General features: G+C 35.7%; 54 protein-coding genes, 1 tRNA gene and 1 pseudogene (2 of these 56 cut by a window edge). 32 read left to right on the forward strand and 24 right to left on the reverse strand.

What is annotated here, in order from left to right; all coding sequences use genetic code 11:
- A protein-coding gene (locus ACG9ZL_RS05030; protein WP_004821088.1) for a YebC/PmpR family DNA-binding transcriptional regulator crosses the window boundary here: on the reverse strand, positions 1 to 511 show its 5' portion. Its footprint begins 239 nt before the window's first position; 511 of the gene's 750 nt are visible here — the first part of the coding sequence; the start codon lies at positions 509 to 511; its stop codon lies beyond the left edge, outside the window.
- Positions 512 to 617: 106 nt separating this feature from the next.
- Positions 618 to 1181 (reverse strand): 1-acyl-sn-glycerol-3-phosphate acyltransferase, encoded by a 564-nt coding sequence (locus tag ACG9ZL_RS05035; protein WP_336953062.1) that lies wholly within the window; start codon positions 1179 to 1181, stop codon positions 618 to 620.
- Between the two features lie 622 nt (positions 1182 to 1803).
- Between ACG9ZL_RS05035 and ACG9ZL_RS05040 the strand changes: the two genes are divergently transcribed.
- The 3 genes from ACG9ZL_RS05040 to ACG9ZL_RS05050 all read left to right on the forward strand — a co-directional run bounded on the left by ACG9ZL_RS05040 (position 1804) and on the right by ACG9ZL_RS05050 (position 4225).
- Entirely contained in the window at positions 1804 to 2232 is a 429-nt protein-coding gene (locus tag ACG9ZL_RS05040; RefSeq protein ID WP_419359284.1) for an MAPEG family protein, read from the forward strand.
- A 441-nt stretch (positions 2233 to 2673) separates the two neighbouring features.
- Positions 2674 to 3780, forward strand: coding sequence for an OmpW/AlkL family protein (locus ACG9ZL_RS05045; RefSeq protein ID WP_419327406.1), 1107 nt, complete (start codon positions 2674 to 2676; stop codon positions 3778 to 3780).
- Between the two features lie 211 nt (positions 3781 to 3991).
- Positions 3992 to 4225: a DUF2171 domain-containing protein gene (locus ACG9ZL_RS05050; protein ID WP_336953068.1), complete on the forward strand. Its 234-nt coding sequence runs from the start codon at positions 3992 to 3994 to the stop codon at positions 4223 to 4225.
- An 806-nt stretch (positions 4226 to 5031) separates the two neighbouring features.
- Here the strand turns inward: ACG9ZL_RS05050 and ACG9ZL_RS05055 are convergent.
- The gene (locus ACG9ZL_RS05055) at positions 5032 to 5199 is read right to left on the reverse strand and encodes a hypothetical protein (protein ID WP_336953070.1); all 168 of its coding nucleotides are present in this window, start codon (positions 5197 to 5199) and stop codon (positions 5032 to 5034) included.
- Between the two features lie 319 nt (positions 5200 to 5518).
- Between ACG9ZL_RS05055 and ACG9ZL_RS05060 the strand changes: the two genes are divergently transcribed.
- From ACG9ZL_RS05060 to ACG9ZL_RS05075, 3 genes are all read left to right on the forward strand, one after another.
- Positions 5519 to 5665: a hypothetical protein gene (locus ACG9ZL_RS05060; RefSeq protein WP_336953072.1), complete on the forward strand. Its 147-nt coding sequence runs from the start codon at positions 5519 to 5521 to the stop codon at positions 5663 to 5665.
- Between the two features lie 568 nt (positions 5666 to 6233).
- A tRNA-Ile gene (locus ACG9ZL_RS05070) sits at positions 6234 to 6310 on the forward strand.
- Positions 6311 to 6751: 441 nt separating this feature from the next.
- Positions 6752 to 8494, forward strand: coding sequence for a DUF262 domain-containing protein (locus ACG9ZL_RS05075; RefSeq protein WP_419334033.1), 1743 nt, complete (start codon positions 6752 to 6754; stop codon positions 8492 to 8494).
- Between the two features lie 161 nt (positions 8495 to 8655).
- Here the strand turns inward: ACG9ZL_RS05075 and ACG9ZL_RS05080 are convergent.
- From ACG9ZL_RS05080 to ACG9ZL_RS05095, 4 genes and pseudogenes are all read right to left on the reverse strand, one after another.
- Positions 8656 to 9515 (reverse strand): annotated as a pseudogene (locus ACG9ZL_RS05080) (IS5 family transposase).
- A 51-nt stretch (positions 9516 to 9566) separates the two neighbouring features.
- Positions 9567 to 10985, reverse strand: coding sequence for a response regulator (locus tag ACG9ZL_RS05085; protein WP_419334030.1), 1419 nt, complete (start codon positions 10983 to 10985; stop codon positions 9567 to 9569).
- Positions 10982 to 11887 carry a sensor histidine kinase gene (locus ACG9ZL_RS05090; RefSeq protein WP_419334028.1) on the reverse strand — a complete coding sequence of 302 codons (906 nt, stop codon included), beginning with the start codon at positions 11885 to 11887 and terminating at the stop codon, positions 10982 to 10984. The genes ACG9ZL_RS05085 and ACG9ZL_RS05090 overlap by 4 nt, the downstream gene beginning before the upstream one ends.
- Complete coding sequence (locus ACG9ZL_RS05095) at positions 11884 to 13710, reverse strand: hypothetical protein (RefSeq protein ID WP_419334026.1); 1827 nt, start codon at positions 13708 to 13710, stop codon at positions 11884 to 11886. Before ACG9ZL_RS05095 ends, ACG9ZL_RS05090 begins: the two co-directional genes overlap by 4 nt.
- Before the next feature lie 503 nt (positions 13711 to 14213).
- Between ACG9ZL_RS05095 and ACG9ZL_RS05100 the strand changes: the two genes are divergently transcribed.
- Both ACG9ZL_RS05100 and ACG9ZL_RS05105 read left to right on the forward strand, forming a co-directional pair.
- Positions 14214 to 14345: a hypothetical protein gene (locus ACG9ZL_RS05100; RefSeq protein WP_264757692.1), complete on the forward strand. Its 132-nt coding sequence runs from the start codon at positions 14214 to 14216 to the stop codon at positions 14343 to 14345.
- A gap of 237 nt (positions 14346 to 14582) precedes the next feature.
- Complete coding sequence (locus ACG9ZL_RS05105) at positions 14583 to 14804, forward strand: helix-turn-helix domain-containing protein (protein ID WP_419334023.1); 222 nt, start codon at positions 14583 to 14585, stop codon at positions 14802 to 14804.
- Between the two features lie 18 nt (positions 14805 to 14822).
- Here the strand turns inward: ACG9ZL_RS05105 and ACG9ZL_RS05110 are convergent, their stop codons facing one another.
- The gene (locus ACG9ZL_RS05110; protein ID WP_032011982.1) at positions 14823 to 15077 is read right to left on the reverse strand and encodes a helix-turn-helix domain-containing protein; all 255 of its coding nucleotides are present in this window, start codon (positions 15075 to 15077) and stop codon (positions 14823 to 14825) included.
- A gap of 114 nt (positions 15078 to 15191) precedes the next feature.
- Here ACG9ZL_RS05110 and ACG9ZL_RS05115 point away from each other — a divergent pair, with 114 nt between their 5' ends.
- The 9 genes from ACG9ZL_RS05115 to ACG9ZL_RS05155 all read left to right on the forward strand — a co-directional run bounded on the left by ACG9ZL_RS05115 (position 15192) and on the right by ACG9ZL_RS05155 (position 23269).
- Positions 15192 to 15707: a hypothetical protein gene (locus tag ACG9ZL_RS05115; RefSeq protein WP_419334022.1), complete on the forward strand. Its 516-nt coding sequence runs from the start codon at positions 15192 to 15194 to the stop codon at positions 15705 to 15707.
- 19 nt (positions 15708 to 15726) lie between these two features.
- Positions 15727 to 16029, forward strand: a complete 303-nt coding sequence (locus ACG9ZL_RS05120) for a hypothetical protein (protein WP_419334020.1) — start codon at positions 15727 to 15729, stop codon at positions 16027 to 16029.
- Between the two features lie 22 nt (positions 16030 to 16051).
- Complete coding sequence (locus ACG9ZL_RS05125; protein ID WP_419334019.1) at positions 16052 to 16501, forward strand: YfjT/YkfB family phage-associated protein; 450 nt, start codon at positions 16052 to 16054, stop codon at positions 16499 to 16501.
- A 74-nt stretch (positions 16502 to 16575) separates the two neighbouring features.
- Positions 16576 to 17145, forward strand: a complete 570-nt coding sequence (locus ACG9ZL_RS05130) for a hypothetical protein (protein WP_419334018.1) — start codon at positions 16576 to 16578, stop codon at positions 17143 to 17145.
- Positions 17120 to 17461 (forward strand): hypothetical protein, encoded by a 342-nt coding sequence (locus ACG9ZL_RS05135; RefSeq protein WP_419334015.1) that lies wholly within the window; start codon positions 17120 to 17122, stop codon positions 17459 to 17461. Before ACG9ZL_RS05130 ends, ACG9ZL_RS05135 begins: the two co-directional genes overlap by 26 nt.
- 59 nt (positions 17462 to 17520) lie before the next feature.
- On the forward strand, positions 17521 to 17799 hold the full coding sequence (locus ACG9ZL_RS05140; RefSeq protein WP_296283099.1) for a hypothetical protein: 279 nt from the start codon (positions 17521 to 17523) through the stop codon (positions 17797 to 17799).
- A gap of 1113 nt (positions 17800 to 18912) precedes the next feature.
- The gene (locus ACG9ZL_RS05145) at positions 18913 to 19656 is read left to right on the forward strand and encodes a hypothetical protein (protein ID WP_308956994.1); all 744 of its coding nucleotides are present in this window, start codon (positions 18913 to 18915) and stop codon (positions 19654 to 19656) included.
- Positions 19657 to 19769: 113 nt separating this feature from the next.
- Positions 19770 to 20966 carry a site-specific integrase gene (locus tag ACG9ZL_RS05150; protein ID WP_296283382.1) on the forward strand — a complete coding sequence of 399 codons (1197 nt, stop codon included), beginning with the start codon at positions 19770 to 19772 and terminating at the stop codon, positions 20964 to 20966.
- A gap of 59 nt (positions 20967 to 21025) precedes the next feature.
- Positions 21026 to 23269 carry a DEAD/DEAH box helicase gene (locus tag ACG9ZL_RS05155; protein WP_419334013.1) on the forward strand — a complete coding sequence of 748 codons (2244 nt, stop codon included), beginning with the start codon at positions 21026 to 21028 and terminating at the stop codon, positions 23267 to 23269.
- A gap of 287 nt (positions 23270 to 23556) precedes the next feature.
- Here ACG9ZL_RS05155 and ACG9ZL_RS05160 read toward each other — a convergent pair whose 3' ends face one another.
- Genes ACG9ZL_RS05160 through ACG9ZL_RS05170 form a run of 3 tightly spaced genes read right to left on the reverse strand, consistent with a single transcriptional unit; the run spans position 23557 to position 29680 of the window.
- Positions 23557 to 26997, reverse strand: coding sequence for a DEAD/DEAH box helicase family protein (locus ACG9ZL_RS05160; protein WP_419334012.1), 3441 nt, complete (start codon positions 26995 to 26997; stop codon positions 23557 to 23559).
- Between the two features lie 29 nt (positions 26998 to 27026).
- The gene (locus ACG9ZL_RS05165) at positions 27027 to 28202 is read right to left on the reverse strand and encodes a restriction endonuclease subunit S (protein WP_419334011.1); all 1176 of its coding nucleotides are present in this window, start codon (positions 28200 to 28202) and stop codon (positions 27027 to 27029) included.
- Positions 28199 to 29680 (reverse strand): type I restriction-modification system subunit M, encoded by a 1482-nt coding sequence (locus ACG9ZL_RS05170; protein WP_419334009.1) that lies wholly within the window; start codon positions 29678 to 29680, stop codon positions 28199 to 28201. Before ACG9ZL_RS05170 ends, ACG9ZL_RS05165 begins: the two co-directional genes overlap by 4 nt.
- A gap of 690 nt (positions 29681 to 30370) precedes the next feature.
- On the opposite strand from ACG9ZL_RS05170, the gene ACG9ZL_RS05175 reads away from it, so the two are divergent.
- Positions 30371 to 30643 (forward strand): putative quinol monooxygenase, encoded by a 273-nt coding sequence (locus ACG9ZL_RS05175; RefSeq protein WP_419327403.1) that lies wholly within the window; start codon positions 30371 to 30373, stop codon positions 30641 to 30643.
- 46 nt (positions 30644 to 30689) lie between these two features.
- Here the strand turns inward: ACG9ZL_RS05175 and ACG9ZL_RS05180 are convergent, their stop codons facing one another.
- The gene (locus tag ACG9ZL_RS05180) at positions 30690 to 31229 is read right to left on the reverse strand and encodes a type 1 glutamine amidotransferase domain-containing protein (protein WP_419359292.1); all 540 of its coding nucleotides are present in this window, start codon (positions 31227 to 31229) and stop codon (positions 30690 to 30692) included.
- A 290-nt stretch (positions 31230 to 31519) separates the two neighbouring features.
- Between ACG9ZL_RS05180 and dctA the strand changes: the two genes are divergently transcribed.
- The 3 genes from dctA to ACG9ZL_RS05195 all read left to right on the forward strand — a co-directional run bounded on the left by dctA (position 31520) and on the right by ACG9ZL_RS05195 (position 34837).
- Positions 31520 to 32803: a C4-dicarboxylate transporter DctA gene (gene dctA / locus ACG9ZL_RS05185; protein WP_336953076.1), complete on the forward strand. Its 1284-nt coding sequence runs from the start codon at positions 31520 to 31522 to the stop codon at positions 32801 to 32803.
- Positions 32804 to 33359: 556 nt separating this feature from the next.
- The gene (locus ACG9ZL_RS05190; protein ID WP_336953078.1) at positions 33360 to 33875 is read left to right on the forward strand and encodes a GNAT family N-acetyltransferase; all 516 of its coding nucleotides are present in this window, start codon (positions 33360 to 33362) and stop codon (positions 33873 to 33875) included.
- Positions 33876 to 34027: 152 nt separating this feature from the next.
- Complete coding sequence (locus tag ACG9ZL_RS05195) at positions 34028 to 34837, forward strand: siderophore-interacting protein (protein WP_419359294.1); 810 nt, start codon at positions 34028 to 34030, stop codon at positions 34835 to 34837.
- Positions 34838 to 35127: 290 nt separating this feature from the next.
- Here the strand turns inward: ACG9ZL_RS05195 and ACG9ZL_RS05200 are convergent, their stop codons facing one another.
- The 3 genes from ACG9ZL_RS05200 to ACG9ZL_RS05210 all read right to left on the reverse strand — a co-directional run bounded on the left by ACG9ZL_RS05200 (position 35128) and on the right by ACG9ZL_RS05210 (position 37791).
- Positions 35128 to 35907 carry a TIGR03915 family putative DNA repair protein gene (locus ACG9ZL_RS05200; RefSeq protein WP_336953080.1) on the reverse strand — a complete coding sequence of 260 codons (780 nt, stop codon included), beginning with the start codon at positions 35905 to 35907 and terminating at the stop codon, positions 35128 to 35130.
- Entirely contained in the window at positions 35908 to 37167 is a 1260-nt protein-coding gene (locus ACG9ZL_RS05205) for a putative DNA modification/repair radical SAM protein (RefSeq protein WP_419359295.1), read from the reverse strand.
- 201 nt (positions 37168 to 37368) lie between these two features.
- Entirely contained in the window at positions 37369 to 37791 is a 423-nt protein-coding gene (locus ACG9ZL_RS05210) for a PACE efflux transporter (protein ID WP_419359297.1), read from the reverse strand.
- A 93-nt stretch (positions 37792 to 37884) separates the two neighbouring features.
- Here ACG9ZL_RS05210 and ACG9ZL_RS05215 point away from each other — a divergent pair, with 93 nt between their 5' ends.
- From ACG9ZL_RS05215 to ACG9ZL_RS05225, 3 genes are all read left to right on the forward strand, one after another.
- The gene (locus tag ACG9ZL_RS05215) at positions 37885 to 38808 is read left to right on the forward strand and encodes a LysR family transcriptional regulator (RefSeq protein WP_419359299.1); all 924 of its coding nucleotides are present in this window, start codon (positions 37885 to 37887) and stop codon (positions 38806 to 38808) included.
- Positions 38809 to 38947: 139 nt separating this feature from the next.
- Complete coding sequence (gene trmB / locus ACG9ZL_RS05220) at positions 38948 to 39664, forward strand: tRNA (guanosine(46)-N7)-methyltransferase TrmB (protein ID WP_419359300.1); 717 nt, start codon at positions 38948 to 38950, stop codon at positions 39662 to 39664.
- A 608-nt stretch (positions 39665 to 40272) separates the two neighbouring features.
- Positions 40273 to 41472, forward strand: coding sequence for a multidrug effflux MFS transporter (locus ACG9ZL_RS05225; protein WP_224965358.1), 1200 nt, complete (start codon positions 40273 to 40275; stop codon positions 41470 to 41472).
- A 44-nt stretch (positions 41473 to 41516) separates the two neighbouring features.
- On the opposite strand, the gene ACG9ZL_RS05230 is transcribed toward ACG9ZL_RS05225, so the two are convergent.
- On the reverse strand, positions 41517 to 42074 hold the full coding sequence (locus tag ACG9ZL_RS05230; RefSeq protein ID WP_056510597.1) for a TetR/AcrR family transcriptional regulator: 558 nt from the start codon (positions 42072 to 42074) through the stop codon (positions 41517 to 41519).
- A 668-nt stretch (positions 42075 to 42742) separates the two neighbouring features.
- Here ACG9ZL_RS05230 and ACG9ZL_RS05235 point away from each other — a divergent pair.
- The 5 genes from ACG9ZL_RS05235 to cuyB are packed head-to-tail and all read left to right on the forward strand — an operon-like array spanning position 42743 to position 47145.
- Positions 42743 to 43813 (forward strand): taurine ABC transporter substrate-binding protein, encoded by a 1071-nt coding sequence (locus tag ACG9ZL_RS05235; RefSeq protein ID WP_056510594.1) that lies wholly within the window; start codon positions 42743 to 42745, stop codon positions 43811 to 43813.
- Positions 43814 to 43822: 9 nt separating this feature from the next.
- Complete coding sequence (locus ACG9ZL_RS05240) at positions 43823 to 44602, forward strand: ABC transporter permease (RefSeq protein ID WP_056510591.1); 780 nt, start codon at positions 43823 to 43825, stop codon at positions 44600 to 44602.
- Entirely contained in the window at positions 44602 to 45393 is a 792-nt protein-coding gene (locus ACG9ZL_RS05245; RefSeq protein WP_336953085.1) for an ABC transporter ATP-binding protein, read from the forward strand. Before ACG9ZL_RS05240 ends, ACG9ZL_RS05245 begins: the two co-directional genes overlap by 1 nt.
- 17 nt (positions 45394 to 45410) lie before the next feature.
- On the forward strand, positions 45411 to 46433 hold the full coding sequence (gene cuyA / locus ACG9ZL_RS05250; RefSeq protein ID WP_056510583.1) for a D-cysteate sulfo-lyase: 1023 nt from the start codon (positions 45411 to 45413) through the stop codon (positions 46431 to 46433).
- 1 nt (position 46434) lies between these two features.
- Positions 46435 to 47145: a cysteate racemase gene (gene cuyB / locus ACG9ZL_RS05255; RefSeq protein WP_004721068.1), complete on the forward strand. Its 711-nt coding sequence runs from the start codon at positions 46435 to 46437 to the stop codon at positions 47143 to 47145.
- 189 nt (positions 47146 to 47334) lie between these two features.
- Here the strand turns inward: cuyB and ACG9ZL_RS05260 are convergent, their stop codons facing one another.
- From ACG9ZL_RS05260 to ACG9ZL_RS05285, 6 genes are all read right to left on the reverse strand, one after another.
- Complete coding sequence (locus ACG9ZL_RS05260; RefSeq protein WP_335954521.1) at positions 47335 to 48597, reverse strand: carbohydrate porin; 1263 nt, start codon at positions 48595 to 48597, stop codon at positions 47335 to 47337.
- Between the two features lie 263 nt (positions 48598 to 48860).
- A complete protein-coding gene (locus ACG9ZL_RS05265; protein WP_333665027.1) occupies positions 48861 to 49571 on the reverse strand; it encodes a YoaK family protein in 711 nt (236 codons plus the stop codon).
- Between the two features lie 48 nt (positions 49572 to 49619).
- A complete protein-coding gene (locus ACG9ZL_RS05270; protein ID WP_004721072.1) occupies positions 49620 to 50300 on the reverse strand; it encodes a YoaK family protein in 681 nt (226 codons plus the stop codon).
- 35 nt (positions 50301 to 50335) lie between these two features.
- Positions 50336 to 50500: a DUF1427 family protein gene (locus ACG9ZL_RS05275; RefSeq protein WP_004721074.1), complete on the reverse strand. Its 165-nt coding sequence runs from the start codon at positions 50498 to 50500 to the stop codon at positions 50336 to 50338.
- Between the two features lie 57 nt (positions 50501 to 50557).
- Complete coding sequence (locus ACG9ZL_RS05280; protein WP_419359303.1) at positions 50558 to 52432, reverse strand: amidohydrolase; 1875 nt, start codon at positions 52430 to 52432, stop codon at positions 50558 to 50560.
- A gap of 39 nt (positions 52433 to 52471) precedes the next feature.
- Positions 52472 to 53158: a hydrolase gene (locus ACG9ZL_RS05285; protein WP_419359305.1), complete on the reverse strand. Its 687-nt coding sequence runs from the start codon at positions 53156 to 53158 to the stop codon at positions 52472 to 52474.
- Positions 53159 to 53325: 167 nt separating this feature from the next.
- Between ACG9ZL_RS05285 and ACG9ZL_RS05290 the strand changes: the two genes are divergently transcribed.
- Positions 53326 to 54210 carry a LysR family transcriptional regulator gene (locus tag ACG9ZL_RS05290; protein WP_336953092.1) on the forward strand — a complete coding sequence of 295 codons (885 nt, stop codon included), beginning with the start codon at positions 53326 to 53328 and terminating at the stop codon, positions 54208 to 54210.
- A gap of 118 nt (positions 54211 to 54328) precedes the next feature.
- On the opposite strand, the gene ACG9ZL_RS05295 is transcribed toward ACG9ZL_RS05290, so the two are convergent.
- Complete coding sequence (locus ACG9ZL_RS05295) at positions 54329 to 55183, reverse strand: hypothetical protein (RefSeq protein WP_336953094.1); 855 nt, start codon at positions 55181 to 55183, stop codon at positions 54329 to 54331.
- 155 nt (positions 55184 to 55338) lie between these two features.
- Between ACG9ZL_RS05295 and ACG9ZL_RS05300 the strand changes: the two genes are divergently transcribed.
- Together ACG9ZL_RS05300 and ACG9ZL_RS05305 are read left to right on the forward strand one after the other, a co-directional pair.
- Entirely contained in the window at positions 55339 to 56742 is a 1404-nt protein-coding gene (locus ACG9ZL_RS05300) for an aminotransferase-like domain-containing protein (protein ID WP_336953095.1), read from the forward strand.
- A gap of 129 nt (positions 56743 to 56871) precedes the next feature.
- Complete coding sequence (locus tag ACG9ZL_RS05305; protein ID WP_004721086.1) at positions 56872 to 57030, forward strand: hypothetical protein; 159 nt, start codon at positions 56872 to 56874, stop codon at positions 57028 to 57030.
- Between the two features lie 42 nt (positions 57031 to 57072).
- Here the strand turns inward: ACG9ZL_RS05305 and ACG9ZL_RS05310 are convergent, their stop codons facing one another.
- A protein-coding gene (locus tag ACG9ZL_RS05310) for a Rossmann-like and DUF2520 domain-containing protein (protein ID WP_419359307.1) crosses the window boundary here: on the reverse strand, positions 57073 to 57671 show its 3' portion. 181 nt of this gene lie beyond the right edge of the window; only the last 599 of its 780 coding nucleotides appear in the window; its start codon lies beyond the right edge, outside the window; the stop codon is at positions 57073 to 57075.

Genomic DNA, 57671 nt, shown 5'->3' on the forward strand with positions numbered 1-57671 from the left:
AGATTTCATCTTCGTTCACTTCGATATCTTCAGCTCCAGCTTCCAAAGCCACATCCATGATTTTGTCTTCTAAAGAAACATCTTCAAAAGTAATCTCACCACGTTTGGTAAACAAATATGCCACTGAGCCTGCTGTACCTAAGTTACCATTGGTTTTAGAAAAACAATGACGAACATCAGGCACAGTACGATTAAGGTTATCTGTCATGGTTTCTACAATCACCGCAACACCACCAACACCATAACCTTCATAAGTGACTTCTTTTAAGTCATCGTTGTCTTCACCACCAGCACCACGTTGAATAGCACGGTTGATCGTGTCGCGTGTCATATTCACTGAAAGTGCTTTTTCGACAACAGCACGTAGACGAGGGTTACTTCCCACATCAGGACCGCCAAGTCTTGCTGCTGTGGTTAATTCACGAATATATTTGGTAAAAACTTTACCACGACTTGCATCTTGTTTTGCTTTGCGATGCTTAATATTGGCCCACTTGGAATGACCCGCCATGCGAAATATGCTCCTGTAGATTGGCTTTATGCCATATCAAATTGCGACAATTCTACCATAAGCACTTTTTTATGAGAAAGTGCTTATTTTTTAGATTTAATGCAAATTAAGAATTTTTTGCCTCAGGAATCATAATATCGAGTCCTGTATGTTCTTTATATAGACGTTTAATTTCTGCTAAGTCTTGATCTAGATCTGTTGGGTAAATCTTTCCAAAGATTCCACCTTGTTTTGTTTTTGAGTTTGCATACATCAAAACAATAGGAACACCAGCTGCTTTTGCGATATGCCAAAAACCAGTCCGAATCGGTTTACGAGCTTGCCCACGTTCTGCACGAGTCGCTTCTGGCGCAATCACCAAATTAAATTCGTCATTACTCTGAAATAGATCAACCATTTGTGAAACGACGTCTTTGTTTGACTTACGATCTACAGGAATGCCACCAATTTTTTCTAAAAATGGTTTCAATGGACCTTTAAATAATTCTTTTTTAATTAAAGTATGGATTTTAAGGTCATGAATTTGAAAAATTGCCAATGACAATACTGCATCCATCATGGAGGTATGTTCAAAACCGATGATCACTTGTTTTTTTTCTAATACACTTTGATTAACTTCATAGGACCAACCTGAGAGCTTAAAAGTAAGTTCTCCCAACAACTTTTTCATAACTACCTAACATAATAAAATCAGAATTTGCGAATTGTCCAAGTAAAAGCTTAAAAAGACAATCTCTATTGTGCTTATTTTTTACATTTATATATTTATTTTTGTCATTTTAAACACTTGTTTTGCACACAAAAATAGTCAGTTAAAAATGTAAAATTGTTAAACGCCTTACAGTACATTTAACTCAATTCAAATTCTAAATTAACAATAAAAAATAAATAAATTTAATTTGTATAAAAATTTAATTGATTTTTTCTATCTTGATTAAATCATTTCAACTCCTCTAATCCTAATTACACCCCCAGACGGAAGAGTTTTCAGGTAAAATAATTGCAAAATTTTTATGCTCCTTTTTCGCATAATTGCCTTATTTTTTATTTTGATTTACAGGTGAAAAGCATTTAAATTTATTTAGAAAAGCGATAAAAATAACTCCTTATTAATCATGCTCGATATTCACAATTTTAAATGTATCATCTTATACCGCAATCATCTAAGCAATATTGATGAAGATGGGAATCTTAAACCACGTAAAAATATTTTACTCTAAAAGAATTACAAGTCACCTTAAATAGATATACTTATTTAAATACATCTTAAGCATACCAATAAATGAGTACCTATGAATAATTTACTGCATATCTATGCATTTTGTGTAATCTTACTTTTTCTTAAAATGCTTGCAATCTCTTGTTATCAAGGATTTCACCGTATTAAGAATAAAGCGTTTAAAAATACCGAAGACGCTAATTTTGTCAGTGTAAAAGTTAGGCCAGAAGACTTGCCGCTGGTAGTTAGAGCGAGTCAAGCTTGGGCAAATGATTTAGAAAATATTCCCGTGTTTTGGGTGCTTGGAGCGCTTTGTATTGCATTAAACCTAAACAGTGATTTTATTGTCTGGGTATTTTGTATTTTTACGATTGCAAGATTCACACATACAGTCACCTATCTCAGTGCAATTCAACCATGGCGCAGTATTTCTTATGCTGTTGGAATAATCTGCCTCATTCTTTTGGCAATTAAAATCGTGATGAGATGTATCGGATTTTAAATAAATGCAAATCAATAGGCATTTATTTATCATTTTCTATTTTAGTTTAAGTTGTATTTTAGATCTTGAAAAATAATAAAATTTATATCGACAATTAATTAAAAAGATTTCATGAATAATAATTAAATTTAGATTTTCTAATTTATCCTGTAATTTTTTTAATATAATTAAGAGTAAAGTAAATTTATCAAAAAGTAAAACTATGTCACTATTTTGTAATACTTTATTTATATAAAAAATATACCTACAAATACATTGTTTTTAAACAACTCTATGATTTTATGTTTTTTATAATACTTTTCAACCATTATTTATTAGCTTTTAAGTCTTAATGCTATTTCTAAATTAGAGTTTTTACTCTACTTATTGGTTGTTTTATGTAATTTTAATAGTCTCATTTGTCAAGAAGACAGTGATTGTATTTAAAAAGGATGAATTCAAGTGAAAACAAAAAAGATCTTTCAAAAAGTCATAGTTACAACCTCACTATTTTGTATTGCGGGAATCAGCCAAGCTGAAGATTTTAAACGCTTCTCGGTTTCTTCAGGTTGGTTGCATATGTCATCAATGGGGAAAGCACAACCTTTTAGAATCAATACTTCTGTAGGTGATGGTACTAAAGCTTCCGTAGGTGTAATTTCAGGGAAAACCATTTTAGATAATGTTGATCAATCTCGCATTGATGCGATGGACCCCAACCTAATTAGCTTACTCAATGCACCCAGTAATGAAGAAGGACGCTATTTATTTGATGACCTGCTAGATGTAATCATGGCAGAAGATCCAACCTTAATAGACCAATTAACAGGAATTGCTGAAATCGATGGAATTGCCCACTGGTCAGCAGATGCTGGTTTGGAAGTTGAAGATGTAGACACGCTAGGTATGATGTTTACTTATAATGTCACAGACAATGTTGCCGTTCAATTGATTGCTGGGATTCCCCCAAAAGTTGACTTAAAAGGTAAAGGAACTGTCTATGCACCTTTTTCAGCGACTTCACAACCACTTCAGGGCCTAGTGGGCGATTTATATTTAAAAAACAATCTTTTAATTACAGACTTGGATAGTTATGACACTGCCGCATCTGCTAGAGCTTGGACGCCTGCAATACAAGCACAGTACTATTTTGGTAAATCTGGTGTCAATAAGTTCAGACCATTTGTAGGTGCTGGTTTAATGTATGCCTACTTCAACGATATCGAAATCAATTCAGGAATTGAAAATGATTTGATACGTGCTGGACATATGATTCAAAATATTCATGATGGTAAAGCTGGGGCTTCTTTGGAGGGAAAACCATCGAGCGGCAATATGAAAGTTAAAGTAGATGCTACTGATACCATTGCGCCCATTGTTACAGCTGGTTTTACCTATGACTTTAAACAAAACTGGTTTGCAACTGCCTCTATTTCTTATGCGAAGTTAGACAATACGGCAACCATTACTGTCCTTAATACCAATAACAATGCCAAGCTTATTCAGGCTAAAACTAAAATTGAGATCGATCCACTGATCACTTACCTTGGTGTAGGTTATCGTTTCTAAGCCTATCTGTTAGAACTTGAAGCCATTACAGCAACTTAAAATACTGTAATGGCTTCATTTATAATTAATTTCAAAAATTACCATGTATAAAATTTAATTCATTAAGTAATTATTTTGACTGTCTTGTAGCCTTTTCATTTCAGACCAAGACTCACCCAAATATTTCATATAAGGTAAATATTCAAATCACATTTCAATAGGAAAGTATCAAATGACTTCTATCAATGTTGAAAGTATTAAGAATCATGCCGATGTTATTGCATCTTGTGGAACCAAAGTTGGTGAGGTAGATCACCTTGTTGGTGCAGAGCAAATCAAGCTAACCAAACATGGAGATGGACATCATCATCTTATACCAACATCTTGGGTTGGTGAGATAAAAGGCGAAAAAGTTATCTTAACTAAAGATTCTCAAGAGGTTAAAGACACTTGGCTAGAAGTATAGATTTGGCCGATTACAACTGAGTTATATTCAATTTTATATGTGTTTCATTGTACAGTAGATTGACACTTATTTGATATAAAACGCTCAATGAATTTCATCGAGCGTTTTATATTTGATTAAACCTTATTTTTAAGACTTTCGTGTCCTCATCCAATCTCAATTGGCGCTGTCTTTCATCTTCATTGATAAGGTCAAGCCGGTTCTCCAAGTATTGAATTTCCTATTGATATTTTGCAAAAATGCAAAAAACATAAAGTTTAGAGCTGAACCTAAAACAATTTTATCTACTTGACCTGTGAATTTCTGATAGATCGCCATGCCGAGCGCACAAAAGGTTAAAACCATAAACATAGAGAAGCTAAATTTTAAAAAATTATCAAAGCTTTTTCCTTTAAACATAATCAAGAATACATATCATTATCATTTTTTAGCTTGTTATAGGAGATAGAAACAAATTTTCAAGTGATCCGTATTAATTTTGAACTAATAACGAGCAGCTATTTTTCTGACTTAGAATCTTCTTCAATCATTGTATTTAGATCCGCATGCAGGTCTAAGTATTTACTTTTACATCTGTCTAAGTCAATTATACTTAATATTTGCCCTGTTTACATTTTGATATATTTTCCATTCTAGAAATTATGAGTAGCAATTGATAATGACTAACGGCTTAATATTTAAAAAAAATACCCATAAATAATCCTATATAAGTTTTAAAAAACATCTTTATAACTCTATTATTTAATTTTTCAAAGTTAGCAGTTTATCTAACAAATAAAAAAATCCACCGAAGTGGATTTAAGCAGTTAAGAGTGGCGGGATTTTCTCCCACCTCCATCCTGCTTATTTACGGTCGCCCAAGCAATACGTTCCGCATCTTCATCCGAACGACCTTGTTTTTTCTCACTTTCATAAATATGTTGGGCTTGTCTTTTCTGCTTTGCAGTATATGCAGATTTATCTCCTACAGGCATAATCACTTCTCCATATAACGATAAATAATAGATATAAACATAGTTTTTATAGCATGGATTATTTTATTCGCTGTTTAGTGTTGTAAGTACTTGTGAATTTAAGTCGTGCTTATTTATTTTTAATCAATATAGAATATCAATTAATACTATGTTTTTTATTTTTAAAATAACTAGCCCTTATTTTAAAGTATCATTTCATTCAATACTTAAAATTTCATTCAATCCACACTGCTCACTTTTTAACAACATTTATTCACACAGTAGTACTGAGATTAGTCCACCATATAAATTAATCACTTGATAAATCTTAGAGGTTAATATGCAACATGATAACAACCCATCAACCGCTCAAGAAAGGTCAGAAAAAGCACAAGAAAAGCGTAGGATCCCTAAATATATTTTACTCTTGGTGGGTCTATTTTTGCTTGCGATTGCGATCTATATGCTTGCGAGTTGGCAAGGCTAAGTTAGCGTAATTTTTAGCTATTTTTATAAGCTTAGCATTTTAGAAGTGCTTAAATTAAACTAAGAAAAGCAAGGTGTTTCCTTGCTTTTCTAATAGTGAATTAATTGAAATACTATTAAAATAAAAAATCTTTAATTAAGATGCTAATCACAATTTCAATACCACCCTTTTTAAAACGTTCTATTTTTGAATGTATAACCCATGATTGATTTTGATTTAAGAAACTTTAAATTGGAGTAATTTATAAAAGCTTCGTTTGCTGTAGCAACTGTAGACTTTTCCTCTCGATATTTATAAGTTTTATAGTTGGTATTCACACCTACAACAAAGCCAATCAACTCATTGACTCGATAAATCGTATAACTAGGCTCCGATTGATCAATAAATGTCTTTGTCAGCTTTACTCTTGGTGTTGACCTATATAGAATCACTAGCTGTCGCAATGCTAAATACTATATCAAGCTATTCTCTACAGTCTAATTGTAAAAAAAACTTGATAAACTCTAAAATCTTAGATAGTATTGCTGACGTTCCAAGTAGTTGATAATTAATCAATTCACTTGATAAAGGGCCTGTAGCTCAGTTGGTTAGAGCAGCGGACTCATAATCCGTTGGTCCCGTGTTCGAGTCACGGTGGGCCCACCAAATTCAACCTCGTAACTCTTTGAGTTATGAGGTTTTTTAATGTCTGCTATTTTTAGACCATCGGATTTTCCGGTCTATTTTGTGGTCCATCCGTTCGATAGTCCGTTGGTCTATATCCCTCACGTAAATCCATCTCTCAATTAACGTTTCCTAGCACTTCGGCTTTCCACTCGATCTACGACGAAGATGAATCTTCTATGATCTAGACCATCGAGGCGTAAAGCGTGTGGAAAACGATTAGGCTTGGGGGAATTTGGACTTTCTGCTGTTTGCCCTTTTTCTCCTATCTGCATAGGGGAGTTCTGATTGAGGTATGGGGAGTTTTCTAATTATAAATTGTTTGATGTTGTATTTCGTGAATACCGATAATGAGATAGTTACCACTTTTCCATAAAATTCAATTAAAATAATAGATTAATTTAATCATCTAATTAATTCGTTATGTCCAAATTAAACGTAGATCAAAAAACTATTTATGAACTTTTTTCAGGTAAGCATGCCGATTTTTTAATTCCAGATTATCAACGTCCATATGCGTGGGATGAAGAACAATGCCAAACGCTTTGGGACGATATTTTTACGTTTGCTTTCCCTGAGAACAATGTAGACCAATTTGATGATAAAAAAGATGAGTATTTTTTAGGCTCAGTAGTTACATATAAAAATGATAGAGATCAATCAGAAGTTATTGATGGTCAACAGAGACTTACTACACTTTTACTTTTATTAAGAGCATTTTTTGATAAATTCTCAAAAATGAAAGATCAGAATTCACAACTTACTAAAAAACGAATAGAAAGTTGTATTTGGAAAACGGATGCTTTTGGTGAAGCAGTTAAATCAGAATTAAAAATTGATTCTGAGGTTGCATCTGATGATGATAAAGATGAGTTTCTAGAATTGCTAAAGACAGGTAATATAAAAATAAATAGCAAAAGCAAATATGTAAGCAACTATTTGTTTTTCTGTAAAAAAATTGATGATTTTTTACAGGAATTTCCAAGCTATTTTCCTTACTTACCAGCCAGAATATTAGGTAACTGTATTTTATTACCTATCGAAGCTGATTCACAGGATACCGCACTAAGAATTTTTTCCACATTAAATGATAGGGGTTTACCACTATCTGATGCTGATATATTTAAGGCCCAATTCTACAAATTTTATGGAAAGATTGGAAAGAAAGCAGAGTTTATAAAAAACTGGAAAGAAATAGAAGAAATTTCGAATAGAGTTTTCACATCGAGTACATCGGGCGCACCAATGGATGAGCTTTTTACACGATATATGTATTTTTTAAGAGCAAAAGAAGGTATCAAAAGTTCAACAACAGAAGCTCTTAGGAAATTTTATGAAAAAAATAAGTACCAATATTTAAATTCAGAAAAAACTATTAAAGATTTATATGAACTAGCTGTTTTTTGGGAAAGCATTAAAATCCAAGATGAAAATAAATTTACAACTCCTGTTTTAAAAAAGCTATTTGTCTTACACTATGCTCCTAATGGAATGTGGCAAAATATTACTTCAGCATATTTTCTACAAAATAAAGATGAAAATGGTTTATTGAATGAAAATAATTTTATTAATTTCTTAAACAAAATTACAGCTTTTATTTATACTTATGCTCTTACAAATCCTGGTGTAAATGCTTTAAGAACGCCTGTATATGATGAGATGATCAATATTGTAAATAATAAAGAGATAACTTTCTCAAAATATAAATTTAATGAAAGTAACACTAGAACACTTTTTAAAACATATACATTCACTAATCAGCGAAGTATTACTCGCTCAATAATTACATGGTATGCGTTTAATCTCAAGGATCAATCTATATTGAACTTAACTGAAGTTTTTCATTTGGAACATATTTTTTCTAAAAAAAGATATCAAATGGAAAAAGGTTTAGAAAATATAGATAATTTAGAATCTCTTGGAAATAAAATATTATTGGAAGAAAGTATTAATATAAAAGCTTCTGATTATCGCTTCGAGGATAAAAAGAAAATTTATAGTGGTACGCAACGTAGAGGGAAAAATCAATATCCAAGCCAAATTTCTGAAATAGGGGAATTAATTTATTTGAATGAATTCACCGAGAAGACAATCGAACAACGAAGCGATAAAATTTTAGAAGCATTCTTTGATTTTCTACGTATAGAAGACTTATTATTAGATTAATAATTAGGCAATAAAATGAAAGTCTATGTTTCTGCTATAGGCTTTCATAATCATGTTAATTAAACTATGAAATATATTTAATTCTTTAAAAACATTATTACTCCTAAGGGGCTTTGTTGCACAAAGGTTTGAAAGATAGAGCTACCCTAGAAGATCCAAATTTAAGATACAACTTGGGTATGAGGGCGACCTAATTCCGTAAATCTGTTGAGGACTGCTACACGTGCATGAATTTCATTGACTTGGCTTTGAAAGTTTCTTGCACTGAGTTTATCGCCTAATAACTTTATGCAATGAATCTTGGTTTCGACTAAATTTCGGCGATGATAGTCTGACCATTTTTTCCATAGTGTCCTGCCTAAACGTTTAGGTGGAATCACTGCATGCGCTTGCCGATCTGCAATGACCTGACGGCATTTCTTGGTGTCATAAGCAACATCGGTATAAACGGAGTCAATCTGCTAATCTTGTGGAATCTGATCCAGTAAATCACCAAGTACTTCTGAATCACTCACATTATTGGTTGTGAGCTGAATAGCGCGTATTTGCAAGGTTTTAGCATCTATACCAATATGTAATTTACGCCATTGGCGACGATATTCAGGCTGATGTTTCTTTCGTTTCCATTCGCCTTCACCTAAAAACTTCAGACCAGTTGAGTCTTCGAGTAAATGAAGCCCATCACTGTTTTTCTGATAACTAATTGCAATATCAATATGCTTCTGTCTTCTACAAAGCGTCGTGAAGTCTGGTGCTGTCCAATCTAATCCGCAAAGTTTATTAAGCTTTGAACAAAGCCAGTATCCATGCGTAGAGTGAGTCTAAATAGAGATTTGATCATCAAACAGCATTGAATTGCTATGTCGGAATAGGTTTGACTTCGACCTTGTTTACCACTTGTTAGTGCATACCATTGTGTTTTTGGATCGAACCAAATGGCAATATTTCCACGATTAATGAGAGCTCGGTTATATGCGGGCCAATTGGTTGTGCGGTAGATTTTGTGTGTAGGCTTCTTCATTTGAAAATTATATTGCTGAAGAAGCCCTTAAAAGCCTACTATAAGTATTTTTTAGGTACTCGAGTAATATCTCTCTGCTCCTCGAAGTAAATGTAGCGTTCTATCGTAATTGCCTGTTTCATATTTCAGTTGTCGAAGAAAATAGGAATAACCCACAGCAGCTATTTCTCTTTCTCCAGCAGAAATTTTTCGAGCCCAAGTTCGACAAGCTCTCACAAATTCAGGATATGGACATCCTACAAGATAAGTTTCTAGGTTACCCCAATTTTCCGCTTGCTCAGGTGTAGGCCATTCATTTTGAGATCTAAGTGGCCCTTCAGGGTGGAAAAATATTGAAAACTCTAAAGTAATTGGGTCTAATGTAGATGGTCCTTCTGCAGTATCTCCATAATCAATAAGATTAGGTGTGCCATCTTCCGAAACTAAAATATTTAACCCATGGAGATCTCCATGAGCTGTACCCCATCTAACCTGAATTCTTTTTTCTTCAAATTCTTTTACCCATTCTAGATTATGAGTATTAATGATTTCTTCTGTTTTTTGATCACTAAGTACACGTCTCCTAATATCAGAAATATATTTGCGTTCTTGTGACTCTACGTACCAATTGATCATTAAGTTTTCTAAGGTGTTAATAACCTCAGTAGCTTTATTAGTTATTATTTCAGTCGAAAATGCATTGTAGCTAAAACCTTCAGCTAATCCATAAAAAACACCAGCCTGTTTTTTTGCACCATGTTCTAATAAAGCTAATTTACGAGGCGTTGCTTCGGGTTTCAATCTTGAAATATATTTTGTATATCTACTATCTTCATCTCTTATTGATTCAATAGTACCTATTTTACAAACTGAATCATGAATTAAGCTACCATTTTCAGCAGTAATGATTATCCTGAAGACCCGAACTCCAGATAGTCCGCCTCCTATGCTTGTTAAAGAACATAATAGTCCATTCACACGCCTAGTAAATATTCTAATTATTCGATCTTCTTCAACAGATAAAACTATTCCATTCCTTTGTAATTCAATTTCATTTAGAGCTTTAATATTATCTGTATATGGCTTGAGCTTAATTGGAAAATTATCTAATTTATGCTTCTGATGAAAAGCGACTAATTGAATTTCGCAATTACTTCCCCAAACATTACTTTTTTCACTCATTTCTAACATCGATTCAATAAAATCTTCAGCAGATGAACCAGTTAATACTATTATAGGGGTCCCAGAAGCTTCCACACGAGCATTCCTCAAAACTGAATGTCCATGATTTGGGGATTCATCTAGTGAGTTATCATCTGTAGGAATACTTAAATCCAAAATGATGAGGTCAAAGTAATTGTTTTTAATTTCCTGCATTGCACTTGTAAGGTGTTTACAAATGGTTAGAGAGCAATCTTTGGCTTCGGTATTAATAATTGAAGATATTTCTTCAATGTATTCGTTACTATCTTCAACGACTAAGATGTTCAAAGTACTTTACTCCAGCGTATTTCATATTTGACACCTCTTTCTAATTGAGATTCTATTGTCACATTACCCCCCAATGTGTCTAATGCTTGTCTAGCAATTGATAACCCAAAGCCTATGTGTCCAGACTTTGTGCTTTTACCAATTTCAAAAATATTTATAGATGAGGCAGACAAACCTATTCCTTCATCTAAAACAGATATCCAATATTCAGAATCAGTTTCACCCCAAGCAACAACAATTGGGGGCATATCTCTCTGATTAAGTCCCTCAATACTTTTTGTGGCTTCGATTGCATTCCTAATACCATTACAGAGTGCAAGCCGTATTAAATGTCTACTGCTATTAATTATGAATGGTCTGGGACCAACTTTCGAAAACTCAGATAAAAAATTAGAACTTTCAAAACTAATAATTTCCTCTATTAATTCACTTAAATCAAATTGATCATGCTTTGATGGATTAGTCGCTTTACGTAGTTGTTCAATTGCATCAAAAATAGCTTGTAAATTTTGAATATGATATTTTGTCCGCGATTCATTGTAACTCTCTATATCCTTAGAAGCAGAGAGTGATACTAGCCCTAATTTAGAACCAATTTCATGCAGTAATAATCCTGACACCCATTCAATAGCCTGAGCTTTGGCGTGTGCAAATAATTTTTCATTAGAAATATCAGTATCAGAATATATAGGATCTGGATTCTCAGGGTCATTATCTTCACTAATTTTCAAAATTAAAGCTTCTAATCGACTTAATACATAAGTATCAGTTTCATTGTGTTTTGCGACTTGTATTGTTCTTAAGTCTTGATTATCGACTAAATTTATTAAAGCATGAGCAGCTTTAAATCGATCATGAGACGAACTCGATGACAATAGTTCTAAAGCTAAAGATTTATTCATAATGGGAATTGACTATAAAAATCTGATCTCTTAGCAAATGCTTGAGTCCCACCTTCCATGACTGTAGAAATAGATTCAACAACTTGCTCATGATTTAATTTTCCAATAGTGTCTACATATCCTTTTTTACCATCTGATGCTAAATGGATGACATTATCTGCATTCCCAAGTACAGGAATATTAGGATTATGTGTAGAAAATAGAATTTGACTCGTTGAATCTCTTGATAAAATAGCTTGAATCAAAGTGTTAGCAATAAAAGCATTATCAATATGATCTTCTGGTTGATCAACGATCACTATTCTTTCTTTATGTGACAATACGATAGGAAGGACTACAGTACATCTTTGACCTGTAGAAAGCATTGAAATATCTTTGTAATTACAGCCATCCAATAGGGCCATCGATACCTCATCCTCAATATCTAAAGTTCCTAAAGTACTTAAATCAATCGCTCTTAAATGACTAAGAATTCTTGATACACGATCTGCACTTATACTCGAAATCGAAGAAATAAGATTTACATCGAAATTTTCTACAGCTTCAAGAAGAATTCTCGGGCTAACTGTGCTCGCTAAAATTGGAACTAAATCACCATACCTTAATCCACTTCCTCGAAGTAGATCCGCTAAAAGTGAACTGTATTGATTTTGCTGACCATTTCGTTTAATGCCTAACCGAATCGTCGGTGCTAGAGAGGTATTAAGTTGTTGTATTACACCGTATCTCTCAGAAAAACGCGCATATCTCAATTTTTCAAGGCATTCTAATTCTTCACTTCTTTTCTCAAGTATTCTGGTTAAAACAATTTTTCTATTGGAGTGGTGATTCATAGTCGAATCACGACGAGCTTTTTTCTCCCTTAATTCTTGACCTTTACGCATGACATTACCAGCTCCCTCTTGTAGGGATTCTATTTGAACTCTTAATTCTCTTGCTTCTGCTTCGTCTTGAAGTTTCTTAGCTTCAAGACTTTTTTTATTTGATTCTAAAGAATGCCAAACTTGCGCAATTAAATCATGAGCTCCTTGTAATGAGTTCCTTGCAGTTGTGATCTCTTGCAAATAGCTGTTCAAAATGTTTGAAGCATCATTTTGTGAATTTATTGGGTATTCAAATGCAGTTTTAATTTTTTCATACCATGAGTAAACTTCTGTTTGTGCCCTCGTAACAACGGCTTGATTACTAGCTGCAGAAGAGATATTTTCAGACAACTTTTGCAGGGCTATAGCTTTAGCTTGAATTATTTGAGAACCTTGAGAAACAGTCGTTTCTTCATCAATTACATTTTTTAATTCAGATTCAACATTAGCAGAGGATAAAAGTGAACTTTCCATCTCTTCAATTTCTTTTCTAATACTCGCGGCTTCGGTTGTGAGTGAAACGATGTTAGCAATTAGTTTTTGCTCTTCTGTATCATTAGTTAGCTGTATAGGAATAAAACTATCTATTAATTGAAGACGACCTGATGCTTCAAGTCCAATAGTTTCAATTTCAGTTTGTGAGAAAATAATGGGTTTATTATAAATTCCGCTACTTCTTGGGATGGCATCTGAGGCAGTTCTACTGATCATTATTTGTTGACCATTAGTAGACAAAGTTAAATTCACCTGTCCTGAACCCAGAATAGAAAGAGCATGTTCTCGACTTTTTTTTGCAGAATCTTGTACAGAACCTTTTACATCTAAACAAAATCGAATAAGTTCAATTAAAGAAGTTTTGCCTGTTCCTCTTGCACCAATAATTACATTTAATCCTGTAGTTAAATTGACATCAAGGCCATTTAAAAAGCCTTCTTCTATTTGTAAACGTTCAATGTACATTAATGACCCTCTTTTAAATTTTGGATATATCTAATTAATATTTAATAAAAAAATCTATTACAATTGTACTCATCAAATAATATTAAATCCAACAGTTTTTCAAAAAAGGTAAGGCCATATGAGTCTTAAACAATAAGTGACTATTCCTTGATTTTATTTACTAAAAAATGAATTATAGTCTCCCCGTCATAATCCGTTGGCCTAAATTACATCATGTAATCAATTTACATCCATGCATCGCTTTCTAGCTCTTTGACTTTCCACTCGATCTACGATGAAGATGAATCTTCTTTGATCTAGACCATCGAGACGTAAAGCGAGTGGAAAACGAAAAGGCTTGGGGGAATTTGGACTTTCTGTTATTTGACCTTTTTCCCTTATTGGTATAGGGGTATGAGGATTTGCCTATGGGGAGTTTTCTATAAATTACTTTGCTATATATTGCATAAATTTTAACTTTCAATATTATTAATGGCTTAATAACTAAATTGAAGGAAAAGAATATGCCGTCTCCAAAAGATACTAAAGGCCCAGTTGTAAAAACAGGCCCTACTGCTGGTGAGAATCGTACACGTAATGATAATGGTGAATGGCGTAAAAAACGTTCTGATGCAGGAAAACCGCGTAGTAAGTAATAGCGAATTTAACTGATTTTCAAACACATATTATTTTCATGGTCTTTAACCATTAAAGGAGTGACCATGAAAAAACACTATCCAAAACTCGAATCTGTCTCTAAAGTCATCGAGACTCTTCCACATCCCCAATGTAAATCTATAGCCAAAGCGATTCGGGTCTGTAATGATAAAAAGACAGACCTACCAACAAAACTTTGTGCTGTTGCTCTTGTGTTTATTTGAATGGGGAAATCGATGATTATCTTGCAACAATGGTTGACTGAGCAGCGTCAGGCAAAAAACCTCAGTTTGGAACAATTGGCAGATCGGTTAAATAAACCATTTTCCTATGTTCAGGATGTAGAAAGCGGAAAATATCAGTTGGATGTTGTGGAGTATTTATTCTACTGTAAAGCTTTAGATATTAACGCGAATCAAGGTCTTGAACTCATTCAATCAAACCTTACCTCAATCTAGGTCATCTGATTAAGACGCTCAGTCTTGAGACTCTAAGAGCATCTGTTCAATCAAAAGCAATCCATCTTGTGGATTTACACCTAGCTTACGGCAATACCAAACATATTCAACCACGTCTAAACGTCGTTCACCTTGTTCAACTTTCTGAACAAACGAGTGTGGTTTATCCATGCGTTCTGCTAATGCGCGCATAGAAAATTTTTGGTCCTGTCGTGCTTGCTTCAACCAGTTCGTCAAAGCCTTCACTTCATTTGTATAGATGCTTGTTGTCATGGACATATTATCGACACATTGCCTCAATGTACCCAAAACAGGTACAATGTGTTGATTTGAACTCGTAAGTTGAGCTTAAGCTATTACTTTATAATCATATTTAAAGGAAATTGTATGGGGTTTTCTAACCTAGTCAGCTCCGCTTTAACAGCGGTAGCAACGTTATCAGGTGATCCTGATATACAACGTGCAGCAAACTCTGCCAATGATCTAGTTGTGTCATATCAAACGCAGCAACAGCAAGCAATGGCTGAACGTATATTGAAATCTCCTGATGGGATTATTCCTGTCACAGAAAAAGGAGTCACCGTTTGGCGAGCATTGCAATATAACGAGAATGGAGAAGTTGTTGGCTTTTCTGACTTTAATAGCAAAGAGGAATATTTATTGTTAAAGCAACAAGAGCTCAAAGCTCAGCAATTGAGACAGCAACAACTTCAAGCTGAACAAGCGAAAGCTCAACCTAAGTATGCTACCCCACAAACCAAGAAACAAGGTGACGTATCCATCTCCGATATTGACGCCTATGGACAAACACTGGGCGGTTTAGAACGTGCTGTCATGGCTTGCTCAAAATATCGTGAAAATACGCCCCCTTGGAATGACTGTATTTATCGTCAAGTGAATTAATTAAATCGTGAGATCATTTATGAAAAATTTCAAACTTTTATTTTGCTTTTTAGCTGGTCTTGCTTTTTCAAATGCTGTTTTAGCTAAGACAGAACAAGTCACCCTTAAAAAGAACATCGTTTTTAGTGGTGAAGCGATCATTATCCCAACGACTAAAGGTGAAGTTGTTTTAAATGCAGCATTGCTATCCAACAGCGTAGCAAAGCAACTAAAACCTTTTAAAAAGGGACAATGTTTGCAAGTTCAATCCAAAAATGGATTTTTCAAAGATACCAATGATGGACAATACATTCAAAGCATTCAGCCATGTGTGAAAAAGTAAGAATTAACTATAGGATTCTTTTATGAAAAAAATACTGTTTGTATCATTATTGGCTGTTACTGGATTTGCACATGCAGCACCGAATATATGGCAATCTGGCTATGCTCAAGGTTTTTCTGAATATTCAATTCAAGATGGTAAAGGCAATACACTTTGGGTAACGTGCAATGAAGAGGCAGGAGATATGTTTGATCACTCTGTACGCTTCCAAACACCGAAGAATAGCTATGCAAACTCTGATTCCAAATATCCTTTAACTTTCTTATTGGATGGAAAAAGCAAAGTAGCTGCATCTGCTTCTACTAAGTGGCGTAATGGTGCAAATGCTTGGTATGAGCTTTCACAAGGAATTTCTAAAGCCAAAAGAATTGATGTGTACCTAAACAATAAAAAGGTCACAACATTTACCCCCAATCAACAAAGCATCAAATCAGTAGCGAAACATATCGCTGCATGCGAAGCAATGTTCTAACCCACAATCTTAAATTTAGGTCCCGATGTGCTCTTGCAGTACATCGGGATTTTTTATGCTTAAAGGAAGCCATTATGCAACCAAGAATTTTTGACAAAATGAACCAGACTCTCATTAAAACATGGAGTTGTAATAAGTTATCGGACAGAGCTAAAGGTCAGCTTAAATATCAACTCTGGCAAGATAATGACGATCAAAGCTTTGGTATCGCTCTAAGTGAAAATGAATCATCTGGTGGATTCAGCACAGAATTGATCAAAGTTGAGCAGATCATTTTAACCTTACAGAAGCTTTATCAATCAGCAAAGCCATTCCATGCTGTTGCATTCAAAGAATTATTCGTAGGTAAGTCAGTCAACAATGCAAGTTTTCTAGGAGCTGCCTTAGTTGATCAAGGCGTAATCCGACTACATCCACAAACTGCACGCTTACTTGAAGTTAACGATGAATATGAACTTTGGCCACTTTCATTTGATGATGTAGTGCAACAAAGTTCATCACTATCTGAATCTTCTAGTGATATTAAACCTGTAAGTGCAAAACGTGGTCCAAAACCGAAGAATCAACAATCAACTCAGGATGATGACTCAGATGTCTTAGCCAATGTGGGGGATGAAAATGCAGTACATCAAGAGCCAATCTGACTTACAGCAAGTATCAGATGATTCAATTCGAGCAAGTATTTCACTGCACATGCAGACACTTGAACATCAGTATGATGAACCTTATCAAGCCACCCTGCATGGGTGGTTTGTTATTTGTGAAGATGACAATGATTTAACTGAGCCTTTTCCTCAGCTCAGTTTCAGCTTATCTGAAAAGCTGTCATTAGGCGAAGTTGAATTTGTTGAGAAAAAGCATGATTGGTATGAGGTGTATATCATGCTGAACGACAATGAAGGCATTTTGATCTATGTACCGACTGAGATTTTAGAGCGCCATAAAATCAATCAAATCTAAACCTCTTCACAGACCACCACCCACACAATTTTCTATTAATTTTTATGTGAGACGTATTTATGACAAGGCAACGACTATTCGCTTTGGGTCAAGTTGTGTCTACGCCCAATGCTTTGGCTTTTGCAGAGAAACATCATACTGATTTACTCCAATTACTTTATCGTCATCAAACGGGTGATTGGGGCGATTTAGAAGATGAAGACAAAGAATCAAATGAGGAAGCATTAATTAATGACAATCGAATCTTCTCTAGTTATTCAGTAGCAGAAGATAAAATTTGGATCATAACAGAAGCAGATCGTTCTTTTACGACATTGTTGATGCCAAGTGATTACTGACCTAACCGTAAAATAGACCCCAAGACCGTTCTGGCCTTGGGGTGATTTTTTATCGTTTTAAGTGAAACAACCAATGATGCTCTACTCAAATAACCTGTCGGACGTTCTACTAGTCCTCGGGACTGTAGTTAGGATTTATTACAGTATGAAAACCTATTCGATTAACTGGCGATCTACATATTAAGAGCTTAAATTTACTTTGCTCTAAATTCTCACGAGCAGTCTTGAAATACCTATTAAAATTTCTTCTAGATTGAGGTTCGCCATTATTTACTGAGTAATACTTATCATAGTATATCGCTCTTAAATGAGATGTAGATTGAAATCCACTGCTATTTAAAAGCTCAATTAATAGATCAGACATGTATTGAGACTGATGGTTTATTTTCCTCCAAGTCTCAATTTTAGTCTTATTTATCTTATGGTGAACTTGCTCAGCATAATCACACTCTTTTTTTAATGATTCGAAACGCTGCCTATATCGGGCAGCAGTTGAGTATGGCGTACCTTGTACATCCATAATTTCGTTAATCGTTAGATTTGGGTTAGCTATTAAGGCTTCGTAGACCAGTTTGGGAAGATATATGGACATTGTTTTAGAAATTTTATAAGACTGCGCTATATTTTACAGCAAAATTATTTAAAAAACTTCAAAGAAATAACAAGTTGACATATTTAGCAATTGCTTTTTTATCAAAAAAATATAATTAAAAATACATATCAATTAATATTATTAATAATATAAGTTTTACTGATTAATATATTCAGGACATATCGAATGATAATCATGGTGCTTTCATTTTAAATTCAATAAAAACAGTTACATGTGTAATTTATATTATATAATATTATAAAATGTTTTTATATATCTTACCATTGTTCAAAAATTTTCATATATATAAAATGTATTTACCCAAACGGCATTGGTAGAAAATGTCAGGGTTGAGTGCTTAAATTGGTCCAACAAGACGTTGAAAGATTGATACAAGTGCTCACAATTTCACTTGCAATAAGGTAATAGGAACAAGAATCCGAAAGACCATCTTCAAAAAACTTAACACTGTACATAACAGCCGTTAATAATTTTTCTTAAGCTAATACAGGTAAATGAATATGACTACTTTTGAAACGAACACAAATGATCAAGACCAAATTGATTTTGTTGCTTCTTTAGATCAATGTGAAAATGATATTTTTCAAAATGATTCACATTTTGATATTTATGATGACTCTATTAATTACGATGATTTTGATAACATTCTTGATATTCAAGAACGAATTGAATTCAGTAAAGTACAGGCTTATTTTAACGAGCGAGAAATTGATCAATCTCAGATTTTAAAATTAGATGAATCATTGACTAATATTCAAGAGAAACTTGAATTTGATAAGGTTAATGCAGAATTCAATATTAGTTTTGAAAAAGATAATATTGCGGATTCTAAATTCTCTGAGTTTTTATTTAATGCTCATTTGCATATTGTCACACAATATGTTGTGAAAAATAACATTGGCTTATTGAAAGTTAATGAAGCCAAAGATAAATCAATCTGGTGTGGTGGCTCTTGCAACTCATCAAGTCAAAGCATTCCTGACTCTCTTGATTCTTTAGAATTGACTTTGTCCAGATTGAAGCCAGCGAAAATCGTTTATCTACAAAGCACAGATTATGCAAGTAATATGTGTAACGATTCTGTATTCGGGTTTGGTCTTTATTTGTTTGATGAAGCCAACAACCTTATTACTAAATTGGTTTACAAGTTTTTTGATGAAAGCATCGCCCCTGAAAATGCTCGTAAACTCAATACACCAACTACTTTTGAGCAGCTTGATGACAGCTCAAGACCTTTCTTCTAAGTCGTAATTCCATCGACCTAGCTTAACTATCTAAACGCATTTATTTCCTGATTCTCTGAAACATGGTCTCACGATCAGGGATAAGTGCGCCATTTTTTCTATAAGGAGAGCTTATGAACACACCTTTTCCACTTAAATCATCAACAAATTTTGGGCTGTCACAGTTCTTCAATATCGAACAACTCACGCTACCAGAGAATAAATCCAAAGTCGAAATCTCGGTTCCCAATGTGAAAGGACTAAAAGTTGTTATTTCTAATGCAAGTAAGACTTTTATGTTCAGAGCTGTCTTTAAGGGAAAAAAGATCAGCACGACATTAGGTAAATATCCTGAAGTGTCCTTACAGCAAGCAATTAGTCTTGTAGATAGCTACCAAATTATGCTGAGTAAAGGTATTAATCCTCTTGAGGAGAAAGCACGTATTGAAAATATCCCTAAGCTTGCAGATTTCTTTTATAAGGTCTACATGCCTATGGCGAAGTTAAATAAAAAGTCTTGGAAGGATGATGTTTCAAGGTTCAAGAATCACATTGAACCCACTTTAGGCAATATCCAGTTGAATCAGATTACAGCAGCAATGCTCAGTGATTTGATGCTTGAAATCAAAACCGAAGATCGTGCCAACGCAACAGTCAATCGAACACGAGCACTATTAAGTAGCATGTTCAATGTGGCTTTTGAACGCGAGATCATCGAGCAGTCTCCGATGAGCCGTGTAAAAAAACTGGTTGAACAGAATCAGATTGAACGTTATCTCAGTGATGATGAGTTAAAACGTTTAATGCATGTTCTAGCCAATCATCACGCTCATGACATCGATAACCAAATCATTGTTGGTATTGTGGAAATGCTGTTATTGACTGGAGCTCGCAAAGGTGAAGTGTTGAATCTCAAATGGAGTGATTTAGATGAGAACAACCACCTTTGGAAGCTCAATGAGAATAAATCAGGTAAGCCGCGCATTATTCAGCTGAATACTGAAGCTCAGCAAGTGATTCGCAAGATGTCGCGAAAGTATCAGTATGTGTTTGCCAATCCGAAAACTGGACTACCTTTTAATGATATACGAAAAACTTTCCAGAAAATTCTAGAAGCCGCTCAGATCGAAAACTTTCGTATCCACGACTTACGCCACAACTTTGCCAGCATGGCAGTGAATAATGGTTGTGACATTTATGTAGTTCAACATTTATTAGGTCATGCTTCACCTACCACGACTCAGCGTTATGCACATCTTCGCCAAGATACATTACGTAATGCCTCTGAAATGCTCGCTGAACGTATCAACAGCGCTCGTCCAAATCTCTAAATCTTAATTTCTAAAACTGTCAGGGCATATCGCAAATCGATATGCTCTATGGAGTTCTCATGTCTAAAACCACCTTATACCTCAGCATCGGCCAATATTTAGCTTCAATTGGTATTAAAGTCGAACCGAATCAATCTACTTTCTTAGTTGCTCCAACGGGTGCAGGAAAGACGAATCTCACTATGGAAAAGTTAACAGTTCAATTCAAACTGGTAATCATTCTAGTGCCTACTCAAGCTAAAGTTATGGAGTTACTGCACGCATATTCAGGAAAAACCAATATTGTTTCTGAGTATTTGTTTTTTTATGCAAATGAAAATCCTGATGAAACTATTCGTAAATTCAAAGGTGTCATTGTTGCAACCTATGATAAATTCGACAAAATTATTAAATTAATGTCTGATTCTCAAAAGAAAGAAGCTCTACTCGTCATTGATGAAACCCATAAATTATATTCTGCTGGTTCATTTAGGGATGATGCTTTAACGCCTATAATTTGGCATCTACAAAAACGTTCGATTCCAACAAGCTTATTCTTAACTGCAACTAAAACGACAGAGTTATTTGATCAGCTTAAAATAGAGATTGATCAAGAAATTTTTGTGAAGCATAAAAATCCTCCTGTACGTGATATCCGTGTTACCTCTTTACCAAATGGGGACCAATACACTGCTATCGCAATTATTGAGCAGAAAATTAGAGAACTAATCAAATCATCGGATTCATCAAAAGGAAAATGTGGCAAAACAATTATTGTACGTGTCAACTCTAGGGATAAATGCGAGAGCTTTAAGCAATACTTTGAGCAATGCTATAAACTTAACTGTATTGTGGTACATAGTAAAACTAAAGGTTTAGCAGATGTTAAAGAGATTTTTGAAACACAAAAAATTCCAACTGGTGTAGATATCGTATTTACAACCTCAATCATGGATGAAGCTGTCAATCTGAATAATCCTGAGATTGAAATTGATTCAGTATTTGTTTTAGGTAAACAGGCTCATGTTGAAGAATTGGTACAATTTATTGGTCGATTGCGCATTGCAAATGTACCTTGCCACATTTTATTGCACACTGGTTTGACTAGATCTGATCAAGACCCTGAAAAACTACACCGTAAGCACCAAAAACGCTTGGATGACTTTATTACTCGTGTCAATGATATTGCTCATGCATTAGCAAGTTTAGCTGAAGACTATAAGTTTGATTTCCAAGACAATGAAAAACCAAGCATTTATGATAAAGTCAATCGAATGAATGAAAGTTTCAAAGATTGGTTTGATTGTAAACTTTTTGCCGTATATCAAGGTAAATCAATTCAGAATACTGCCAGTCTTGTTTCAGCCTTGTATTTAATTGACACAAGCTACTTTTATAGTAGCCTTGAATATATGGCGTGGCGTATTAAGCAATTCTTACCGAACTGCAAAATTCAATTCTGCGAAGATACAACAGCTACACCTAGCCATATCACTCATTTTTTTGATGAGCAAAAAGTTAATGCTGATAAGGCCTATGCTGAAAGTATTAACCCTGCGCTCAAAATATTCCTTGAAAACTTTCAGAAAGGTCATCAAAAACCTGAATCTTTAAAACAATTCTCTACTAAGTTTATCGAGCATAAACAGCAAGATGAGGATTACATTGATAATTTAGCCTATTACTGTAATGATCAACTAGCTTATCCTGATAAAGTTGCGCAGATTCTGAATGAAACTGTCTATTTAGCTCAGCACATTGGCAATATACATGATATTCATCAGATCCTTACTCAAAAAAGATTTAATGAGATTGTTAAAGTAACTGCTGCATATAAAGACAATGAGTTTGTGCGGAATCTAACTCATAAGTTTTACAAGCTTAATCCCGAAAGATACTTAACCAATCAGTACCAACTGAAAGGACCACAAGCAAGTAAATTACTGTGTAGTACTTTAAGGACAGTGCAGAAACAGACAAACCTTCCAATGAAATCCATCATTAAAGCTTATCTTATTAAGGGGATGACCCATGATCCTATTTCTGATTCATTTGAAATCGTAGAAAGCAAAGCACTTAACTATCTTGCGACATATTTTGATGTCATTGATCGTAACAAGAACAAGCCTGAGCGACGCTATCTTGAGTTTCAAGGAATTGCTCTAGGTGGTTTTGAATATTTGCATCTAAAAGATTGGCAAGGCAAACATCTTGCGCCTAAAAAGCCATTTATTATGGATGGTAAAACCTATGATGCTTATACGGGTGAGACCAATATGATACGTAAAGCTACTCAGGAAGAGATTGATGAATTGTTTGGTTAAGTTGGCCAAATCAGTTTCTTAACTTGATTCCAACTTTCGCATAGGCCAATGTCCACAAATAAGTTACTTTCAGCTCTCACACTTTCATAGGAGGCTCTATCTGAAAGTAACTTATTTCTGCACGATGTAGCAGAATTTTTGTGGGGGGATTTTTTTCTGATGAGGGAAAATTTTGCGAGTGTGTTACGTTGCATCGAATTGTGTGGAGATGTTTAGGGGGAGTTTTGTTATTTTTGGAACGTAAGCATCCACTGTACACATCGTACAAACTCATGGGCGACCTATCATTAAGCCACCGCTTCATTAAATGCTTGAACAACCCCAAATATATTGTCAACATCGGCATCACCAAACACACCATCAATCCCTTCATAGTGGATCTGATTAAATGGAGGTTCATACAACTGTGCAGCCTCTAATACTCCATTTTGCGTGAGATGCTCAATCAACATTTCCACAAAACGAATCTGTTTCTCATTATAAGTTGATCCTTGCAGATATCTTGAGAATGCTGCTTGTACCGCTTGGCGATCTAAGCCCACCAAAGAACGAATAAACAGCGGTAACGACTTTTCTGTCCCAAAACATTGCTCAAATCTCTCTTTGCTTTCTACTTCTTGCGCTTCAAAAACAAAGCGTTCTAACTCACTTAGATCCGTTGGTGTCAGTGCTAAACCACGCTTCAGCTTAGCTATGGTAATATGGTTTTCATTGGCTTTAATAAAGCTTTCGACACGTTTACGATACTGTGCAAGATTGACCCCACTTGATACGACAGGAATATCAACTGCTTCCATTTGTCCAATTTCATCATCCAACATGGAGTAGACAATAGTTGAGGTCGATTTTTCAATCAGTTTCACCAAACCGCGAATACGCTTACGCATAGCCTCTAATATTGGCAAGGTGATACCTTTCCAATATTCAACAGTTTGGATTTCTTGAATGAGGGCAATTTGCTCAGCGACTACAGGAATATTTTCTTTTCCTTCTAATTTAGAAGCAATTTCAATCACTTTATTGGCATAGCTTTGAATAGCAGTATTGTTCTTTTCTAATACTGTTAGTTCAAGGTTATAACACAACATATCAAACAGTTTGGCTTCTAATGTTTCAGGCTCAAGTTGATTCGGTAGTTTAGAAATGTGTTCTCGTAACGTACCAATGGCAAGGTCATCCAAGTTGTTCCAAGCATCATCATTTTTGAAATGTTCAACATGCTCAAGCTCAGACTTTACAATGAAATTGTCATTGTTCATTGACTTCACTTCAGTCTGTAAACTTTGACGCATATCTTGCTGTACAGCTTTTAGCTCTTCTGTGGCATCGTCCTTCGTATTCAGTAAACTCAGGATATTTAAACGTGCTTTAAACAAACGTTGTCCGAGTGGCTCTGTGGTCGATACAGGTGCACCATCTGGATTTTCATTGAAGTATTCAAAGTTAGAACAGTAGTCAAAGATATAAAATTCTTTTTTATCGTCTTCAGGGCTAAACAATTCTTTGCAGAGTCGTGTACCACGTCCAATCATTTGCATAAACTTCACTTTAGAACGCACTGCTTTAAAGAACACGAGATTGACCACTTCAGGTACGTCAATCCCTGTATCGAGCATATCCACTGAAATCGCAATCTGTGGCTCAGGTAAATCTTTCTTACTAAAGTCATCAATCAGGCTTTGCGGAAACTTGGTAGCATGGGTAATCACACGAGCAAACTTACCATCATATTGTGGATAGTTGGCATTGAAGCGATCTGCAATAAACTGGGCATGTTTTTGATTGACGGCAAAGATAATGGTTTTACCCAAACGATCACCGCCTTCGGTTTTAATACCATTTTCGATCAAGTGCTTGAGCATTAAATCAATGGTGCCTGTATTAAACAGCTCTTTATTAATCTTGGATGCTGAAACTTCTTCGGGAGCTTCTTCATCTCCCCAATTTAGACTATCCCAATGTTGTTTTTCTTCTTCGGAAAGTTCGTCATATTTCACGCCTTCACGCATGAATTTTAGGGGAACAGAATAGGCTTTCGGTGGTACAAGATAGCCATCGACAATGGCTTGATCGAGGTCGTAGTAATCAGTCGGTACACCGCTTTCTAAGCCAAACAGTGCATAGGTATCACGGTCAACTTCATCTCGTGGTGTTGCGGTTAAACCGACAAGCAAACTGTCAAAGTATTTAAAAATCTCACCAAACTTTTGGTAAACGCTACGGTGTGCTTCATCAATAATAATCAGGTCAAACATGCCTGTACCGAATTGGCGTGTACCATCGGCATTTTTTTCGTCAATCAAGCCGATCATGGTTTGATAGGTCGAGAAATACACTCGCCCCACTTGGTTCTTATCTTCAAGTAAATTGACGAATGAAGCATCTTTTAAATTGGCTTTAAAGGCATTGTGCGCTTGATTGACCAATGAAGTGCGGTCTGCAAGGAATAAGGCTTTTTGCACTACATTGGCTTTCATCAGCACATCGACCAGTGCAATGGCAGTACGGGTTTTACCTGTGCCTGTTGCCATAATTAGTAAGCCTGCACGTTCTTTACGTTGATAGGCTGCAAGCATGGCTTTGATGGCACGAGTTTGGTAGTAACGCTCAACAATGTCCGCATTGATCGGGAAGCTGCCCAAATCAGGGTTGTTCTTACGTCTTTCGATCAGACGTTTGAGTTCTGCCTGCGTATAAAAGCCGTGAACTAAGCGTGGTGGGCCACCTTGCACATCATTCCAGATTCGGGTTTTATAGCCATTGGTATAGAAAATGACAGGACGTTGTCCTGTTTGTTGTTCTAGGCAGTCTGCATAGAGTTTGGCTTGTTGTTGTCCAATATCAGGGTCGGTCGATGTGCGTTTTGCTTCAACCACAGCCAAAGGCAAGCCATTGGCATCATACAGCACATAATCCACTGCACCTTTACCCGATGGACTCGGCATACCTGTAACAGCAACTTCCTCTCGAACCGTTGTGCCAATTTCCCAGCCTGCTTCTTCAAGCATGAGGTCAATTTTAAGTTTTCGAGTTTCGTCTTCTTTATAGTCGGTATGGTCTTCAATTTTGCTGTTGGCAATCTTGGCTTGTTCAACGTCTGCACGTTTTTGTGCAAGTTCAGCATCTATATTTGCAAGTAATTTTTCACGCTCTTCTAAACTTGCGGACAGCTCAAATAGTTTTTGTTCACGTTCGCGTAAAGCTTTATGTTGTTCAGCAAACTGTTTTTCTTTAGCTTCTGTTTCTTTTTGCAGTTGTTCTTTGTTGGCGGTGATTTGCTGAGTATTGTCAGCATTTGGTATTAGTTTTGGGTTAAATAAAATCGATTGTGAACGGTCTTTTGACGGTGAACCATAGTTACGCTCAAACCAAACATACATCAGGAATAAATGGCTGATGTGTTTTACAGTTTCTTCGGTGGTGAGTTGCTTGAACTTTTTCCCATGTACGGCACTATTGCCGACCATGCGGATGTTGTCCATTTTGTCCCAAATATAGGGTGGAATCAGGTCTTTAAATTTGAGGTCGTTGAGTAAGTTATGTAGTGAAGCATCATAAGGCTGAGTCAGTTTTTTATCGTATTGATACAGCCAAAGTACAAGGTTTTCGAGTGATGAACGAGCCGCAGCAAGGGCAAATTGTGGGGATATATACGTGAGCTTTTCGGCTTCTTTGGCAGTTGCTGCCAAGCTTTTAAATTCAGGTTCTAAAAACTGAAAGTTGCTCATGTATATACCCTCATTTTTAAAATTAAATTTTATAAAGTACCGCTAAATGCTTGGTTTTGTAATGCGAAAAAAAGCTTATTTGATGAAATTAACTGTACTTTCGAGTAACGTTTCGTTTCATTTATTGATTCTATAAATGAATCAAATTTATCCAATTGGGCTTTAGTCGGCAAAGGTATATCTAATTCATATAGATCTGAATTACTAATATTTGCTTGTCGTACACCACGATTATTTTTAGTAATTAAAGCCTTAATTGAGGATTGACTAAAAAAATAACGTATATAATTTTTAGAAAATAAAGTATTAGTTACTTCTAGTTTAGCAACTCGCTGATTTAAATAGTATAAGTCATAGTCATCAGTAACTTCCGTTATATTACCATAATCATCTTTGCCAACTGTTCCAGTTAAACTCATTAATAAATCGCCTGATCTTAGCTCATATTGTGTAAGCTTTTCAGGATATTGAGGAATAATGAAGTCAAACTTTTCAGTACTAAAACCTAATTTATTAGCATTGCCAATTTTCACAACAGGAATTCCTGATTTTGAAAAATCAGTACTTGAAAATGCAAAACCACCTTGGATTTTTAATACATTTTTTGCTGAAACACGTTCCCATCCTTTAGGATTACTCACAGGATCACCAAACATATCAATAAAGGTGGCTTGTAAAAGCTGATCTAACTTTTCAATCGCTTGCTGACGTTTTTGGCGTAACTCATCCGCTTGATCTAAAATAGAGGCAATTCGGCGTTGTTCTGCAAGTGGTGGATACTTAATTTCTAAATCTGAAAATCTTGATTTATTTATAATAGGTAATGTTGTAGAAGATGATGCTTTTTCTAATTGTGGTTTTAGAGTTTGTGCAAAATAAAAACCATATTTAGGAAAAATTTTCTGCTCATCAAAAATTAAACCATTGATTTGTTGATTAAAACAAACCTCTTTACTTGTTATTGCTAATTTTCCTAAATTTCCAATACAAGAAACGAGTACAGTATTTTTGGGAACTCGATAAACTTGGTCTGCACCAGATGATGTTAAATATGTTTTTGTTTCGCTGAGGATTCCTTCATTTAAATCAGCAGGCGATACAAATGGTATATCACCACCATAATATTCACTATTAGAGGTTTGAGGAGTTTTGCCAGTTACAACTTTCGCAACTTCTTTAAGCTTTGCTGTTATCCAGTCACTCACTTAAGCATCTCCTTAAGCGTAGCCATTCCTTTTAAAATATCCTGCTCAAGCACTTCTAAATCCGCCAAAATTTTACTTGGTGCTTCATATTCCACTTGCTCATACACCACTTCTTTATAACGGTTAATCGACAAGTCATAACCATTGGCAGCAATATCGGCTTTATCAACCATAAAGCTTTGCTCTGTGGCTTTACGGTCTTTTTCACCCTCTAAGTTTTTAAAACGGGCAATAATGTCAGGAATGTTGTTATTTTCATGCTTAGACGCATCGAGTTCATTACGCTTATCATCCAGCGAATAACCATCCGCCTGCATATCATAAAACCAAACTTTATCCGTACCGCCCGACATGGTTTTGGTGAAAATCATAATGGCAGTCGAAACCCCAGCATACGGCTTAAATACACCTGACGGCATCGAAATAATGGCTTCAAGTTTTTGTTCTTCTACAATCTTTTGACGTAATGCTTTATGTGCAGTTGATGAACCAAATAACACACCATCAGGCACAATCACCGCAGCACGACCACCAGTTTTTAACAAACGTAAGAACAAGGCTAAAAACAGTAATTCAGTCTTTTTGGTTTTAACCACAGCCTGAATATTCTTAGCACAGCTTTCATTGTCCAAACTGCCTGCAAATGGCGGATTGGCAAGAATCAGACTATATTTTTCAGCAATATGTGAATGTGCTTCACTTAAAGAATCACGGTTTTCAATCCGTGGGTTTTCTACACCGTGTAGCATCATATTCATTGAACCAATACGAAGCATGGTGCTGTCAAAGTCATAACCAAAGAAGGTTTCTTCACTAAAACGTTTTGCTGCTTCAGGATTGGCAAAAATTTCAGTAGAATAATGATCGTTTAGGTATTCGCTTGCCGCTACAAGGAAGCCTGCTGTACCACATGCAGGGTCACAAATGGTATCGGTTGGTTTTGGCTGCATTAGCTCCACAATCATTTTAATGATATGACGAGGTGTACGGAACTGACCGTTTTGACCTGCTGATGCAATTTTACCAAGCATATATTCGTAAATATCGCCCTTGGTATCTTTATCATCCATAGGCACATCAGCAACCAAATCCACCACCTTAGTTAAAAGTGCAGGCGTAGGAATAGTAAAACGAGCATCTTTCATGTGATGGCTATAGGTGGTTTCGTCTTCAGCACCTAAATTTTTAATGAAAGGAAAAACTTCATTAGCAACCGTGTTATATAAAGTTGCGGCATCACCCAAAGTCACAAACTTCGACCAACGAAGATGATCTTGTTCTGCGGTGAAAATAGGATGCTCAACTTCTTTTTTTAAACGATTGGCTTTCTTTTCTTTTGCAATTTGAATTTCATCAAGTCGGCGAATAAACAGCAAATACGTCATTTGCTCCATGACTTCTAATGGATTGGAAATTCCACCACTCCAAAACGCATTCCAAATCTGGTCAATTTTGCTTTTAATTTCGCCTGTAATCACGTAGATGACTCTCAAATTTCTTTGAGAGTATTGTGTTCGATTTGAAAGGGAAAAGCTATGATAAATTAGAAAGATGAGACAACTAGTGTCGCAAACAACCAATATTTTTTAGATATTAATATCAAATCATTTTATTTTGCATCAAGTCCCTAATGCAGAAGACTCTCTGCATTAATTATTTTAAGGGTTATTTAAAGACATTACTTTTATTTTGCGGTCCAACACTTTGTCTACAAAGCAAGCATGGTCTTTGCGGTCTATAAAAAAATCTTTGCATTTCTGCGGTCTATCTTTGCGGGACAGCAGTAGACAGCGGTCTTTTTGCGGTTTTTGTGAGTTTTTTGCACAAAAAATGGCTTATTATTCTTATACCTAGAAAAACTTACATTTGGCTCCTCTCCGTCTTAGAAAAGTCAAAAGCTTTACTTTTCTTGCACTTCTAAATTTATCCGCGGTCTCGTTGATTTTATTCGCTTCGACTATTTCAACTAACAACAAGATATTGTTTTTTATAATAAATTTATAAAAATCTGTCTCCGCTCATAATCCGTTGGTCCCCAGTTCAAGTCTGGGCGGGCCCACCAAATAAGACAACCACTTAGGTGCATTAATCCTAAGTGGTTTTTTAATATATAAACTAACCTTACTACTACATAAAACAATTTGTTAGATTTTATCAATGAGAATGTGATGGTTAAGCTAAGTGGTCAGTTGATCTGTGTTTCTGAACAAGAATTAAATATTATAATTAAGTTTCTTCCAGAACATATCAAATTAACCAGACAAGAAGAAGGTTGTGTTTCTTTTGAGGTCAAACAAACTCCAAATCCCTTAATTTGGGATGTTCATGAAGTTTTTGAGAATCGACAAAGTTTTGAAAAACATCAACGTAGAATATCAGGTTCTGTGTGGGGAATTAAAACCCAAAATATTCAAAGATTATATGAAATAACCCTCGATTAAAGGGCTATCTCAAAAGTTTAAACTTTGCTTAGCCTGCTCTATTCACTTATTCCAACTCTTTTAATATCGCCTCATTAAAGGCAGGAATATCATCTGGACTACGCGATGTAATGAGTACCCATCCACCCGTATTACAACGATGAACTTCTTCATCTATCCAGTTTGCACCTGCATTCTCTAGATCGATACGAATACTTTTATATGAAGTCAAATTTTTCTCTTTAATTCTTTCTGCATTGATTAAAGCCCATGGTCCATGACATATGGCAGCAATCGGTTTCTTATGGTCAGTAAAGGATTGAATGATTTTCTTAGCATTCTTATCAATTCTCAATTGATCGGCATTGACCGTTCCCCCTGGAATAACCAGCAAATCATAATCACTTGGATCTACTTTTTCCAAAATCGCATGCGGACTATATGACACCGATTTTTCATCATCATGAACAACGGTTCGTACATCGTTTAGTTCAATTGCAGCGTGTATGCTTTCTATGCCTTTGCTCGTCAAAAAGTCCAAAGGTTTTTTAAGCTCATCATGCTCAACGCCAGAATTGGAAGTGATGAATAGTACTTTTTTAGTCATTTTCTTACTCCAACAATACGGTATATTTCAAGCTAACAAAAAATGCGATTGTACATGTACAAGTTTTAGCTTCTTATTGTTAAATGTTTTAGGATATTGTTTTAAGGCTTGTTATATATCCTTTTTATTTTTTTTAATCAATAAATAATCGAAAACCGCATTAAGCAGTCTATGTATCAAAAGATCAAATATCGCAATAACAAAAACCACAGCAAAAATCAAAAATTATTCATTCAAAAATGGCATAACTATTGCTTTTTCAAGTGACCTTTTATTTATGAATCTCCTCAATGAAGCTTATTAAACGCTCTTTATTTTTACAAGTAATGATTGCATTGGTGATTGGTTGTTTATTTGGTTACTTTTTGCCTGATATTGCGATCAATTTTCAAGTGCTTGGTAATGGCTTTGTCAAACTTGTCAAAATGCTGATTGCACCGCTTATATTCTGCGTCATTGTTTTAGGAATTTATGGTGCAGGAGACTTAAAAAAAGCTGGGAAAGTGGGAATAAAAACGCTGATTTATTTTGAAATCATGACCACTATCGCTTTAATTTTAGGATTAGCCGCAGCCTACATATTTAAACCTGGACATGGAATGCACGTGGATATTTCGACTTTAGATGCGTCCCAAATGACCAAGTACAATGAAAATATCCATGCAGTTACAGGTGTATCTGATTTCTTTTTAAATATGATTCCTCAGACTGCGGTAGGTGCATTCACAGGGAATGATATTCTGCAAGTGGTTGTCTTTTCAATTTTATTTGGCGTTGCATTATCTATGCTGTCTAAAGATGTCAGTGATCCTGTCGCCTCTTTTATTGACAAAATATCTCAAGTTATTTTTAAAATCATGTCCATCATCATCAAACTGGCCCCTATAGGCGTTTTTGGTGCAATTTCTTTTACCGTGGCAAAATTTGGAATAGAAACTTTACTTAATTTGGGCTATTTAGTCTTAATTTATTATGCAACTGTGATTTTCTTTGTGATCGTCATACTTGGTCTGGTATTAAGACTCTTAGGTTTCAATATTTTTAAGCTCATTCGCTATTTTAGAGAGGAAATCACCATTGTATGTGGCACATCATCTTCTGATTCGGTATTACCGCAAGTGATGTATAAACTAAAAAAATTAGGGATAAAAGACTCCACTGTAAGCCTAGTCATTCCGTCGGGTTACTCTTTTAACTTAGATGGCTTTTCAATTTATCTCACACTTGCTGTTGTATTTATCGCGCAAGCGACAGGGGTTCACCTCACAATTTCAGACCTCATCATGATTCTTTTAATCACCTTATTTACCTCAAAAGGAGCACATGGCATTCCTGCATCAGCGATCGTTGTACTTGCTGCGACTTTATCCAGCTTTCCTGTTATCCCTGCGATTGGCTTGGTATTGATCCTTTCAGTGGATTGGCTGATTGGTATTTTAAGAGCAGTAAGCAACTTGATTGGTAATTGTGTCGCAACTTTAGTGATTGGTGTATGGGAAAATGATGTTGATAAGAAACGTGTACATCAAATGTTAGATGATCCGAACTGGGCAAAAAATGAATTGGGAAATTAAAACGCAATTAACACATAGTGGGGAAAATTAGAGTTTTATTCTGTAGCAAAACCAATGCACTACATAACCAACGCACTATTAGCAACACAATACGCTTTAGATAAAATCCTTTAACGCTATCTTAAGCACACATATTTCATCATAAGCCATTTCAGCATTGAGTCACTGAAATGGTTTTTTATGAATCATGGCATTTCCTTAAATTAAAGTCCTCAATCAAAGACCATTCCAGAAAACATAAGGAAATGAATCATTCGGATTATTTGGGCTGATGGTGAAAACCATAATAAAGGACTCAAGTCTGGAAGAGCTGCACTAAACCTTTTACTCCGAGGATTAGCGATTAAAGTAAATCAATAAAAATTCTGATTGCCATGCGTACAAGGATTAAATTGAAACTCGATATTCAGAATAAAGTCAGAAAACTAGGATCGATATCCCTATTGATGGCTTCAATTTAAGATCGTTTTTAGCTTAAACCTATCCTGATTTTAACCATGTACCTTTTGTCTTCTATGCGATAAATTAACCCTAATTCACAATTTTCGAGGTTCTTTTGAACTGGAATAATATAGAGATTCATTTTTCTCAAGTTGTTTTAAAACCATTTACACCTTTAGATGCTGATGAGGTATTTCAGTATATTACTCCCACCTTGACACGATATATGACTTGGGATCCACCGCAAAGCCGTCAAGAGTTTGATGAGATCTGGCATAAATGGCTAGAGAATATTAAAGATGGGAATGAGTTAATTTTCGTTGTCAGACACATTGTTAATCATGAGTTTCTTGGCCTGGCAGGACTGCATCAAATACAAACGGAAACACCTGAATTAGGCATTTGGATTCGAGAAGATCGACATAAGTCAGGATTTGGTAAAGATGCGGTAACAAGCATGGTTCATTGGGCTTCTGTTAACTTGAGTTTTAAAAATTTTATTTATCCTGTAGCTGTCGAAAATTATGCCAGTCGCCATATCGCGGAATCTTTAGGTGGGATTATTTCTGAGTATAAAAAGAAACCTAAATATGATTCTGTAAGTTATGCTATTCCTCCTCATACTCAATAATACCAATGGATAGCTTGAATTGTTTATGATTTATTAATGCAGGATGCCGAGCATCTTTGCAGTTTTATAGTCAACTCTCGCGGTAATGGTGGCATTTTCAAGTAAAAGCCGATACGATAATGAGAATTATTGTTATTTATATGGAATAAATCATGGCGCTGAATGCACATCGCACTTTTATTCAAGTGAAAGAGAAAATATATCTAGGTCCAAACTATATCCGTATTATTTTTGACTGTGCAGATGTAGAGAAATTCAAACACACCTGTATTGGTGATAACAATAAAATTTTTATTCCAAGGCATGATCAAACCACAATAGAAATTCCCGATTTTGATTTTGATCAGCGTAAATGGATCGTCAATAATCCTGAGATGATGCCAGAAATTCGGACTTATACCCATCGCGATATTGATTTAGTCAATAAAACCCTAACCATCGAGTTTGCAATGCATGGTACAGATACGGTGGCTTGTCACTGGGCAGATCGTGCCCAACAAGGGGATCAAATTGGTATAACCATGTCTACTGCCGCTAAAAATTCAATCCCTACAGGACTGAATCATTATCTCATTATTACTGATGGTACTGGGCTTGCAGTCACTCAAGCGATCTTAGAGAAATTAACAGTTGATGCCAAAGTATATGTCATTGCCGAAGTGGCAACTGTAGAAGATCAAATCGAACTGCATACACAAGCTAATTTAGAGCAAATATGGCTGTTCAATCCGCAGCCGCTTCAGCAAAGTTTATTGGCTGACGAGTTGCTACGCCATCCTGAATTTATTAATCTACCAGCAAGCCGTTTTGCACATATTACCGCTGAACTACAAGCTGTTCGCGCATGTCGTAACATCTTAAGAAAGCAAAGTGATTGGGGCAAAGAAGATTGTTATGCTTGTTCTTATTGGCAGATTGGGAAAGCAGATAATGAGCGACAGTCTAAAGTGATAGATGATTAAGCTCAAAGTGAATAAATGATCAATCCCAATATATAATTGGTATTATTTCAGGTAAAACTTCTAAAACCTTATAAACTAGTATTTATAAGGTTTTTAATTCCGAAAAAACTCAATTGAAAAGAACACGAATCTTTGAAATATAAAATAATTAGAGAATCTGGTCATGTCTCTAAAAACTAAAGAAATTTCAAATTCCTTCATGAATGTAATGGAGAAAGCCAGTAAAACATCGAGACCAAACTCGTATTATATAGGCCACAATACAGTTCATATTGTTGATTTAAAAACATTTAAATCGTTTTCTCATTCATATAACGCCAATATCGCTTTGGTACATATTGAATATGCAGTTTAATGTTTTTCCGCGCTGAAATATTTACACTGTTAAAATAATCTTTCCAAAGCTGATCATATAGAACCTCTTGATGATCTAATTCAACACTAAACTCCTGACTAGAGCCTTGACGAATATTTTGATCAATGTCTAAGACATTCATATTGACATGGTGAACCTGTTTTAAATCATAGTAGATACCAAAATTTCGTTTTTCATCATAAATAAGCCAGCGCTGGTCTTGATATCTGGATTTAAAATGCTTTTCGATCAAAGGCAAAACATTGAAATCTGGCTTAACCAAGCTTAAAAATAATTCATCTTTACATTTTTTAAAGCGAACAAAAGCTTCCATACGGTGCTTTTCTCTTCCCACTTGTTTGGCCCACTTTGACAGTGCCAAAACATCTGGATGACCATAATCACGGTCAATCGCTTTTTGAGCGAAGAATGCATAAACACTAAAATTAAACAGATGTTGAAAAGCATCTTCCTGTTCAGATAAAAAAGTATAGTAAAAATTACGTAAACCACTTGCTGAAACTTTTAACTTTAGGCCTTGCCAAACTCTATTGGCTTGGTCGTCATTAGATTCAACAAAAATCGTTTCATCAAATAAAGCCGATTGAGTGTTGTTTTCACTTGAGACAAAGACATCAAACTCTTTGAATTGAAATGCACGAAATACACAACACAAAATCCCGGTCATGGTCCCATCAAAAATATATTTCGCCATTTAGAATAATAAATCCAACTGGGGTGAAAGTTGTTGAGTATATTTTGAATGCCCTGTTTGTAATATTTTCTGGCGAATTTGGCTGGGTAATTGATCTTTTAAAAATGGCGGGGTATCTGCACAACGAATAAAATGCATTGCCCTATTATAAGCAATACCCAATTTTTTGATTTGATCAATATGAATTTTACCAAAGCGACGTGCTTGAACAATTTTTTTAGCTGAACGCACCCCAATTCCTGGGACTCTTAAGATCATTCGATAATCAGCTTGATTGATATCGATAGGAAATTGTTCAGGATGACGTAGCGCCCAACTTAGTTTGGGGTCGATATCTAAGTCTAAATTTGGATGCTGTGCATTAACAATTTCATTCGCTTCAAAGCCATAAAATCGCATTAACCAATCAGATTGATACAATCTATTTTCACGCAGCAATGGCGGTGCTGAACCCACCGAAGGCAATGCTTTTTCTTCATCATTAATCGGAATATAGCCCGAAAAATATACCCGTTTTAGTTTAAATTCTTTGTAGTGACGATCAGCCATTAAGATAATATCCTGATCCGTTTCATTATGTGCGCCCACCACCATTTGAGTTGTTTGCCCTGCTGGGACAAACTTCGGCACAGTTTTTATAATCTTTCTTTCATCTTTAAATTGAATCAAGCGATCGCGAATAATACCCAAATCTTTTTGCACTTCATCATGGTTTTTTTCAGGGGCAAACTTTTTAAGACCTTCAGCAGTAGGCATTTCTAAATTGATACTCATCCGATCTACATAAAGCCCAGCCTCATGGATAATCTCCTGTGAAGCACCTGGAATTGTTTTCAAATGAATATAGCCATTAAAGTTTTCTTCTAATCGTAGCTTTTTAACGACTTGTAGCATGCGCTCCATGGTATAGTCTGCTGACTTAAAAATTCCTGAACTGAGAAACAGCCCTTCGATATAATTTCTTCTATAAAAATTAATGGTTAAATCAACAACTTCTTGTACCGTAAAAGCAGCTCGTTTGACATCGTTAGAACGGCGAGAAACACAATATGAGCAATCAAAAATACACACATTGGAAAATAAGATTTTAAGCAGCGACACACATCGACCATCTTCGGTATAACTATGGCAAATTCCAGCTCCCGTATTGCCTAGCCCACTGTCTTTGTTTTTACGGTTACTGCCACTGGATGAACATGACACATCATACTTCGCAGCATCTGCTAAAATTTGCAGTTTTTCTCTAATACGCTCTGTCATCACTCACACCTAATTTTCCGAATGAACTCTAGTGATTATATAAATTATGAGCGTTCAGCAATGGCTATTTCTTTATTGTTGCGACACCAGCTGTCGTATAAATTTAAAGCGTTAAATAGAAATTATTGGGCTAGAAAAAACCTGAGTTATTTGCCCATTCAATTGAATGGCCAAATAACTTAAGCAGAAACAACTACATTTTTAAGCTTGAGCTGAAAGTGGAACACCAAATAATCGATCAAAAGACCAATTAAAAATAAAGGTATAAATTGGAATGATAACAATTAAAGCCGCATCTAATAAAAATGCATCTAGAAAACTAATATTCATCCACCATGCAATCAATGGAATAAGAAAAACCACTAAGGTTAATTGAAATCCAATCGCATGAGCTACACGGCGTTTTACTGTACGTTGACGTAAAGTTTGGCGTTTTTCCCATGCTTCAAAAATCAAGTTATAAATAAAATTCCAGCTCACAGCAATCGTGGTAATCAGGAAAGCCAAAGGCCCCGTATGGGTTAATTGTGTACCCGAAAGTAGTGCTAGCCCTAAAGAAGAAATACCCAATCCAATGATTTCATAGGTACTTACATAAATTGCTCTACGTTTAAGACCTTGCATAAACTTACCCAAACAGATTTTTAAAAAAGCTATTTTAATTTCAGTTATAATAATAGATAAAGACAATAGCTTTCAGTTTGACTGATACCAATTATGAATTTCACCAGCGAAAATATAGAATTATTTGTAAAAGTACTGGATACAGGCTCATTTTCTGCTGCGGCTCGTGCCTTAAATCGAGTACCATCAGCGGTCAGTATGGGTATTGCAAATATTGAAGCAGAATTAGGCTTACAACTGTTTGAAAGAACACCCCGCAAAGTGATTCCTACAGCGTCAGCACTTGCCTTAGCTCCACAGGCAAGAATCATCTCTGAACAATTAAAACAATTGAGTAAGCATGCTTATGAACTGTCCTTAGGTTTGGAGAGTACTTTAAAAATAGGTGTTGTATCAGATGTAAACAATCAAAAACTTTTACAATCTATTGATAAACTTGCATTAAAATATCCACTGCTCAATATCGAAATTATTACTGCACCACAAGATGATATTTTGCATTTACTGTATTCAGAACAAATCACAATTTGTTTAGCGGGTTCAGGACAACATATTAAAATGCAAGAACATTTGCAATTGGTCAGCATGGAGGTTGTTGTTGCAACGATATCTGCAAATCATGTCTTGATGAATCAAGCAGTTCATCCTATTTATATCGAGGATCTGGTCAATGTTCGGCAAATTGTTGTTGCGAGTAGTGCGCTTGATATTGCAGATTTGAGATCGGTCATTGCTGCATCTTATTGGCGAACCAATGATCTACAAACAGCGATTGATATGGTTGAAATCGGCTTAGGATGGGGAAATTTCCCATATTCATTGGTCAAATCACATATTGATGATGGGCGTTTAATCCAAATTGATTTTAAAAATACCTACAATCAACTTTCTGTTCCTATTTATCTAATTTGGTTAAAAGATAAAGCACTACCAAAAGCATCGCGCGAATTAATCGAGTTAATTAGACAAAGTCTAAATGAAGATAACAGCTCATTGAGTAACAGCAATACTCTCTGACTCAGTGCTCGATAGTGATTTTATTTTATCCAGTTTTCATCGTAAATTTATTAGAATTGAATGAAATTCTATAAAAAATTTGACTTGCGAAGCTCAGCACTTACAATACGCCTTTTAGATTTCTAGTATTGCCTAAATCATGTCAAACGATCAAATTGAAGCACAAATTGTAGAATTAGACAATTTGCAAGAACACCGTGAAATTGTGACATTTATGCGTAGATCGTCACCGCTCAATACTTCACAACGTACTGCGCTTGAACAACATCGTGATTTAATTTTGGAATACCCTGTCGGCGATTTACGTCAACACTTTGAACATCCAGAACGCCCACTTACGGTAGAAATTGGTTTTGGTATGGGCCGCTCTTTGGTCCTGATGGCTAAAGCCAATCCTGAACGTAATTTTGTTGGAATTGAAGTGCATGTGCCTGGTATTGCGCAATGTGTTTATGAAGCAGGTATGGCGGAAGTTAAAAACCTACGTGTTTTGGATGCAGATGCAATCCAAGTGTTACGAGAAATGCCTGACAATAGTATCAATACAGTTCAACTTTATTTCCCTGATCCTTGGCAGAAAAAACGTCATTTTAAGCGCCGTTTTGTTTCTCATGATCGTATGCCATTGGTTGAAGAAAAACTTGAAATCGGTGGTACACTCCATGCTGCAACAGACTGGGAACCGTACGCTGAATGGATGCTTGATGTTTTAGACAATCGCCCTCGTTTAGAAAACTTAGCAGGCAAAGGCAATAGCTATCCTCGTCCGGACTGGCGTCCACAAACCAAGTTTGAACGTCGTGGTATTGAGGCAGGCCATAAGATTAATGACTTTATTTTTAAGAAAATAAATTAATGATCTAAGAAAACTAGACTGAGTCTACAATTAAATATTATAGGGTTAAATATTAATTATTTAACCCTATTTTTACATCTAAATTTAGGTAATTATTCGAGTTAATTCTTGTTCTAAAAATAATTAATTCAAACAATCAAAACATAAATATAAGACCTCATACGAGCCATAGTATCTACTCAGCGCAAAATTCAGCCGGATAAGAATCAAGAGAACAAATCAGGGCTAAAGGTCAATTAAATAATGGTCATTTTTTGATATTCAAACAAATATTGATAATTGTCAGATCAAAGTCTGAACGACTACAAATTGAAACCGGTTCTAAAACAACATTCTCTACTTGCATGTAATTTTACATCAAGCTCTTTGACTAATACTTTCAGCATTCACTCAGCGTGACTATTATTTTATATGTTGTAATTTAATGACGATAGTTGGTTCATTTTAAAAGATTATTCAGTAAGGATTCTTTTTATACATATAAAGCTACCTTTGGCGCCCTGCTCTTTAACTCCATTAAAAATCGTATTTTGGTTGATTTTAAAAACAAACAAAAATAAACTACCTACCGTTAGGTAGTTTTAATTATACAAACTTGGGTGAAATTTATGCAAGGTCACTTACAGACTCACAAAATGAGTACTTCATTTATCATATTACTCTCACTATTAACTGCTTTAGATGCCTTAGCAATTGATATTTATGTGCCCGCATTTCCAGTGATAGCGACCTCATTACAGGTATCTACCAGTCAAATCCAACAAACATTATCAATTTTTTTAGTAGGTTTAGCTGTTGGCCAAGGCTTATATGGACCATTTCTTGATCGTTTTGGTCGAAGAATTCCATTATTAATTGGTTTAATTATTTTTATTTTGGGTTCTCTGCTCGCAGCAGTCGCAACTTCACTTGAACTATTATTGTTCGCACGCTTTCTTCAAGCCATTGGTGCTGCATCTGGTCTGGTCACACCTAGAGCAATTATTAGCGATATTTGTAATGAGCAAGATGCAGCTCGCCATTTTTCTGTGTTAATGCAAGTCATGATGGTCATTCCAATCATTGCCCCTTTGGTTGGAAGTCAACTTTTGAACTACGGCACATGGCATATTATTTTTTATACATTAGCCTTACTATCTTTTATGTTATTGGTGTGGAGTAGTATATCTGTTCCAGAAACATTAGCTCTTTCGAATAGACAACCCTTAAATCTAAAAAATATTTTCAAAAATTACTATCTTCTATGTAGAAATAAAAGCTATTTCAGTTTTACCCTTGCTGGAGGCTTTCTACTCGGTGGGTTCTTCTTCTACATTAGCAATTCACCCTATATTTTTATTCAACATTACTCAGTCAGCCCTGAACATTATAGTTATCTCTTTGCACTCAATGCACTGTGTTTCATCATCTTTGGTCAGCTTTCAATTTGGTTATTGAATAGAGGATGGTCTGCTTACCAAGTTTTAAAGCTAGGCTCTATTATTTTAATGTTTTTTACACTTATGCTTAGCCTAGTAACGTTACTGTATACACCAAGTTTATGGGCTTACACCCTATTACTGACTGTGGTTATTAGTTCTACAGGGCTTTTATTTGGTAATCTTACAGCACTGACCATGCAACAGGTACAACATCACTTAGCAGGAATCGCTTCAGCTTTAATTGGCTTACTTCAATATAGTTTCGGAGCAGTTATTGGTTTTATTGCCAGTCTTGCAACAGAAAATATCCTCGTCCTTCCTGTAACTTTACTTATATGTGCTTTTTGTATGATTATATTAAATACAATTGCTCATAAAAATGCTTAAAAATAGATAGTGCTAAATATCTAATATTAGATATTTAGCACCTTTTAACCGATTAACACCTCAAGTGCTTTTAAGATCGCATCTAATCTTTTTTTATATTTATCTTTACCACCATAAATGAGCTCACTTTGCAAAGCATCTACAAAACACATGCACAGTCGAGCCAAAGTTGTTGAATCAAACTTCTTGTTTTCTATATTTTCAGGGAATACGTTTTTAAAGATATTCTCCAAATCATCCATAAATATATGCATCGGATCAATCACTTGATCATAAATATGCTGTGGTGGGTTAATGAGCGCATTCATCCAAAATTGTACATCATATGAAGCATCAAATCGTTCACCTATGCTGCAGAAATACGCACAAAGTTGTTGATGAAAATTTTCTCCACCAGTTAATGTATTTTTTGCATAAGTCAGTTCATGATTAATCATAATCGGAATTAGACTCAAATATAAATCATCTTTATTTTTGAAATGTGCATAAATAGAGGGTTTTTTAATGCCAACGTCTTCGGCTATTTCATTCATTGATGTTGCAGTAAAGCCTTGTTTTGCGAATCGCTGCAATGCAATACTTTGAATTTTTTGTGCTGTCACAAATGAAACCTAACAAAAATTTTGCCTATTATATTAAAATTATCATCATTAAAGAAGAATTTAAGCTAAAGTCACCTGACTTCATTTTATAAAGCCATCACTAAAGATATATTCAATAATATATTTTTAATGGAGAGGCTAATTACTTATACATTTTTTGTGCGTAACTGATTGGCTTTAATATTCCACAATTTTGATCAAGCACATGTTCATTACCTCCTAATCTAATAATGGTTTAAAATTCATATACCTAGTTAGATAAGTTAAATGAATGTTAATCAAACCAAATTTTAGTTTGTTTGTTAATTGATCATTCTCATTTTAATCACCCTTTTTAATTAAACTTATAGGCTTGGTCCGAAAGTACTTATCAATACGAAAACCAGCATGTGTATTTTTGATATTTTTTACTTGAAGTAATCAGAATGTGATCATCAATTATTTAAATAAATGATTTTATAATCAAATTTCTACCTATGCTTTAAAAGCACATCATCTTAAAAATTTGACTACAAGGTATAATCTTTACTTTTAAAAACTATAAATATTTCTTTTTTATTCATAAAGATAACATCTATTTTATATATAACTATTCCATTTTTTCATATTTTTATTAATTTAAAATTCTCATTAAGATCGGAGAAATTTCAAAAACACTGGAAAGAAAAATGTTGAATACAACAGGTTTTCATTTTAAAAATTTGGCTTTGTCCCTCGGTATTCTCAGTTTTACACTTTTAGTTGGTTGTGGAAATAAATCGCCACAAAACAATGAACCCAAAGCTGAAGCGTCACAAACAGCAGAACAACCACAAGAGGTCCGTTTTGCTTGGGGTGGTGGTCCCCGTGTCTGGGTCCTAGGTAAAGCCGACGGAGATTTTGAAAAAGCTTTAGGCACCAAAATTAAGTGGGTTGAATTTGCATCGGGAGCAGATGTGATTAATTACTTTGCTGCCAATGAAATTGATATCGCCCGTTTTGGTTCAAGTCCTGCTGTTGCAGGGATCACTCGCGGATTACCCATTGAAGTCATTGGCTTAGAGGGTCTAATTTCAAGTGCAGAGCGTTTGATTGTTCGACCTGAAATTAAAACTCTACAAGACTTAGTGGGTAAAAAAGTTGCTTTCCCTGCAAACTCAACTGCACAATATGCATTAGAACAAGCACTTACATTAAATAAAATTGATAAATCAAAAATCAAATTATTACCACTTAAACCTGCTGAAATTGTTTCTGCATGGACTCGTGGCGATATTGATGCTGCCTATGTTTGGGGCCCATTTACACAACAATTAGAAAAACAAGGTGGCAAAGAGATTTATCGTACAACGACACTAAATGAACAAGGCATTTTGGTTTATAACAACTTCGCTGTCCGCAAAGAGTTTGCAGAAAAACACCCCGATCTTGTGATTAAGTTTTTAAAAGCATACCAAGAACAAGTTGATGAATATAAAAAAGATCCGAAATTAGCTTCTGAAAAAATTTCTAAATACTTAAACCTTCCATACGAGCAAGTTGAAACTACATTGGCAGGTATTGATTACATTCCTTTGAAAGATCAAGCATCTGAAAAGTACCTAGGTACAACATCAAACGATGAAAACTCAGGCTTGGCAAAAGCAACTCAAGATATTGCTAAATTTTTAGTCGGTATCGGCGAGCTAAAACAGTCTGATGTTCCAAAAAGTTATGCGCCCAATATCGACAGTAAATACCTTATCGAAGCAACTAAATAAGGTTATAGAATGAGTCAGTTGAACCCGTTTAAAGCAAAAGTAATTAGTGCATTATCACTAATCACTTTTGTTGTTATTTGGCAGCTTGTGTGTACCTTTAAACTTGTGTCACCCATTTTATTGCCATCCCCCTTACAAATAGTAGATACAGTTTTAGATTTATTTCAAAACGGTTATCGAGATGCTCCATTTTATCAACACATTTTAGTGAGTACGGCACGTGCATTTTTTGCATTTTTCATTGCCATTATTATTGGTGTTCCTTTGGGGTTATTAATGGGCCGTAGTCCTGTACTCAATGCCATTTTAGATCCATTCGTACAATTTTTACGCCCTATTCCTAAAATTGCTTTAATCCCATTAGTTGTTGTGTGGTTGGGGATTGGTGAGGCATCAAAATTTTTCCTAATCTTTATTGCTACTTTACTTAGTGTAATTGTTGGCGCAACTGCAGCAAGCCAAAACGTTCCACAGGGTTTAATTCAAGCTGCACAAACAATGGGACTAGGAAAAGCATCAATCTTATTTCGTGTCATTTTACCCTCTTCACTTCCTGAAATTTTCACCACGATTCGCTTATCGATTGGTATTGGTTGGACCTCATTAATTGCGGCTGAGATGGTTGCTGCAACGTCAGGTTTAGGATGGATGATCATTAACGCGGGCTCATACTTACGTACTGATGTTGTGATTGTCGGTATTATTTTACTTGGAACAATTGGCTTTATTTTAGATTGGCTCATTGTAAAAGCACAGCAAAAATGGGCACCTTGGACAGGAAAAGTATAATGACTCAAACATTTATTCAGCTAAATAATCTTCAAAAAACATTCAAGCAAAACAAATCTGAAAATACGGTTCTAAAAGACATTAACTTAGAAATTTCTGAGGGTCAGTTCGTTTGTTTACTTGGTCCATCTGGCTGCGGTAAATCAACTATTTTGAACTTACTTGCAGGTTTTGAAAAACCTAGCTCTGGTAACATTTATGTAGATGGTCAACCTATTTCAGCACCAGGCATTGATCGAGCTGTTGTATTCCAACAAGCACAATTATTCCCTTGGCTTACAGTGAAAGAAAATATTTATTTTCCCCTTAAGCAATTAAAGGGAGAGCCTAAATACATTACCGAACAAACTGAATATTACTTAGAAAAAACAGGTTTAAAAAAATTTGAAAATCATCGCGTTTGGCAAATTTCAGGGGGGATGAAACAACGTGTTGCACTTGCCCGTGCTTGGGTCATGAAACCAAAAATTTTACTCATGGATGAACCCTTTGGTGCTTTGGATGCTCAAACACGTATTTTGATGCAGGAAACATTAACTAAGCTTTGGCAAGATAACAAAACGACCGTTTTATTTGTCACTCATGATATAGACGAATCTTTACTTTTAGCAGATCGCATTATCTTAATGGCAGGACATCCTGGGCGTATTGCAGAAGATATTCAAGTCAATTTACCCCATACACGTACGATTGAAAATATTGCTCCACAGCCAGAATTCATTGAAGCCAAAAAACATATTTTAGAAATTATGCGCAAAGAAGTTAACCGCATGATTGATTACATACACTAAATCTACAGGACACTTTTATGTTATTAAGTCATTTACCCCGCGTTAAACTTGTTCATGCACCTACTCCTCTTGAGTTTTTACCTAACTTAACCAAAGCATTAAACGGTCCTGAAATTTATATCAAACGCGATGATGCAACAGGTCTTGCTACTGGTGGAAATAAAACCCGTAAATTAGAATTTCTAATAGGCGATGCAATTGCAAAAGGCGCAACACATGTGATTACTCAAGGTGCAACTCAATCTAACCATGTTCGTCAAACCATTGCTGCAGCAAATAAATTCGGCTTAAAAGCATCTGTTTTACTTGAACAACGCGTCAGTGATGCTGCAGATGAATATTACAACAATGGGAACTTATTGCTGGACGAAATTTTAGGTGCCATATCAATTGAAGTTGTTCCTGGCGGTACAGACATGGCTGCTGCTTTAGAAGCAAAAGCAAAAGAATTAGAAGCACAAGGTGAACGCCCTTATATTATTCCAGGTGGAGGCTCAAACGCTATTGGTGCTTTAGGTTATGTATCTACTGCAATTGAATTAATTAACCAACTCAACCAGATCCAACTTGCCCCAACTCATCTTGTACATGCAACAGGGAGTACTGGAACTCAAGCAGGTCTTTTAGCGGGTATTGTTGCAACAAATTCTAACTTACCTGTGTTAGGTATCAGCGTTCGTGCTGAAAAATCTAAACAAGAAGAAAACGTCTATAAACTTACTCGCTCAACTTTAGAACATCTTGGTTTGAGTGCTGATCTTATCGCACGTGAAAAAGTTGTGGCAAATAGTGACTATGTTGGCGATGGTTACGGTATCCCAACAGACAGCATGGTTGAAGCTGTTGAACTCCTTGCCAGAACTGAAGGTATTTTGCTTGACCCAGTTTACTCAGGTAAAGGTTTTGCAGGTTTAGTAGGCCTAATTCGCCAAGGTTATTTCACTAAAAACGATAAAGTGATCTTTCTGCATACTGGTGGTGCTGTAGGCTTATTTGGGTACCGTAAAGCATTCTCTCACAAAGACGCATACCGCTTGTAAAATGATTGATTTTTCAGAATTTCCTACGCTCGGAATCCTAGGTGGCATGGGGCCAGGTGCTGCAGTTGATTTTCAACAGCGCCTGCTCGATGCAAGCCCTGCAACTAAAGATCAGGAACATATTCCAACTATTGTTTGGAATCATGGTGGAATTCCTGACCGACAACTTGCACTTAAAAACTTAGGTGAAAGTCCTTTCAAAGCCATGTTACATGGTTTAAAAATTTTAGAACGTAGTGGTGTTGCTAAAGTGGCAATTCCATGTAACACCGCACATTTTTGGCATGCTGACTTACAACAACAGACCAATATTGAAATCTTAAATATGATTGAAATTACTGTACAACAGATTTTGGATCATTATAAATATGGTGATAAAGTTGGAATTTTAGCAACCAAAGGCGCCCTTTCTACCGAGTTATATCAACGTGAATTAAGTAAATATAACATCCCTTATGTAATGAATTCTGAAGAAGAAATTGAAAAAAAATTTATGCCTGCAGTTTATGCTGTAAAACGGAATGAATCAGAAAAAGCAGGTATCATTTTTCAAGAACTCAGTCAACGGCTTATAGATGTAGGTGCAGGTTCAATTATTTTAGCCTGTACAGAAATTCCCTTGGGCTTACACGCCATTCAATCTCCAATTTTAAATGTAAGCTTCGATACTACGCAACTTTTAGCAGATGCTTGTGTAAGGTGGTTTTACTAAAAATAAATCAGTCTTCATTTTCTATTTAAGAGAATACTTTGAATTATTTTCGGCTTTTTATTGCCTTATATTATATGGCATAAGCATGGATCAAGCAGTATATAAACCCATCTATAATCAATATAGATAAATACCTAGTGTTCGTAACATCAGTATGCATTGATAAAATTTAATTAACTATTCTTGATTCTAAAAGTTAAGCTTTGTCCCCAATGCCAAGACCCAAGCATTGTTGATATCATGTGTTGCACTAGGATGAACAATATATTGCAGGCTTGGACGTAACATCAGCCATTTTGTTGGATAATAACTATAATTTAATTCAATATTATATTCGGCATCAGCATTAAATTGTTTCTTATCATCTGCAAAACGATTATTGATATGAATACGATTAAGCGCAAAACCCAAATTATCCTCAGCTCGGCTGGTTATCACCCCATAATACTTTAGACCGATCTGTTGAGACTGATCCACCTTGTTGGTGGTACGGCTATGGAATGTAAAATTTGCAAAACTGTGTAAGCCCTGCTTTCCTACACCAACTGAAGTAAGTTGCTGGTCAAAATTAAACCAAGCGCCATAGGTATGATTTTGTTGCTGCCCCGTCCGTATATCCTTTTGATTTTTAGTTTCATCTGCAGTGTTATACATAGCCCCTACACGATAAGTTCCTGCTAATGCATTGATCAATGATTTCGGTCGCCAGATCATCTCTATGGGAATAGTGATACCATCAGCTTGATGGGTACTCAGATTCCAGCCATGCCGTTCTAAAGCATTTTGAGGGTTATATTCATAAACACCGATTTGTAAGGCGAGTTCTGGGTGAAATTGATATTTTAAACGAACACCCCATTGAGAAATTGGAGAGTTATACCAAATTCCGCTTTGCCATTTTCCCATTTGCGCAGCACAAAATGAATTATTTTGAAATTCACAAGACATCACATTGAAATCTGTACCCATTCCCAAACGCCCTAATTTAATACTGAGCCCCTGTTCTTTAAAGTTTTTCTCCAAAGAAAACTCGGTCAATCGACTTTTACTGTTGCCACGACCATAATTTGCTTGAACATTGGCAAGCTGTGGTGCGGATGGATCAGAAATATCTTCTGAAGATAAACTTTGTCCTTGTCTTGCTGTGATTGTTGCTCTTAATGTCATCCCTTCCCAATTTGCCAGCTTTTCTAAATCTAAAGTTGAACCAATTAAAAATTGACTGGCATATTTAGGATCACTCCCCGGATTGTAGCCACCATCAACTAAATAAGCGCTGTCTACAATCAAGTTTGCATCTAATTTAATGCCTTGCTTTAAAAGTTCAGTCCGCATCCCCTGCCAATCACCAAACAAATAAGGGCTATTTTTGTCTAAGCTGTATTGAGCAGCATGTAACTGTATACTGAGCAATGAAACAAGAGAAATTGTAAATTTTATCAAATTTGACATAGGTTTACCTTAATTTTGCAAAGTCCATAATTTAAATAAATGACAGATGCTGGTTTTGCTATTCGACAAAACATGGTTTAATTTTTGGATTTCTCAAAAATGTGAATGATGAATGCGAGTTAAATCAATCAAGGCTTGATTTAACTAAAAGACGATTGTTCCAATAAATATTTTAGGGAATTTTTAAGCACCTACGTGGTCACAATAATTATGACAAAACTCCATCAAGCATGATTACTCATTGACGTTTATTCATCATTGAGTCACTGGCTTGGTTGGACAAATCTTTGCTGGGCTGCGAGATAAGACAGATACAACACGGGTGCCACAAAGAAAGCGACACTCCAGAAATCTAGATACACATATAAAAAAGCACCTAAAAATGCGCCAATCACAAAACCCACCACAATGCTGAAACTGTGCTGTAATTTTTGCATATTGCTATGGTTCCGATCTCTTAAATAATTAGAAATATCTATACCTAACTGTGTTGTATTTCCCGTCATCATGGTGCTCGGACTAATATGTTTAATTAAGGTTTTACTTGAAGTGTTACGAATAGCTAAGGCGATCAGCCCTAAACCACCTGTAATTGCGACAGTGACACTATTGGCATCTTTAAACGGTTCAAAATATAAACCCGCAAGCATAAACCCAATTAAAAAAATTGCTTCCCCCAAAAATAAATAACTTAAGGTGGTATGTTTTTGTACACTACGATCAATCCAATATTTGGTGATGGCAACAGTCAGAATAAATAAGGGAATTGCCCCAAGCTTAATCCAAATCCCAGGCCCACCTTTGACCCAAGCAGCACCAGCTAAGACTAAGTTTCCTGTGACATGCGCAGTAAAAAAACCAAACAGTGCGATAAAGCCAATGGTATCAATTGCGCCACCCACAATTGTCAATAACAAAGGATCTCGACATGTTTTCCAAAACCCACTCGGCGGCGTCGTTTGTATATTTTCCATGTTCTACTCGTCATTCAATAATTAATTAGAATTAGGACCTGTCAAAACCTAAGCTTTTTTATAGTTATCCCGATTGATGTAAATCATCAGCAATAAAACTGGGGGAAGCAAAAATAACCACAGTAGTGCAAATTTATATACGATTGCGGCAACTGCGCATCCCAGTGCAAAACTCAACATGGTTGGAAAAATTGCAACAATACTCTGTCGAATTTGCAGTCTTTTTTCCTGAGAAGGTTTGGAAAAAAGCTCAGCAATATTTAACATCAATTGTGTTGTAGCACCCGTCATCACGGTTGTTGGTGATTCTTTCGTCCAATGGATACGGTGCATCGCGTTTTGAATCGCCATAGCCGCCACCAACAACATGCCTACAGTGAAACTCATGATGGTATCGTATTTCGGAAAAGGCAAATAAAAGTAGGAACATACGGCGACTATACTAAAAAGCAAAAACATCAGTTTTAGAAAAAACGCATATGAACTGTTTTGATGTCGGATAAACTTTTGATCCAACAATTTGACCGATAAAACTGTAATACAGAACATCGGTAGTGCTGCCAATTTAGCCCAAGCACCTGTTTGACTCTCGGAGACTAAAGCCGCGCCTAATGTTACAAAATTACCTGTCACGTGGGCAGAAAATAAGCCATGCAATGCGAGAAAGCTTGCAGTATCGACATAGCCTGCATTGAAGCTCAATAACTTACTTAGTCTGAATTGCATCATTTGCCCCTTTCTCCTGCTATTGCATCACCCTATCGTTAGGATAATAAGTTTTTAATCATTGGCATGAGTTGTTCGCCAATAACCATCCCCAATAAACCGCATAGGGCCACAAAAGGAGGGGCTGGAGATTTCACATTTAATAGGTAATACAACACGCCAACCAACAACCCAACGGCCAAAGAGATCAGATAGATTTTCATAAATTTCTCCCCCAATAAAATTCCACCTAGTTCCAGATGGAATTTTTTAGGTTGGTTTTAAAAAGCAAAACAAGAACAGCCTAATGCGCCCCAAAATGATTTTTTATCCTGATCATTGATAGGAACATCAAGCATCCATGCATGCGAATGTCCATGCATGCCACAGCTGCTAGAACATGCACACACTGCTGAATCTTTTTGTAAGGGTTGTAAGGAAGGCGCATTACGATTTTCAGAGTGGCGCCACTGCCCGCCAAATCGCTTGACTGGTGACCAATCAGGCGATGCGGGTGGAATCGGTGGATCTTGTTGCTTAAATTCGGCACCCGCATAGACCACTTTACCGTCCATCACCGTCATGACTGATTCAATAAATTGAATTTCATCGCCCTCAACAGTGAGATAGTCATCTGAGAGTACAACTAGGTCCGCATGTTCCCCTGCGACTAAAGCGCCTTTATGGTTTTGCTCGCCTGAAAACCAAGCAGATCCTTTGGTCCATAGTCTTAACGCTGTTTGACGATCAAGTAAGTCTTTCTCATCATATAAAGTAAAACCACCCACGGTTTTACCTGTGGTTAACCATGCCAAACAGACCCAAGGATTGTATGATGCAACACGCGTCGCATCTGTTCCAGCGCCCACTGGTACACCCAACTCAAGCATTTTTTTTACCGGAGGCGTGTCTTTGGCTGCATCGGCACCATAACGCTGAACAAAGATTTCGCCTTGATACGCCATACGGTGTTGAATGGCAATTCCTCCACCGAGGGCACCAATCCGTTCTATGTTTTTTTCTGAAACCGTCTCTGCATGGTCAATAATAAAACGGGTTTCAAATGGCTTTTTACCATTGACACGTTCAAAAACATTGAGCAATCGACTAATGCTTTCATCATAGGTGGCGTGAATTCGAAACGGCCATTTCTTCTCAGACAAATGTTCAACAATAGCTTCTAATTCAGTTTCCATTTTTTCTGGAAGATCTGGGCGAGGATCATAAAAATCCTCAAAATCACCAGCTGACCAAGTCAGGTTTTCACCCGCACCATTCATCATCAATAATGCATCACCATCGCCAGGAAACGTCATTTCTGTCCATCGTTGATAATCTTCTAACTCTTCACCAGCTTTTTGTGCAAAGAGGTTATAAGCAATACGAACGGTCATTTGATCTTTTTCATGCAATTGATTGATCACTGCATAATCATCTGGATAGTTTTGCCCACCCCCTCCGGCATCTATCGCAGAAGTGACACCGAGCCGATTTAACTCACGCATAAAATGTCGGGTAGAATTCACTTGATCTTCGACGGGTAATTTGGGTGCCTTGCCCAGTGTTGAATACAAAATTGCAGCAGAAGGCGTTGCCAATAATAAACCTGTTGGCTCGCCTTTTTCGTTGCGTTCTATTCTGCCCCCGGGTGGATCAGGAGTATCTTTATTAAAACCTAAGACATCTAATGCTGCTCTGTTCAGCATTGCACTTGCATATAAATGCAGAATAAAAACTGGGGTATCAGGTGCAGCTTTATTGATTTCAGCTAAAGTTGGTAAACGCTTTTCTGCGAATTGGAATTCAGTCCACCCACCGACAACACGTACCCACTGTGGTGCTGGCGTATTTTCTGCCTGCTCTTTGAGTAAGCTTAAAGCATCTTTAACAGTCGGAACCCCTTCCCAACGCAACTCCATATTATAGTTAAGCCCGCCACGGATAATATGGAGATGGCTGTCATTTAAACCGGGAATAACGCGACGACCATTTAAATCAATCACTTTTGTCGAGTCGTTGGCCAACTTCATGATGCTATTTTCATCACCTGTGGCAAACATTTTTCCGTCAGCAATCGCAATTGCATCCACTTCAGGCTGTTTCGGGTCAAGCGTGGTAATTTTGCCGTTCTTAAGAATTAACTGTACATCTGTCATGATCATCTCCATGTAGATGAATATTTATATCCATAAGGTTTATTTTGCTGACACAGGTGCAATAACTTCATGTTGCGTTGTGGTTCTTTCTGGCGCTTTATGTACCATAGTAAATGCATAATCTACGCCCATACCGTATGCACCCGAATGTTCACGCACAATGTCCATCACTGCATCATAAGTTTCACGATGTGCCCAATCACGTTGCCACTCAAGTAAAACTTGTTGCCAGGTTACAGGAACCACGCCTGCTTGAATCATCCGTTGCATCGCATAATCATGTGCTTCTTTTGAAGTTCCACCTGAAGCATCGGCAACCATATAAATTTCATAATCACCTTCCAGCATTGCACCAAAAGCGAATGTAATATTGCAAACTTCAGTCCATAAACCCGATACGATAATTTTTTTACGATGATTGGCTGCCAATGCATCACGAACCTTTTGGTCATCCCATGAGTTCATAGAGGTTCTTTCGAGTAAAGGGGCTTCAGGGAACACATTTAATAATTCTGGAAAAGTGTGCCCTGAAAAACTTTCTGTTTCTACTGTTGTAATGGTGGTTGGAATATTAAAAACCTGAGCGGCTTTAGCCAATCCCACCACATTATTTTTTAAAGTTTGACGATCAATTGACTGTACGCCAAAAGCCATTTGTGGTTGTTGATCAATAAAGATGATTTGACAGTTTTGAGGTGTAAGTTGTTCTAAAAATGCTTTATTCATTTTGATTCGCAACACATTTATAAAGGAATTTATATAAAAGCAAAAATACACGTAAACCACTAGACACTATTTTAAATACAAACTGTATCCTAAAAAGATACAATGATTGATCAGCATAGGATGATGCGTTACTTTAATCATTCAAGTGAAGAGTACTTTAAAATTAAATGGATAAATTAGACTGTATCAATACTTTTATTAGTGTCGTTGAATATGGAAATTTCAGCAGTGCATCACGTCACTTAAACATTACTAGAGATCAAGTTGCGAAAAGAATTTGCCATTTGGAAACTATTTTTAATACGGTCCTGTTCATCCGCAATACCCGCAAAATGGATTTAACTCATTCAGGTGAAAAATTTTATCAACACTCTAAAGTCATTATGAGTGAGTTTGAATGGGCAACCAGTGACTTTACCCACGACCAGAAATATCCCGAGGGTAAACTCAGAATCAATGCACCTCATTCATTTAGACATGCGCATCTTACCGAGATCATTTCTAAATTTATGACACAGTATCCCAACATCAAAATAGACTTGTTTCTTTCAGATAAGTTTTTAAATATCAGTGAAGATCAATATGATATTGTTCTCAGAATCAGTCAAGATATTGATCAGCGTAATGCCCACCTGTTTAGTACCTATCATCGACATTTTTATGCAACTACAGCTTATTTTGCAAAATTTGGCGTACCCAATACAATCGATGAGTTAAAACAGCACAGTCTATTGTTGTATTCACAAACCGATTCAAGTACTAAAATTGTGCTGAATAAGAATAAAAAAGAAGAAACTATTTACTGTACGCCGAAATTGACATGCAATAGTGGCGATTTCCTTTTAGATTTTTGTAAACAAGATCAAGGCATTATATTTTTACCCGATTTTTTAGCAAAAAAAGATCAAGATGCTGGAAAAATTGTTCGTTGTTTAGAAGACTATCATTCAAAGCAACTTTATTTTTATGCAATTACGCCATCTCAACAAAAGATTCCAAAAAAAGTGAAGCTCTTTTTAGATCATCTCAAAAAACACTTATCTGATCGCTAAAATATAAAGCTTTGGACCAGACTTTTACCTAAGAACTAAGTATTCACGGCTCATGTTGTATCTTTATACAATACATAAAGCACTTCAATAAAGCGTTGTGTATGCAAATACTCAGCATCTAAGCTTGCAAACTTGACACAGATTTGAATTTTGGACTAAACACATTGTTCTGTAATCGGGTCTGCATATATTCAGCATAAACCGATAGTTTTTCATAAATATGCTCAGAATAAAACATATCTTCGACTAGGTTTTGCGCTTCGGCTAGATCATAAAGATCTGATAAATTTAAAATTTTAGCATTCATTTCTGAAAATTTACGACATAAAGCCACATGAAAATCATCTTTATATTTAAACAAAAGCTTCTGCATGTTTAGTTTATGATCATGATGATCTAATTGCAGATTTAGACCATCTTGATCATTTTCGGGATTTACCAAGAAAATTCGAACCTTAAAAAAACATTCTATTTCAAACAAATAATCTGGATTGATCGGTTGATCTGTAATTAAAAAGATACGATAAACTTCTGCCTGAGTCAGTGCTTTGAACAACTGAAAATAAACAAATTCCTGTGCATCCCATGTTTGATCTTGTAGATCTAAAAATAGATTTAAACTTTCTAGAACGACATCATCCTTGGTCAAGTTCATGGTTTTTTCAACCTGATAATAAGGTTTTAAAATATCTTGAACCTGTGCCGTAAAAAGTGTTGAGTAAAGCACTGTTTGATTTAAATTCGCCAAAATAAACGGTGAAAACAAATAAGCCAGACTTAAATGATTTGAAGCAATTGCAGATTGGATAATCGCTGTACTTTTCTTTTTTGAAAATTCACGTAAGACTTTGGCACGCAACAATGTTGCTTCTAAGTTTACAAATCTTTGATTGAGTTGTTCTATCACCTTTTCAGAGCAACCATGCTCAAATAAAACTTGTGTGAGCACATTCAACTGAGTCGTAACAAACATATCCCTGCCTCATTCTATACTGCATCGCGTGCGACTATTTTGAAAAGAAATCAAAAAGAAATATAGCCACAAAATTTTAGAAAAAATATATAACAGATAGAGCTGTACTGATTGCGTCTGTTATAGTTATTTTAAATACTCACTTGCATTGACCTATGTATAAATCTGAACAACTGGCGCATAGCCTAAAATTATTGATTGAAAATGGGACGTGGAAAGCACATGAAAAATTACCCTCACTACGCCAACAGGTTCAACAATCAGGGTTAAGTCTAATTACGGTGATGAATGCTTATCAAGAGCTCGAAGCGCAAGGCCTGATTTATTCAAAAGAAAAGTCAGGGTATTTTGTGGTAGAACAAAGTTCAGATCATCCCACCACATTACATGTGATTAATGAAACAGTTGAAATTAACTCAATTGTTTTCAAATATTTGAAATCAACACAGTCTGAACACATTATCCCTTTAGGTTCTGCCTTTCCCAATAGCCAGTTGCTCTACTCCGCTAAACTGATACAAACGCTTGGACAACTTGCTCGACAACGGCGTAGCTATGAACAAACTCCAAGTCTCCCGCCCGGAAATTATCAACTTAGAAAAATTATTGCACAGAAATATGCGATGCAAGGCATCCCCACTGATCCATCTGATATTGTGATTACCTCTGGAGGTTTGGATGCATTAAATCTTTCATTGCAAGCACTTACACAAGCTGGGGACTATATTTTATTACAACAGACGATTTTTTATGGTGCATGGCAAGCGGCTGAACGACTTGGATTAAAAGTAATTACTATTCCAGAGCACCCTGAACATGGCATTGATTTAGATGCATTCGAACACGCAATTTTAAAATATCCAATTAAAGTGTGTTTGATGATGTTAAATGGTCAGAATCCAATTGGCTTTACTGTGAGTGATGAAATTAAATTAAAATTGGCGAAGCTACTCAACCAATATCAGATTTATTTGATTGAAGATGATGTCTATGAAGAACTTTACTATGATCAAAAAAAACCCCTCTCGATGAAGTACTTTGATCAGCAAAATTGGGTGCTACATTGTTCTTCTTTTTCAAAAACATTAGGTGCAGGTTTTCGTATCGGTTGGGTCTATGCAGGTAAATTTTCTGAACATATTCAGCACACTCAACTTATGAGTACCCTTTCAGTCAACTCATTTATCCAAAATGCCTTGGTTGAATATCTCTCCCATCGTCATTATGAAAAACATTTAAAAACTTTACGTTCCACCTTACAACGCTATAAAAAACAATATTTTAATTATTTAAAAACCCATTTACCTGAGCAATGCCATGTCAATTATTATCCTTCCGGGTACTTTTTATGGATTGAATTGCCTGAACAGGTCGATAGTAATGACATCTATCAACACATGTTAGAACACGGTGTCAGTGTCGCACCGAGCAGCTTATTTAATATTAGCAATCAACAAAATCACTTTATTCGGATGAATTGTTCATTTGAAATGAATGAAAAGATTCAAAATGCATTAAATGAATTGATTCATATTATTGGTAAATTAGTCGCAACATAAGCTGAATTTTTATAACAGATTCATCATTGCTTACTTATCTGTTATAGTTTTTTTCTAATTTTTTGTATCTACAGTGTGAATTCGTTTCTATCCATAATGAATCTATATTAAGCAGAAAGAGATTTTGCGATGAATGATGACAAAAGCCCTAAAAAACCACAATATGCTGATAGCTCGATTTCAGACAAAGCCTTTAAACGCATGATTATCTGGTTTTTTATCTACTGTAGCCTGTTTTGTATTGGTGTTATTGTCACAATCGGTGCAGATCACGCTGCTTTAAACTAAATCTCAATTGATTTCAAAAGATACGATTGATAAAACACTCACTTAATCAAGTGAGTGTTTTTTCTGTATCTGTTGGCTTAAAAGTGTATAGGCATCTTTAATATCTTCCCGTCCCATATCCTGTAACATGCGCTGATGCATATTTAAAATATTCACATCTCCACGCCTTGCAGGACCCGTCTGCATTGTTTCAGGATCATTTTGAGTGGCTTTTTTTGCTGTTTCCAAAATTAATGGATACAGTAAATTAAAATCGACCTGCTGTGCATCGACCACTTGTTTAGCCATGTCATAACAATAATTTGTAAAATTACAAGCAAATACCCCTGCCAGATGTAAGCTCAGCCGCTGCGCTGAATTATAGGGATAAACTTGATCGCTTAGACTATTTGCTAGCGTCATTACAGCAGACAAATCCTCTTGTAAAGCCGTTTCAATAAACAACGGGGTATTTTTCCAATCCACTTCACGTTCAAAACTAAAAGTCTGTAAGGGATAAAAAACCCCAGATTTTACATGGTGTTCAGTCAATATATTCAGATTGGTACTGCCTGAAGTATGGACAATCAAAACATCTGAAAGTTGTGAATGAATCATTTGGATGACTTGAGCAATGGCTTGGTCACTCACCGCAATAATCA

Source organism: Acinetobacter legionensis (assembly GCF_048551735.1).
Lineage (GTDB): Bacteria > Pseudomonadota > Gammaproteobacteria > Pseudomonadales > Moraxellaceae > Acinetobacter.

Coding starts and splice junctions, on each gene's coding strand:
- ACG9ZL_RS05035 (WP_336953062.1), bottom strand. CDS start 1,181: ATGAAAAAGTTGTTGGGAGAACTTACTTTTAAGCTCTCAGGTTGGTCC.
- ACG9ZL_RS05040 (WP_419359284.1), top strand. CDS start 1,804: ATGAATAATTTACTGCATATCTATGCATTTTGTGTAATCTTACTTTTT.
- ACG9ZL_RS05050 (WP_336953068.1), top strand. CDS start 3,992: ATGACTTCTATCAATGTTGAAAGTATTAAGAATCATGCCGATGTTATT.
- ACG9ZL_RS05055 (WP_336953070.1), bottom strand. CDS start 5,199: ATGCCTGTAGGAGATAAATCTGCATATACTGCAAAGCAGAAAAGACAA.
- ACG9ZL_RS05060 (WP_336953072.1), top strand. CDS start 5,519: ATGCAACATGATAACAACCCATCAACCGCTCAAGAAAGGTCAGAAAAA.
- ACG9ZL_RS05075 (WP_419334033.1), top strand. CDS start 6,752: ATGTCCAAATTAAACGTAGATCAAAAAACTATTTATGAACTTTTTTCA.
- ACG9ZL_RS05090 (WP_419334028.1), bottom strand. CDS start 11,887: ATGAATAAATCTTTAGCTTTAGAACTATTGTCATCGAGTTCGTCTCAT.
- ACG9ZL_RS05095 (WP_419334026.1), bottom strand. CDS start 13,710: ATGTACATTGAACGTTTACAAATAGAAGAAGGCTTTTTAAATGGCCTT.
- ACG9ZL_RS05100 (WP_264757692.1), top strand. CDS start 14,214: ATGCCGTCTCCAAAAGATACTAAAGGCCCAGTTGTAAAAACAGGCCCT.
- ACG9ZL_RS05105 (WP_419334023.1), top strand. CDS start 14,583: ATGATTATCTTGCAACAATGGTTGACTGAGCAGCGTCAGGCAAAAAAC.
- ACG9ZL_RS05110 (WP_032011982.1), bottom strand. CDS start 15,077: ATGACAACAAGCATCTATACAAATGAAGTGAAGGCTTTGACGAACTGG.
- ACG9ZL_RS05115 (WP_419334022.1), top strand. CDS start 15,192: ATGGGGTTTTCTAACCTAGTCAGCTCCGCTTTAACAGCGGTAGCAACG.
- ACG9ZL_RS05120 (WP_419334020.1), top strand. CDS start 15,727: ATGAAAAATTTCAAACTTTTATTTTGCTTTTTAGCTGGTCTTGCTTTT.
- ACG9ZL_RS05125 (WP_419334019.1), top strand. CDS start 16,052: ATGAAAAAAATACTGTTTGTATCATTATTGGCTGTTACTGGATTTGCA.
- ACG9ZL_RS05130 (WP_419334018.1), top strand. CDS start 16,576: ATGCAACCAAGAATTTTTGACAAAATGAACCAGACTCTCATTAAAACA.
- ACG9ZL_RS05135 (WP_419334015.1), top strand. CDS start 17,120: ATGCAGTACATCAAGAGCCAATCTGACTTACAGCAAGTATCAGATGAT.
- ACG9ZL_RS05140 (WP_296283099.1), top strand. CDS start 17,521: ATGACAAGGCAACGACTATTCGCTTTGGGTCAAGTTGTGTCTACGCCC.
- ACG9ZL_RS05145 (WP_308956994.1), top strand. CDS start 18,913: ATGACTACTTTTGAAACGAACACAAATGATCAAGACCAAATTGATTTT.
- ACG9ZL_RS05150 (WP_296283382.1), top strand. CDS start 19,770: ATGAACACACCTTTTCCACTTAAATCATCAACAAATTTTGGGCTGTCA.
- ACG9ZL_RS05155 (WP_419334013.1), top strand. CDS start 21,026: ATGTCTAAAACCACCTTATACCTCAGCATCGGCCAATATTTAGCTTCA.
- ACG9ZL_RS05160 (WP_419334012.1), bottom strand. CDS start 26,997: ATGAGCAACTTTCAGTTTTTAGAACCTGAATTTAAAAGCTTGGCAGCA.
- ACG9ZL_RS05175 (WP_419327403.1), top strand. CDS start 30,371: ATGGTTAAGCTAAGTGGTCAGTTGATCTGTGTTTCTGAACAAGAATTA.
- ACG9ZL_RS05180 (WP_419359292.1), bottom strand. CDS start 31,229: ATGACTAAAAAAGTACTATTCATCACTTCCAATTCTGGCGTTGAGCAT.
- dctA (WP_336953076.1), top strand. CDS start 31,520: ATGAAGCTTATTAAACGCTCTTTATTTTTACAAGTAATGATTGCATTG.
- ACG9ZL_RS05195 (WP_419359294.1), top strand. CDS start 34,028: ATGGCGCTGAATGCACATCGCACTTTTATTCAAGTGAAAGAGAAAATA.
- ACG9ZL_RS05200 (WP_336953080.1), bottom strand. CDS start 35,907: ATGGCGAAATATATTTTTGATGGGACCATGACCGGGATTTTGTGTTGT.
- ACG9ZL_RS05205 (WP_419359295.1), bottom strand. CDS start 37,167: ATGACAGAGCGTATTAGAGAAAAACTGCAAATTTTAGCAGATGCTGCG.
- ACG9ZL_RS05210 (WP_419359297.1), bottom strand. CDS start 37,791: ATGCAAGGTCTTAAACGTAGAGCAATTTATGTAAGTACCTATGAAATC.
- ACG9ZL_RS05215 (WP_419359299.1), top strand. CDS start 37,885: ATGAATTTCACCAGCGAAAATATAGAATTATTTGTAAAAGTACTGGAT.
- trmB (WP_419359300.1), top strand. CDS start 38,948: ATGTCAAACGATCAAATTGAAGCACAAATTGTAGAATTAGACAATTTG.
- ACG9ZL_RS05225 (WP_224965358.1), top strand. CDS start 40,273: ATGCAAGGTCACTTACAGACTCACAAAATGAGTACTTCATTTATCATA.
- ACG9ZL_RS05235 (WP_056510594.1), top strand. CDS start 42,743: ATGTTGAATACAACAGGTTTTCATTTTAAAAATTTGGCTTTGTCCCTC.
- ACG9ZL_RS05240 (WP_056510591.1), top strand. CDS start 43,823: ATGAGTCAGTTGAACCCGTTTAAAGCAAAAGTAATTAGTGCATTATCA.
- ACG9ZL_RS05245 (WP_336953085.1), top strand. CDS start 44,602: ATGACTCAAACATTTATTCAGCTAAATAATCTTCAAAAAACATTCAAG.
- cuyA (WP_056510583.1), top strand. CDS start 45,411: ATGTTATTAAGTCATTTACCCCGCGTTAAACTTGTTCATGCACCTACT.
- cuyB (WP_004721068.1), top strand. CDS start 46,435: ATGATTGATTTTTCAGAATTTCCTACGCTCGGAATCCTAGGTGGCATG.
- ACG9ZL_RS05260 (WP_335954521.1), bottom strand. CDS start 48,597: ATGTCAAATTTGATAAAATTTACAATTTCTCTTGTTTCATTGCTCAGT.
- ACG9ZL_RS05265 (WP_333665027.1), bottom strand. CDS start 49,571: ATGGAAAATATACAAACGACGCCGCCGAGTGGGTTTTGGAAAACATGT.
- ACG9ZL_RS05270 (WP_004721072.1), bottom strand. CDS start 50,300: ATGATGCAATTCAGACTAAGTAAGTTATTGAGCTTCAATGCAGGCTAT.
- ACG9ZL_RS05275 (WP_004721074.1), bottom strand. CDS start 50,500: ATGAAAATCTATCTGATCTCTTTGGCCGTTGGGTTGTTGGTTGGCGTG.
- ACG9ZL_RS05280 (WP_419359303.1), bottom strand. CDS start 52,432: ATGACAGATGTACAGTTAATTCTTAAGAACGGCAAAATTACCACGCTT.
- ACG9ZL_RS05285 (WP_419359305.1), bottom strand. CDS start 53,158: ATGAATAAAGCATTTTTAGAACAACTTACACCTCAAAACTGTCAAATC.
- ACG9ZL_RS05290 (WP_336953092.1), top strand. CDS start 53,326: ATGGATAAATTAGACTGTATCAATACTTTTATTAGTGTCGTTGAATAT.
- ACG9ZL_RS05295 (WP_336953094.1), bottom strand. CDS start 55,183: ATGTTTGTTACGACTCAGTTGAATGTGCTCACACAAGTTTTATTTGAG.
- ACG9ZL_RS05300 (WP_336953095.1), top strand. CDS start 55,339: ATGTATAAATCTGAACAACTGGCGCATAGCCTAAAATTATTGATTGAA.
- ACG9ZL_RS05305 (WP_004721086.1), top strand. CDS start 56,872: ATGAATGATGACAAAAGCCCTAAAAAACCACAATATGCTGATAGCTCG.